Origin of the sequence: Pseudomonas sp. BN414, from assembly GCF_029871275.1 — a bacterium.
Taxonomy (GTDB): domain Bacteria; phylum Pseudomonadota; class Gammaproteobacteria; order Pseudomonadales; family Pseudomonadaceae; genus Metapseudomonas; species Metapseudomonas resinovorans_C.
Genome location: NZ_SSOL01000071.1, coordinates 113,240 through 169,765 on the forward strand (window position 1 = coordinate 113,240; position 56,526 = coordinate 169,765).

Genomic DNA, 56,526 nt, shown 5'->3' on the forward strand with positions numbered 1-56,526 from the left:
AGCGGCACGCGTTTCTACGAAAAGGCCCAGGAGTTGTTGCGCGTGGCCCGCGAGTTCGAACAGAACGCCCTGGCCGACAACGACATCGTCGCCGGACAGATCGACATCGGCTGCTTCGAGACCGTCGCCCCGCTCTACCTGCCCCAGCTCATCGCCGGCTTCCGCGAACAGTATCCCGGCGTGGACATCCGCATCCGTGATGGCGAGCAGCAGGAACTGGTGCAAGGCCTGACCGCCGGCACCTTCGACCTCGCCTTCCTCTACGAGCATGACCTGGACAGCACCATCGCCACCGAACCGCTGATGCCGCCGCAGAAGCCCTACGCCCTGCTGCCGGAGAACCACCGCTTCGCCAAGCAGGCCCAGGTTTCCCTGCGCGACCTCTGCCTGGAGCCGATGATCCTGCTGGACGTGCAGCCGAGCCGGACCTACTTCGTCAGCCTGTTCCATGAGCTGGGCCTGACGCCCAATATCGTCTTCAGCTCGCCGTCGATCGAGATGGTGCGCGGCATGGTCGGCCAGGGGTTCGGCTTCTCCCTGCTGGTGACCCGCCCCCATTCGGAATGCACCTACGACGGCAAGAAAGTCGTCACCGTCGACATCACCGAGCCCGTCGCCACCTCCGGCCTGGTCGCCGCCCGCCTCAAACGCAGCCAGTTGACCAAACCGGCGCAGTTGTTCGTGGACTTCTGCCGCGAACGCCTCGCGCAGAAAACCCACGACGCCCGGTAGGTTGGTCAGAGCGCAGCGAAGCCCAACGGTCCGAGTCCCCTCGTCACTCCGCCTGATGGGTTTCGTACCTCTACCCATCCTACGAGAGCACCCAGCCCCGACAACGCAGGATGCCCCGTAGGTTGGGCAGAGCGCAGCGAAGCCCAACGATAGGCACCGACCTTATGGGGGCGAATTCATTCGCTGACCGGACCGCTGGTTCGGCCTGTTGATTCGTTGGGGCAGCTGCGCCGCCCTTGGCGATTGAAATCGCCCCCACAGGGTGTGTGTTCTGGAGGCTTTTTTCGTGGGAGCGAATTCATTCGCGATTGAAATCGCTCCCACTCGCACGCCGAATGGGTGGAAAGAAAAGCGCTTCCCAGCCTACATACGTCTGCATCTTCGGTAGCATGACCGCACCAGTTCCAGGGTAGGTAACCTGCGGTGATCAGAGAACTCAGGACATTCGTGGCGGTGGCCAGGCTTGGCAGCTTTTCTGCCGCCGCGCGGCAGGTGAGCCTGACCCAGGCGGCAGTCAGCGCGCAGATGAAGAGCCTGGAGGATGCCCTCGGCATGCAGCTGTTCGACCGCACCGCCAAGTCGGTCAGCCTCAACGCCAATGGGCAGCGGGTGCTGCCGCTGGCAGAGGAAATGCTGGAGCTGTATGCCCGCATGTGCCTGCCGGAAACCCTGGAGGGGTACCGGGGGGCGTTGAACATCGGCGCCATCGGCACGGTGCAGACCGGCGTCCTGCCGGAAACCCTCAAGCGCCTCAAGGAGGCCGCGCCGCTGCTGGAGGCGCGGCTGATCCCCGGCGTATCACGCGATCTGCTCGGCCAGGTGGAAGCCGGCGACCTGGACCTGGCGCTGATCATCAAGCCGCCCTTCCCGCTCGCCAAGGACATGCACATGGAGACCGTGCTGGAAGAGCCCTTCGTGTTGATCCATCCACCGGGTACTCACTTCGACGGCATCGCCGAGATGCTCGAGCGCCACCCCTTCATCCGCTACGACAGCAAATCGTTCGGCGGGCGACTGGTGGACAGGTTCCTCAAGGACCACAAGCTGCCGGTGAACCAGGTGATGGAGCTGGATGACCTGGATGCCATCGTGCGCATGGTGGAAACCGGACTGGGCGTGGCCCTCATTCCCTTTGCCGGAATCTGGTCGCGCGGCAGCTCCACGGCGCGGGTACACGCGCTTGGCGACAGGGCCTTCACGCGGGAGATCGTGCTGGTGTGCCGCTACGCCAACAAGGCGCTGCCGCAGGTCGAGCTGTTCCGCAAGGTCATTCAGCCCTCAGCCCGCAGCTACGTGGATGCGATGGCGAGCAACCTCAGGGACAAGCTGCAAGCATAAGAATCCTTTGGGCTGAGCGAAGGCGTTATTCGCTTTCGCCCCAACGGATTCGAATCGAAGATTGAAGCCTCCAAAGACCAGCAGCCGGAGCCTTCGATGAGCCTTTCCCCCTTCCACCTGGCCATTCCCGTGTACGACCTTGCCGCCGCCCGCGCCTTCTACGGTGAGGTGTTCGGCCTGGAGGAAGGCCGCTCCAGCAGCCACTGGGTGGACTTCAACTTCTTCGGGCACCAACTGGTGATCCACGAACACCCGAAGACCGACTCGCAGAATCACGCCCACACCAACGCGGTGGATGGTCACGATGTGCCCGTGCCGCACTTCGGCGTGGTGCTGGAATGGTCGCAGTGGGAAGTCTTGGCCAAGCGCCTGGAGTCCCTGGGTACCCGGTTCGTGATCGAGCCCTATATCCGCTTCAAGGGCCAGGTGGGCGAACAGGCCACCATGTTCCTCTTCGACCCGTGCGGCAACGCGCTGGAGTTCAAGGCGTTCAAGGATATCGGGCAGCTATTTGCCAAGTAGGGCGTGTCATCGCCGCTATAACTCGACCTGTCTGTAGGAGCGAGCTTGCTCGCGAACAGTCCGAGCACGGTCTTTCGCGAGCAAGCTCGCTCCTACATGTTCATCCGGGCGACGAATCCGAAAATGCCCCCCCGCAACGAGCAGATCAGACGTCCTTCACCACCGCCGCCTCGCCAATGGCGTAGAAGTGGCCGCCGGCGATGTAGTGCAGGCTGCGCCAGCGATCTTCGGCCTGTTCGAACTGCCAATGTCCGTCGCGGAAGACGCGGGTATCCGCCCAGGCACCTACCACTTCTCCAATGAACAGGTCGTAGGTTTGCTGGATGTGGGGTTCGGGAATCAGTTTGCAGATCAGCCAGGCGGAGCTGCCGGCCACCAGCGGTACATCGAAACCGTCCATGCGGAACAGCTCCACGTCGCACTGCGCGAGCTTGTCCTGCACCTCATTGAGGCTGCGCGTGCCCACCTTGTAGGTCATTTCCAGCTGGCCGAGGTTGGGCACCTGCAGGGCGAAGAAGCCGCTCTCCTCCACCAGTGCGCGAGTACGGGTCGCCTTGTCCAGCACCAGGGTCACCTTGGGCGGCGAGAAGTCCAGGGCGCAGGACCAGGCGGCGGCCATGACATTGTCGACGCCGTCGTGGCTGGCGGAAACCAGCACGGTCGGGCCGTGGTTCAGCACGCGGTAGGCGCGGTCCAGCGCCACCGGGGCGATGTGCTCATTCATGGGAAAACCTCGTTCGGGATGGCGCTGGCCGCATGCCGCAACCAGCTCAGGCAATGCGCGGATTATGCAGGCTGCACGCTGCACTCACCACGCACTGCCGACCCGCGAGGCTGGACCCAGTCTACCCTCAGGTTCCCGACTTGACCTTGGTCCAGAGGCGCGTGGTGAGTCGGGTGACCTTGAACGGCAATTCTTCGACGGTGAACAGCTTGTCCATTATCGAACGCTGCGGATAGATGGCGGGATTGTCGCGCAGTGCCGGCACCACCAGCGCGTTGGCTGGCAGGTTGGGGTTGGCGTAGTTGATGGCGTTGCTGATGTTGGCGATCACCTCGGGACGCAGCAGGTAGTTCATGTACGCATAGGCCTCCCGCGAGTCGGGTGCGTTGCGTGGCATCACTACCATGTCGAACCAGAGCGTCGAGCCTTCGTCTGGAATCGAATAGGCGATGGTCACGCCATTGTTGGCCTCCTGGGCGCGTGCGCCGGCTTGCAGGATGTCGCCGTTGAATCCGATCACTGCGCAGATATCGCCGTTGGCGAGATCGGTGACGTACTTCGAGGGGTGGAAGTACTGGATGTAGGGCCGGATGGCCATCAACGACTGTTGGGCCTTGCGGTAGTCCGCAGGGTCATGGCTGTGATGGGGCAGCCCCAGGTAGTTGAGGGTGATCGGCAGGATCTGCGTGGGGTTGTCGATCATGGCGACACCGCACTGGCTCAGCTTCTTGATGTTCTCTTCCTTGAGCAGCATTGCCCAGGAGCGGGTGATCTCGGTGCTGCCGAAGATTTTCTCGATCTTCTTGACGTTGTAGCCGATGCCCACGGTGCCCCACATGTAGGGGAAGCCGTAGCGGTTGCCGGGGTCGTTGACCTCCAGCACCTTCATCAGCACGGGGTCGAGGTTCTTCCAGTTGGGCAACTGGCTGCGGTCGAGCTCCTGGATGGCGCCGGCCTTGATCAGCTTGGAGATGAAGTGGTTGGACGGGCTGACGACATCGTAGCCGGTGCTCCCAGTCATCAGCTTGGACTCGAGCACCTCGTTGCTGTCGTGGATGTCGTAGACCACCTGGACGCCGGTTTCCCCGGTGAAGTTCTTCAGGGTGTCGTCGGCGATGTACTGGCTCCAGTTGGAGACCCGCACTTCGCCGGCGGCCTGTACCAGTGCGGAGCAGCCTGCCAACAGCAGTGGCAGGCAGAGTCGGGCGATATTCATGGTGTGTTCACCTTGTTGTTGTCACGGGGAAATTTCGGAAATCAGGCTTCCGTGCCCGCTCTGCAGGCTTCGAATCCCATCCGCAGCGATGCGCCGATATCGAAGAAGGGACTGGGAGGAATCCAGCCGGGCTGGGCTCGCCGCATCACCGTGCGCAAGAGATGGGAGTCGCCGCCGGACGCCATTTCGGCGAGCAGCCGGCCCCACAGGGTGCCGCGCGTCACCCCGGAACCGTTGCAGCCGGCCGCCGCGTAGAGTCCTTTCTCGACCTGCGCGAAATAGGGCTGGCCACTGCGCGAAGCGCTCAGGTGCCCGGTCCAGCTGTACTGGATGTCCGATTCGAGCAGCCAGGGGAAGCGCCGCTGGAGACCTTCGAGGTGCCGCTGACGGCGCGTCATGAGCTGCCGGTCACTGAGGTCGTGACGGCGATATTCGGCGGTGTTGCGCATCAGGATGCGGCGGTCCGCCGTCAAGCGCACAGTGGCGCCCAGGGGGCGGGTAGACAGCACGCCCCAGGGCTCCACAGGGCCCAGCGCCTCGTACTCCGCGTCTGTCAGCGGTCGGGTCAGGCTGGCGCTGAGTTCCATGGCGAAGGTGCCGCTGTCGCGGATGCCGATACGCGAGGTGAAGGCGTTCAGGCACGCCAGGACCCGTGGCGCTTCCACCGCGCCCTCGGGGCCCACGGCGCGCAGATTGCCGTTGGCCAGACGCTCCAGTCCCGTGACAGCCGCCTCTTCATAGAGCGTGACGTTGGCAGGCAGTGCATCCAGCAGGCCCTTCACGTACTTGGCCGGCTGCATCAGGGCATTGCCGTTTCCACACCAGATTCCGGCCTGGTAATGGCGGGTGCCAAGCTTGCGTGCCAGGTCCTCGCCTTCCAGACGCTGCACCGACGCGCCAACGGCTTTCAGGGTTTCCAGGCGTTCATCGATGCGCTCCAGCTTGCGCGGGTCGCTCACCGCGAAGTAATAGCCCGAGTCGCTGAACTCGCACTCGATCCCGTGACGGGCGATGCGCTGGCGCACTTCGCCGTTGGCCTCGCGGGCGATCAGGCTGTCGTCGAGGTAACCGGCAAAGCCCTTCTCTCCGATCAGCTCGGACAATCCCGGCTGCTCATGGGCAACCACGAACCCGGAGTTGCGCGCCGATGCGCCCTGGGCGGACCGCTGGCGGTCGACGATCACGATCCGCGCATCGGGGTGGAGTTCAGCCAGGGAATGCGCAGCGCACAAGCCGGTAATGCCGGCACCGATCACCAGCCAGTCGGCCTTCTCCAGCCCCTTCAACGGCCCACGTGGCGGAGACATTCCCGCCAGGCTCAGCCAGCCACATTCGTTGTTCATGACGCACCTCTTCCACGACCAGACGCCCAGACACTGCGGATAACCGCTGTGCAGCGATAAATGACCAAACCGCATCATTCGACTTGCGCCGCACCGCGCTATGGCCAGAATTTACTGAGCAGGCCGTGGTATAACCAACGCTATTAATTCATCGATCAATTCTCAAAACGCATGGATAAATTCCGACATCCGCCGTCTTTCCAGGCCCTGCAGTCCTTCACGATGGTGGCGGGTTCATCCAGCTTCACCCAGGCGGCGGACGTGCTCTGCCTGACCCAGAGCGCGGTGAGCCGACAGATTCAACAGTTGGAAAGCCATTTCGGCATGGCGCTGTTCGAGCGCAATAGCCGCAATGTCCGGCTCACCGCCGAAGGTGAGCAGGTGCTGCAATTCGCCCAGGCCACCCTGGCGCAATTGCGCGCCCTGGAAGATCGCCTGTCGCCCCGCGACCGACCGTTCCGCATCCGGCTTCACGTGTCCCTGGCGGTGCGTTGGTTGCTGCCACGACTGAGTGATTTCTATCGGCTTCACCCGGGGGTTTCGATCGCCATCGAAACCGTCGCTACCGAAGAGGTGGAGGCGACCAGCGACTGCGATGCCTATATCGCCTATCACGATCAGCCCTCGACAGACCCTGTCTGCCTGACGCTGTTCGACGAGCGACTGATACCCGTCTGCGCACCCGGCCTGCTGGAAAGTGAACTACCGCTTCGCGCTACGGGCGACCTGGGGGCTTTCGCGCTCCTGCACCGCTCCGAACGCAAGGAAGCCTGGGAGTACTGGCTGGAACAGCATGGCGGAGGGCGACTGGAGGACTACCGGCACATTTCCTTCAACCTCGACGAACTGGCCATCGATGCCGCGGCCCGTGGCCTGGGCATTGCCATGACCGACCTGACCCTGGCCAGGGAATCCCTCGAACGCGGGGCACTGGTGATTCCCTTCGGCGAACCGCTGAGGACCGGCGGAGCCTACGTGCTGCGCCTGCAGCCTTCGGCCTCGACGCACAAGGCGTGCGCCGCCGTGCTGGACTGGTTCCGCCAGCAGGCCGAGACCTGAGGCGGTTACCTCACCGCGTTGCAGTCTGCCAATGCGCCTTCAGGTACTCGATGAACACCTTCACCTTGCGCGTGTTGCGCCTGTGGGTCAGGTAGAGCACGTAAACCTGCGGGCCAAAGCCGCTGGGCTCGCGCCAGTACTCGGGCATCACCTCCACCAGTTCGCCCCGGGCGAGATAGGGTTCAGCGCTCCATTGCGGAATGAACTGCAGGCCCTGGCCGTCCAGCAGGCAGGCCAGCAGGAAGTCGTAGTTGTCGCTCGACACTCTTGGCGTCGGCTGGTTGAGGCGGATGCGTTGCTCCCCCCTGGTCACCCACCAGAAATGCCGATTGAGCAGCGGGTGACGAAGGATCAGCCAGTCGTGCTGGAAGTAGTTGTCGAGGTTCACGTCGCCTCCCCTGCGGGACAGGTAGGCGGGGCTGGCGCAAAGGGTGATGCGGTTTTCCACCAGCGGCTGAGCGATCACGCCGGGCAGGTCGGTGGGCCCGTCGCGCAGGGCCAGGTCGTAGCCGCCGTCCACCAGGTCGACGTACTCGTCGGACAGGTCCACGTCAAGGTGAACGTGGGGATGTTCGCGAAGGAATCGGCAGCAGACAGAGTTGAGGAAGGCCGGGGCGAATGACGGCGGCGCGGTGATGCGCAGGCTGCCGCGCAGCTCGTGCTGCAACTGCTCGACACCTTCGCCGGCCAATTGCAGTTGCATCAGCGCCTGGCGGGCACCTTCCAGGTAGATGTGCCCGGCTTCGGTCAGGGACATCCGACGAGTGGTGCGCTCGAACAGCTTGGCGCCCAGCCCTTCTTCCAGCTGCGCAATGGCCTTGGTCAGCGAGGATGGCGTGGTGCCCAGGTGCTCCGCCGCACGGCTGAAATTGCCATGCTCGGCAGCGGCCACGAACATCCCCAGCGCGGTCAATCGATCCATTTTATTTCCACTTCAGAAAAGAAGTTATGCCGAGCCTGGCGTTATTCCGGGCTGGCCGACTGGTTAGTCTTTGCCCACAGACCAACAAGAATCAAGGCCACCCCTCAATGAAGCCGATTGCACCCTTGGCGATGTCCATCGCCCTCGCCTTTTCTTCCATGGAAACTATGGCAGCCGCCGATCTCATCCTGCACAACGGCAAGGTCTACACCGCCGAGCCTGGCCAGGCGTTGCAACAGGCCGTCGCCATCGAGAACGGCAAGATCGTCGCCGTGGGCTCCGATGCCGAGGTGCTGCCGCTCAGACAGGCCGATACACAAGTGCTGGACCTCGGCGGCAAGGTGCTGATGCCGGGCTTCATCGACTCCCACGCCCACGTGATCAAGGGCGGGCTGCAACTGCGTCAGGCCAACCTCAATGGCGAGGAAATTCCCCTGGCTGAACTGGAACAGCGCCTGCGCCAGTGGCGGGAAGACGGCAAGGCGAAGCGCGGCGAATTCCTGGTGGTTGGCGGCGTGCCCACCAGCTACTGGGATCAGCTCGACGCCTTCGCGCAGCGGTTCGACAACGGCGAGTGGGCGAACACGCCGATCCTCTTCGCCGGTTGGGACTACCACACCGGCTGGGCCAACCAGGCCATGCTCAAGCGCGCCGGCATCGATGCCGCCAAGGTGAAAGGCCTCAAGGGTGAAGAGCTCGCCACCATCGGCCACCGCGCAGACGGCCAGCCCAATGGTTTTCTCGTCGACGCAGGCCTCTACGCCGCCCAGGAACTGATCCCGCTGCCTTCCCGGGACGATCTGCTAGGCGGCGCCCGCGACGCGCTGCACTACTACAACAGCCTGGGGATCACCGCCTGGATGGACCCGCTGGCCAACGAGATTCCCGGTGGCCCGATCGACAACAGCTCGGTGGGCGTGCTGCCCATCTACAAGGCCATGGCCGAATCTGGCGAGCTCAGCGCCCATGTCGCCGCTCTGTTGATGGCGGACTCCAAGGCCACCGCCAAGGACCTGGATGAACTGGACAAGGTGCGCCAGCAGTTCGCCGGGGTCCCGAACCTCAGCCTGCCGGGCATCAAGGTGTTCGCCGACGGCGTGGCGGAGCACCCGGCGCAAAGCGCGGCGATGCTGGAGCCCTACAAGAACTCCAGCAAGAGCGGCGAGCTGCTGATCGACCCGGCACATTTCGGTGAGCTGGTGGACGCGGCAGACGCCCGTGGCTGGCTGGTGCACGTGCATGCCATTGGCGACCGCGCGGTGCGCGAGTCCCTCAATGGCATCGAGCAGGCCCGCAAGGCTCGCAGCAGTGGCATTCCCCACTCCATCACCCACCTGCAGATGGTCAACCCGAAGGAATTCGCCCGCTTCAAGCCGCTGGATGTGATCGCCTCCATGCAGCTCTACTGGGCAACCGCCGACGAGCTCAGCGTCGACCTGGTGCAGCCCTATGTCAGCGCCATGGCCTTCCAGTACCAGTACCCGGCGCGCTCGCTGCTGAAGAACGGCGCCACCATCGCCGGTGCCAGCGACTGGCCGATCACCACGCCCGAGCCGTGGAAGGCCATCTATCAGGCCGTCAGCCGCCAGGGCCCGAAAGGCGTGCTCAACGCCGCCGAGGAAATCGACCGCGAGACGATGTTCCAGGCCTACACGCTGAACGCCGCGCGGGCCATTCGCCTCGACGACCGCATCGGCTCGCTGGCGCCCGGCAAGCAGGCCGACCTGATCCTGCTGGACCGTGACGTGTTCCAGGTCGAGCCCGAAGCCCTGCGCGACACCCAAGTGCTGAAGACCTGGTTCGCCGGCCGCGACGTTTACACCCGCAATCGCTGACTTCCGTTTCTCCAGTCCCGGGACCTCGACCAGAGGTTCCGGGCTGCATCACGCCCGCAATTCAACGCTGAACAGGTAATACGCAGTGAAAGTCCATACCTTCGTCACCGACACCCAGAACCCGCAGATCCGTGGCCGGCAGATCGGTGAACGGTGGGCGGAGCAGATCCGGCACACGGTATCGCTCTACCTCGATTTCTTCTCCCAGGTGGATGTCGACCCGGCTCGGGTACGCAGCCTCGGTGAAGCCAGCCTCGCCGCCCTGGAAGCCTGGAGCCCGAACCTGGCCCAGGAAATAGTCGCCACCGCCGAAGGCGCCGGGCTGCCGCTCTGGCAACTGGCGGCCCTGAACGCCCGCACGGAAATCCTCGCGGTGATGCCGACGCCGCCCGAAGGCGAATGCTCCACCGCCGTATACGCCCCGCGCGGCGCCAAGGCCCCGCGCACCATCCAGACCTGGGACTGGCACGACTCGCTGGTCCCTGATGGCCTGATGCTGCAGTTGACCAGCAACGCCGGCCTCTCGGTCAAGCTGTTCACCGAGTTCGGCATGCTCGGCAAGATCGGCGTCAACAGCGCCGGCCTGGGCATGCACTTCAACATCCTCCACCACGGCAGCGACAACGACAGTGCCGGCGTACCGGTGCACGCCATCGCCCGTCGCGTGCTGGAAGAAGCCCGCAGCGTCGACGAGGCGATTGCCCTCGCCCGTTCCGCACGGGTCAGTGCGTCCACCGTGCTGACGGTGTTCTCCCGCACGGACACCGCACCCCGCGCCGCCAGCATCGAAATGTCCCGCGAAGCGACCGCCGTGGTGCTCCCCAACGAGGATGGCTGGGTCACCCACACCAACCACTTCCTCGCGCCCGAACTGGTCCCCGGCGAGCGGACCCTCGACGTCTCCACCACTTATGCCCGCCTGGACCACGTGAATGCCCAAAGGCCCCAGATGACCGGCGCGACCCTGGCTTCCCGCGCCAGCGCCATGTGCGGAGAGCCCGGCGAGCAGGCGCCGATCTGCTTCCACCCGGACCTCAGCCTGCCGCCGAAAGAACGCTGGGAAACCCTGCTCACCATCGGCATCGACACCGAACAGTGCGAACTGGAGTACGCCGCCGGCAACCCGGTAGCGCTCGCCCGTTCGGGCAGCGTGCGCTTCTGACCCTGATCGGCGGCCGGCGCCACCGGCCGCCGCCAGCTCCCTCCAACAACGACAAGACGAGCAAAGGCACATGGCCAAACAACCCTCCCCGGCAACGGGATCGCAATCGGCGCTTCGGACCTTCTTCGTATCCGGTATGGGCACCGCCCTGGAGTTCTACGACTTCGTCATCTACGGCGTCGCCGCCGCCCTGGTCTTCCCCCAGGTGTTCTTCCCTGATCTCGACCGCCTCACCGCCACCCTGGTGGCGTTCGGCGCTTTCGGTGCCGGCTTCTTCGCCCGCCCCCTGGGCGGCATGGTCTTCGGCCACCTGGGCGACAAAGCTGGGCGGCAGAAGGCGCTGGTGATCACCCTGCTGCTGATGGGCTTCTCGACCCTGGCCATTGGCTGCCTGCCCAGTCACGAGAATATCGGCGCCGCCGCGCCCATCCTGCTGGTGCTGTTGCGCCTGGTGCAGGGCTTTGCTGCGGGCGGGGAATGGGGTGGCGCGGCGCTGTTCGGCATCGAATCCGCACCGCCGGGCAAACGTGGCCTGTGGGGCAGTTTCACCAGCATGGGCATCGGTATTGGCGGCATCCTCGGCTCGGCGGTGTTCGCCATCGTCAGCGCCGTCTACGACGACAACCTCGCCGACTTCGCCTGGCGCATCCCCTTCTGGCTCGGCGGCGTGCTGGTTCTGATCGGCCTGTATGCGCGCCTGTCCAACCCTGCCAGCAAGCCCCTGCAACGCAGCGAGAACGCCCGCCTGCCCCTGGTGGCCGCCCTGCGTTCGCGCCCCCGCGAGATGCTGCTGTGCATCGGCATCGCCTTCGGCTACGTGACCATCGCCTACATCGGCAGCACCTTCTTCCTCGCCTACGCCACCGAGGTGGGCTACGGCAGTACTGAAGCCCTGCTCTTCGACGTGTCCCTGTCCATCGCCATCGTCATCAGCGCCCCGCTGTTCGCTGCCCTCTCCGACCGCATGGGCCGGCGCAAGGTGATGATCCTGGGGTCGGTGCTGATGGCCGCCGCCTTCTTCGTCTTCTTCGCCCTGGTAGGCCGTCACAGCCTGGCGGTGGCCTGCGCCGCCTATGTGGTCGTGGGCGCGCTGATGGGCGCCACCCAGGGTCCGATCCCGGCCTTCCTCGCCGAACAGTTCCCCCGCTCCATGCGCTACTCCGGCATGTCCGCCGCCTACCAGATCGGCGCGGCCTTCGGCGGCGGCACAGCGTCCAGCCTGGCGACGGCGATCCTGATTACGACGGGCAGCCCGTTCGGCGTGGCCGCCTATGGCGCGGCTGCACTGACGCTGGTGGCGGTGTGTTCATTCCTGCTGAAGGAGACGGCGCACCTCGACATGGAGGCGATCGATGCGGAACCGGGAATGACGCTGAATGCGAAAGTGGCTGCGTCGGTTTAATCGCGACACACACGAACGGGTCCATACGGGCCCGTTCTGATTTTGAGCGTGCTAGACGGCAGCCTCATGCGGCTGCCGTCTGGTGCCGTGGCAGCGCGATGGAAATCAGCGCCGCCAGCAGCACGAATCCACTGGAAACCCAGAGGCAGGCCTCAAGTCCGTATTGCTGGAACACCCAGCCAGAGAGCAACGTGCCAAGCAGCCGGCCCAGGGCGTTGGACATGTAGTAGAAGCCTACGTCCAGGGAAACCCCATCTTCCTTGGCATAGCTGACGATCAGGTAGCTGTGCAGCGACGAATTCACCGCGAACAGCACGCCGAACAGCATCAATCCGCCGAGCAATACCGCCTGTGCCGGCACGCCCGAGGTGAGCCCCAGGGCGATCAGCGCGGGAAGCCCGGCCAAGGCCAGGGCCCAGGTGAAGGCGACGCGGCCATCCGGCACATGCCCGCTCTGCTTGCCGGTGATGTGCGGGGCGAAGGACTGCACGATGCCGTAACCGACGATCCAGGCAGCAAGGAAGCCGCCGACCAGCCAGAAATCCCAACCGAATACGGTGCTCAGGTACACCGGCAGCGCCACCACGAACCAGACGTCGCGAGCGCCAAAGAGAAACAGCCGCGCCGCCGAGAGGATGTTGATCGCCCGGCTCTTGGAGAGGATGTCGCGGAACTTCGGTTTAGCCTTGGCTTTGCCCAGATCCTTCTTCAGCAGCATCAGGCTAACCAGCCAGATCAGCGCCAGCACCGCCGCCATCACCAGCACGGCCCCGGTGAAACCAAGCAAGGCGAGCAACGCGCCGCCGAGGAAGAAGCCGACGCCCTTGAGCGCATTCTTCGAGCCGGTGAGGACGGCCACCCAGCGGTACAGCGTGCCCTGCTGGCTGTCCGGTACCAGGAGCTTGATCGAGCTCTTGGCGCTCATCTTGTTCAGGTCCTTGGCGATACCGGACAAGGCCTGGGCGCCCATCACCCAAGGCACGGCCAGCCAGGCGGCCGGCACCGTCAGCATCAGCAAGGCCAGCACTTGCAGGCCGAGGCCGATGTTCATGGTTCGGTTCAGCCCCAGTCGGGCGCCGAGGTAGCCGCCCACCAGGTTGGTGATGACGCCGAAGATTTCGTAGAACAAGAACAGAGCGGCGATCTGCAGCGGCGTATAGCCCAGGGTGTGGAAGTGCAGCACCACCGACATGCGCAGCGCGCCGTCAGTGAGGGTGAAGGCCCAGTAATTGCCGGTGACCAACAGGTACTGGCGCACTTCCGTGGGCAGGGCTGACAACGCCTGCATGATCCCTGGTTACTCCGCCGTGCCGACCAGACGGGCCAGCTCCACCGCACGATTGGCATAGCCCCACTCGTTGTCGTACCAGGCGTAGAGCTTCACCTGGGTGCCGTTGACCACCAGGGTCGACAGCGCATCGATGATCGAGGAGCGCGGGTCGGTGCGGTAGTCGATGGACACCAGCGGCCGTTCTTCATAGCCCAGGATGTTCTTCAGCGGGCCGTCGGCTGCCGCCTTGAGCAGGGCATTGACCTCTTCCACCGTGGTCGCGCGCTCCACCTCGAACACGCAGTCGGTCAGCGAAGCATTGGCCAGCGGTACGCGCACCGCGTGGCCATTCAGCTTGCCGCGCAGCTCGGGGAATATCTCGGCAATGGCGGTCGCCGAACCTGTAGTGGTGGGAATCAGGCTCATGCCCGAGGCGCGAGCGCGGCGAAGGTCCTTATGAGGTGTATCGAGGATGCTCTGCGTATTGGTCAGGTCGTGGATGGTGGTGATCGAACCGTGGCGAATGCCGAGGTTTTCGTGGATCACCTTGACCACCGGGGCGAGGCAGTTGGTGGTGCAGGACGCGGCGGTAACGATGCGGTGCTGCGCCGGGTCGAACAGGTGCTGATTGACGCCCATGACGACGTTCAGCGCGCCCTTTTCCTTGACCGGCGCGCAGACGACCACGCGATTCACGCCCTGGTCCAGGTATGTCTGGAGCACAGCGACCGTTTTCATCTTGCCGCTGGCCTCGATCACCAGGTCGCAGCCGCTCCAGTCGGTGTCGGCGATGGCCTTGTTGGCGGTGACCTGGATGCGCTTGCCGCCGATCACCACGCAATCGCCATCACTGCCTGCTTCGTGCTGCCAGCGCCCGTGCACCGAATCGAAGTTCAGCAGGTGGGCTTGGGTGGCGGCGTCGCCGGCCGGGTCGTTGATATGGACGAACTCCAGCTCGGGCCAGTCCCATGCAGCGCGCAGCGCCAGGCGACCGATACGACCGAAACCGTTGATACCGACTTTGATGCTCATGCTGGTGTTCTCGTAAGACTGTCAGGATGAAATGGAACGGGGACTCTGGCGTGCGCTCAGCAGCAGGCGGCGGCGCGCTCGGGACGGCCGCCCATGCCATCCAGCCGCTTCGAATCGGGACTCAGCCAATGCGTGTTGGCCTCCAGCGCCGTTCTCAGCACCGCATGTACCCAATCGGGGAGGTTGGGATGCAGGCGGTAGTACACCCATTGCCCCTGGCGGCGATCCGCCAACAAGCCGCAGGTGCGCAGTTGCGCCAGGTGCCGGGAAATCTTCGGCTGGCTCTCATCCAGGGCGCAGGTGAGCTCGCAGACGCACAACTCCTCCTCGCGGGTGATAAGCAGCATCAGGCGAACACGGGTTTCGTCGGCCAGGCATTTGAAAACGGCGGTCGGGGTCAGATGGTCGGTCACGGCGCTCACCAGATTGCGTGCCCGAAGGATCGCATATATGGAATTTCAAATATATGGATTTTCAAATATGCATCGAACCCGGCTGGAGGCGCCTTTCGTAGGATGGGTTGAGGCCACGAAACCCATGCGGTTCGGGAATTCGCAGGCTCGACTTTTCCGTGGGGCAACTGCGTTGCCTCTAGCGAATGAATTCGCCCCCACAGGATTGGACCAGTGGGGCGCATCGTGCTCCGCAAAAAAACTGGGAACACCACGCGGCGCTTTGCGGTCATCTGCATTGAGCCCTGCGCCAGCACCGTTCGGGATGTCGGCTGGAAGTGTGCAGGGCTGGTGGCAATGCGCCGGTTCTCGTACCCGAACTCAATAGGGGCGGCGAGTGGATATCTGCGAGAGGGTGATTATTCTTCTCAAGAACCTTGCATGTTCTGCGAGGTTGTCTGTCTGTTTTCACGCTTTGCGTAATCCGTAATCCGATGGCATCAGCCCTACGGCCTGAGTGCGGCAGCGGTTCTGGATACTCCGGCCAACAAAAAGAACAAGACGGAGAAGACTCATGGCGACAATAGACGAAACATCCACGGGCAATACGCCCCACCGCGGGATAACCAAGGAGGAGCGCAAGGTCATCTTCGCCTCGTCCCTGGGTACCGTATTCGAGTGGTACGACTTCTACCTCTACGGTTCGCTCGCCGCGATCATCGCAAAGCACTTCTTCGCGGGCGTCAACGAAACCACGGCCTTCATCTTCGCCCTGCTCGCCTTCGCTGCGGGCTTCGCGGTGCGTCCCTTCGGCGCCATCGTATTCGGCCGGCTGGGCGACATGATCGGGCGCAAGTACACCTTCCTCATCACCATCGTGATCATGGGTATCTCCACCGCAGTGGTGGGCATCCTGCCCGGCTATGCCACCATCGGTGTGGCGGCGCCGATCATCCTGATCACCCTGCGTCTGCTGCAAGGCCTGGCGCTGGGTGGCGAATATGGCGGCGCGGCGACCTATGTGGCGGAGCACGCGCCACAGGGCAAGCGTGGTTTCTTCACGTCCTGGATCCAGACCACCGCAACCCTCGGCCTGTTCCTGTCGCTGCTGGTGATCCTCGCCTGCCGCAAGTTCCTCGGCACCGAAGCCTTCGAGGCCTGGGGCTGGCGGATTCCGTTCCTGCTGTCGATCCTGCTGCTGATCATCTCGGTGTACATCCGCATGCAGCTCAGCGAGTCGCCGGTGTTCGTGAAGATGAAGGCCGAAGGCAAGGCGTGCAAAGCGCCGCTGACCGAGTCCTTCGCCCGCTGGGACAACCTGAAGGTGGTGATCATGTCGCTGCTTGGCGGCACCGCCGGCCAGGCCGTGGTCTGGTACACGGGGCAGTTCTATGCGCTGTTCTTCCTGCTGCAGATGCTCAAGATCGATCCGCAGACAGCGAACCTGCTGATCGCCGGCTCGCTGCTGATCGGTACGCCGTTCTTCATCGTGTTCGGCAGCCTGTCGGATCGCATCGGCCGCAAGAAGATCATCATGGCCGGCTGCATCATCGCGGCGCTGACCTATTTCCCGATCTTCCACGCGCTTACCCAGTACGGTAACCCTGACGTGTTCGCTGCGCAGGAGAAGAACCCGGTCACCGTGGTCGCCGATCCCGACCAGTGCTCGTTCCAGTTCGACCCGGTGGGCAAGGCCAAATTCACCAGCTCCTGCGACATAGCCAAGAGCCTGCTGGCGAAGAAGGCCATTCCCTACAAGAACGAGAAAGCCGAGCCGGGCGCGCTTGCCCAGGTCCGCATTGGTGACAAGGTGCTGCCGAGCTTCGAAGGCACCGGCATGCCGGCTGCTGACTTCAAGGCCCAGAACGACGCGTTCACCGCCACCCTGGGCGCTGCGCTGAAGGACGCGGGCTATCCGGAAAAGGCCGACCCGGCGAAAACCAACTACCTGATGGTGCTGCTGCTCCTGACCATCCTGGTGATCTACGTGACCATGGTGTACGGCCCGATCGCGGCCTGGCTGGTCGAGCTGTTCCCGGCGCGCATCCGCTACACCTCGATGTCGCTGCCCTACCACATCGGCAACGGCTGGTTCGGCGGCTTCCTGCCCACGGTGTCGTTCGCCATGGTGGCGGCCACGGGTGATATCTACTACGGGCTCTGGTACCCCATCGTCATCGCGGTGATGACAGCCATTCTCGGCACGCTGTTCTTGCCCGAGACCAAGGACCGGGACATTCGCCACACCTGAGGTCGCTTCTTTCCGCGCCAACAAAAAAGCCGCAGTCATTGACTGCGGCTTTTCTGTTGCGGCCGGGACTCAGTCGTCCAGGCCGAGGGCGGCGAAGGCTTCGAGAATCTTGCTCTGGACTTCGTCGATGCTGAGGCTGGTGGAGTCGAGGATGATCGCATCTTCGGCCGGCTTCAGCGGAGCAACCGAGCGCTGGCTGTCACGCTCGTCGCGCTCCTGGATTTCCGTCAGCAGGGCGACCTGATCGGCCTCCATGCCCTTGCCCTTGAGCTGCAGGTAGCGACGACGGGCGCGCTCTTCGGCGCTGGCGGTGAGGAAGATCTTCAGCTGCGCCTGCGGGAACACCACGGTGCCCATGTCGCGGCCGTCGGCCACCAGGCCAGGGGCCTCGAGGAAGGCGCGCTGGCGTTGCAGCAGGGCTTCGCGCACGGCAGGCAGAGCGGCGACCTGGGAGGCACCGGCGCCGACCTGCTCGGAGCGGATCACGTCGGTGACATCTTCACCTTCCAGCACGATGCTCTGGCCACCGCCGGTCTTGGCGTTGAACTGCACGTCCAGGTGAGCGGCCAGGACCTTGAGGGATTCCTCGTTGGTCAGGTCGACGCCGTGATTGCGCGCGGCGAAGGCCAGCAGGCGGTACAGCGCGCCGGAGTCGAGCAGGCGCCAACCCAGGCGCTTGGCCAGCAGGCCGGCGACGGTGCCCTTGCCGGAGCCGCTGGGTCCGTCGATGGCGATCACGGGCACGTTGGCGCTCATGCCTTGCCCTCTTCCGCTACGCGAATGCCGGACTGGGCCGCGAGGCCGAGGAAGTTCGGGAACGAAGTGGCGACGTTGGCGCAGTCATGGATGCGGATCGGCGCACTGGCACGCAGCGAAGCCACGCTGAAGGACATGGCGATACGGTGGTCGCCGTGGCTCCAGACTTCGCCGCCGCCGATGGGACCGCCTTCGATGATGATGCCGTCCGGAGTCGGCTCGGCCTTCACACCCAGGGCCAGCAGACCGTCGGCCATGACCTGGATGCGGTCGGATTCCTTCACGCGCAGTTCTTCCGCGCCACGCAGCACGGTGCGACCTTCGGCACAGGCGGCAGCGACGAAGAGGACCGGGAACTCGTCGATGGCCAGCGGTACCAGGTCTTCGGGGATGTCGATGCCCTTCAGCTTGGCCGCACGCACGCGGAGGTCGGCAACCGGCTCACCGCCCACTTCACGCTGGTTCTCCAGGGTGATGTCGCCGCCCATCAGCTTGAGGATGTCGATGACGCCAGTACGGGTCGGGTTGATGCCGACGTGTTCCAGCACCAATTCGGACCCTTCGGCGATGCTCGCAGCCACCAGGAAGAAGGCGGCGGAGGAGATGTCGGCAGGCACTTCGATGCGCGAAGCACTGAGTTTGTGGCCGCTTTCGACGGTGGCGGTATTGCCGTCCACCTTCACCGGGTAGCCAAAGCCTTGCAGCATGCGCTCGGTGTGGTCGCGGGTCGGTGCCGGCTCGGTCACGGCGGTTTCACCGGCGGCATAGAGGCCGGCGAGCAGCAGGCAGGATTTCACCTGGGCGCTGGCCATGGGCATTTCGTAGTTCATGCCGGAGAGGCGCTGGCCGCCACGGATGGTCAGCGGCGGACGACCTTCTTCACCGGTCTCGATCACCGCGCCCATTTCACGCAGCGGCTTGGCCACGCGATTCATCGGGCGCTTGGACAGCGAGGTGTCGCCGGTCAGCGTGGTGTCGAACGGCTGGGCCGCCAGCAGGCCGCTGAGCAGGCGCATGGAGGTACCGGAGTTGCCGAGGTACAGCGGGCCGGGCGGCGGCTTCAGGCCGTGCAGGCCAACGCCGTGGATGGTCACGCGGCCGTGGTGCGGCCCCTCGATGACCACGCCCATGTCGCGGAAGGCCTGCAGGGTCGCCAGGGCGTCTTCGCCCTCGAGGAAGCCTTCGACCTCGGTGGTGCCTTCGGCCAGGGAGCCGAGCATGATGGAACGGTGGGAAATGGACTTGTCGCCCGGTACGCGAACACGGCCGGCGAGTTTGCCACCCGGCTGCGCCAGGTAAATCAGATCGTTATTGTGCATGGCGTCCACATAGGCCCTGCGGGCCAGGATTTTGCTGAAATGCTCGCGGGCGAAGCGGGCGCGCGTGAACACGCCCAGCAGTTCATGCCCGTCCCCTGCGTCGACCGCGCCGCGCAAGGCGTCGAGATCATCGCGAAATGCGTCCAGGATGCGCAGTACGGCCTCGCGGTTGGCGAGGAAGATGTCGTGCCACATCACCGGGTCGCTACCGGCGATCCGCGTGAAGTCGCGGAATCCACCAGCGGCATAACGGAAGATTTCCAGATTCTCGCTGCGCTTGGCCAGCGAGTCGACCAGCCCGAATGCCAGCAGGTGCGGCAGGTGACTGGTCGCGGCGAGCACCTCATCGTGATGCTCGACCTCCATGTGTTCAACGTCCGCTCCCAAAGCGCGCCAGAGCTGATCGATGCGCTGCAGGGCCGACGGATCGGTGTTTTCCACCGGGGTGAGGATGACCTTGTGGCGGCGGAACAGGCTGGCATTGGCAGCTTCCACCCCGCTCTTCTCCGAGCCGGCGATGGGATGACCCGGCACGAAGCGCGCCGGCATGCCGTCGAAGACCTTGCGCGCCGCGCGCACCACATTGCCCTTGGCGCTGCCGACATCGGTGAGGATGGCATTGCCCAGGTCCAGTCGAGCCAGTTCGGCGAGGAGCTTTTCCATGGCGAGGATGGGTACGGCCAGCTGGATCACATCGGCACCGCGGCAGGCCGCAGCGAGGTCACTCTCGCAGCGGTCGACCACGCCGGTTTCGACGGCGATGCGGCAGGACTCGTGATCCTTGTCCACCCCTACCACTTCGGCGAACAGGCCTTTCTCGCGCAGCCCCTTGGAGAAGGAGCCGCCAATCAGGCCGAGGCCGATCACCACCAGGCGCCCGAAGATAGGGGCGCCCTGTTGCAGGGTCATGACATCAGCCACGGCCAAGCACCTTGGCCAGTGCGTCCAGGCAGCGGGTGTTCTCGGCCGGCAGGCCGATGGAAACGCGCAGGAATGTGGGCATGCCGTAACCGGCCACCGGGCGCAGGATCACGCCTTCACGCAACAGGCCCTGGTTGATCGGGGCGGCGTCACGGCCGAAGTCGACGGCGATGAAGTTGCCCTTGGAGGGAATCCAGCTCAGGCCCAGGGCGCGGAAGCCCTCTTCCAGCTGGATCATGCCGGCATCGTTGACGCGGCGGCTTTCGGCCAGGTACTCGGCGTCGTCAAGGGCGGCGCAGGCCGCGGCCAGGGCCAGACTGTTGACGTTGAACGGCTGGCGTACGCGGTTCAGCACGTCGGCCACCTGGGCGCTGGACAGGCCGTAGCCCACGCGCAGCGAAGCCAGGCCGTAGGCCTTGGAGAAGGTGCGCGACACGAGCAGGTTCGGATAACGGGCCAGATAGTTAAGGCCGTCGGGCAGTTCTTCGCCTTCGGCGTACTCGATGTAGGCCTCGTCCAGCACCACCAGGACGTTTTCCGGGACCTTGGCGAGGAAGTCTTCCAGCGCGGCCGGACCGAACCAGGTGCCGGTGGGGTTGTTCGGGTTGGCGATGAACACGACGCGGGTGTTCGCGTCGATGGCCGCCAGCATGGCCGGCAGGTCATGGCCGAAGTCTTTGGCCGGAACCACCTTGCCGGCAGCGCCCACGGCCTGGGTCGCAATGGGGTACACGGCGAAGGCGTGCTCGCTGAACACGGCATTCAGGCCCGGCGCCAGGTAGGCACGGGCGACCAGGTCGAGAATGTCGTTGGAACCGTTGCCCAGGGTGACCTGCGCCGGGGTCACGCCACAGCGCTCGGCCAGGCGGCGTTTGAGCTCGAAGCCATTGCCATCCGGGTAGCGGGTCAGTTCGGCAAGCTCGTTGCGGATCGCTTCGAGGGCCTTGGGGCTCGGGCCGAGGGGGTTCTCGTTACTGGCCAGCTTGACGATGCCGGCCGGGTCGAGATCCAGCTCGCGGGCCAGTTCATCCACCGGCTTGCCGGGTACGTAGGGCGAAAGTTTCTGCACGCCCGGTTGGGCAAGGGCGAGGAAGTCACAGCTCATGGATTCAGCCTCAACTACGGGCTAGGGGCCGCCGTGGCGCGCCCCAACCCAGGCTGGAGCGCGACGGCCCGTCGCGAATTCAAAGCACCGCTTTGGGGTAGGAACCCAGCACCTTCAGGGCAACGGCTTCCTGGTTGATCTTCTCCAGCACGTCCTTGATCAGCGGGTCGCGGTGGTGGCCTACGAAGTCGATGAAGAACACGTAGGTCCACTTGCCGCTGCGGGACGGGCGGGTCTCGATGCGGGTCAGGTCGATACCGTTGTTGTGGAACGGAACCAGGAGTTCATGCAGGGCGCCCGGCTTGTTGCGCATGGAGACGATGATCGAAGTCTTGTCGTCGCCGGTGGGCGGCACTTCCTGGCTGCCGATGATGAGGAAGCGAGTGGAGTTGTCCGGACGGTCCTCGATCTTCTCGCAGAGCTTGGTCAGGCCGTAGAGGCTGGCCGCCATGTCACCGGCGATGGCCGCGGAGTTCCATTCGCTCTTCACCCGCTTGGCGGCGTCGGCGTTGCTGGACACCGCCACGCGCTCGACATTCGGGTAGTGGGCGTCCAGCCACTTGCGGCACTGGGCCAGGGACTGGGCATGGGAATAGATGCGGGTGATGTTGTCGGTCTTGGTGTTCTCGCCCACCAGCAGGTGGTGGTGGATGCGCAGCTCGACCTCACCGCAGATCACCATGTCGTGCTCGAGGAAGCTGTCCAGGGTGTGGTTCACCGCGCCTTCGGTGGAGTTCTCCACCGGCACCACGCCGAAGTTGACCGCACCGGCGGCGACTTCGCGGAACACTTCGTCGATGGCGGCCATCGGCGAGCTGATCACCGCGTGGCCGAAGTGCTTGAGCGCCGCAGCCTGGGTGAAGGTGCCCTCCGGACCGAGGTAGGCAACCTTGAGCGGCTGCTCGAGGGCCAGGCAGGAGGACATGATTTCGCGGAACAACCGCGCCATCTCTTCGTTGTCCAGCGGGCCCTGGTTGCGGTCCATGATGTGCTTGAGGACCCAGGCCTCGCGCTCGGGACGGTAGAAGACCGGCTTCTCGCCTTCCGGCAGGGCAGCCATCTTCACGCGCGCCACGTCCTGGGCGCAGCGAGCGCGCTCGCTGATCAGATCGAGGATCTTCTCGTCGAGGCTGTCGATGCGCAGGCGCAGCGCCTTGAGTTCTTGCTCGGACATCAGCCGCGCTCCTTCTCGAACTCCGCCATGTAGGCCACCAGGGCTTCGACGGCATCGAGGCCAACGGCGTTGTAGATGGACGCACGCATGCCGCCTACCGAACGGTGGCCCTTGAGGTTGAGCAGGCCACGGGCGTCGGCACCGGTGAGGAAGTCCTTGTCCAGGCGCTCGTCAGCCAGACGGAACGGAACGTTCATCCACGAGCGGGCGTTGACGGCGATCGGGTTGGTGTAGAAGGCGCTCTTGTCGATGTAGCCGTAGAGCAGTTCCTTCTTCGCCTTGTTGCGTTGCTCCATGGCCTCGACACCGCCCTGCTCTTTCAGCCACTCGAAGACGAGGCCCGAAAGGTACCAGGAGAAGGTGGCCGGGGTGTTGTACATGGAGCCGTTATCGGCAGCGACCTTGTAGTTGAGCATGGTCGGGCAGTTGGCGCGGGCGCGACCGAGCAGGTCCTCGCGGACGATGACCACCACCAGGCCACTCGGGCCGATGTTCTTCTGCGCGCCGGCGTAGATCATGCCGAAGCGGGAGACATCAATGGGGCGGGAGAGGATGTCCGAAGACATGTCCACCACGAGGGGTACGTCACCGACTTCCGGAATCCAGTCGAACTGCAGGCCGCCGATGGTTTCGTTGGAGGCGTAGTGCAGGTAGGCGGCGTCTTTCGACAGCTGCCATTCGTTCTGGCCGGGGATGGCGAAGTAGTCATAGCCCTTGGCGCTGGCGGCAACGTTGACGCGACCGAAGCGGCTGGCTTCCTCGATGCTCTTCTTCGACCAGATGCCGGTGTCGACGTAGTCGGCAACGCCGTTCTCGGGCAGCAGGTTCAGCGGAATCTCGGCGAACTGCTGGCTGGCACCGCCCTGGAGGAACAGCACCTTGTAGTTCGAGGGAATGGACAGGAGGTCGCGCAGGTCCTGCTCGGCCTTCTCGGCAATGGCAACGTAATCGTCGCTGCGGTGGCTCATTTCCATGACGGACAGGCCTTTGCCTTGCCAGTCGAGGAGTTCCGCCTGGGCGCGTTGCAGAACAGCTTCCGGAAGCGCGGCCGGGCCGGCGCAGAAGTTAAAGGCTCGCTTGCTCACATCCATTCTCACTGGGTAGCGCGGGGGCACCAGTGCCCCCGCAAATTGTTACCTACCGAATGGACAGGCCGGCGATGGCCTGCCCGGTTCTAACAACTATTACTCGTCGCCAGCCGGTTGCGCGTCGTCCTGCTGAACGTCGCTCGCTTCGGCATCGGCTACGGCGTCGATCTGCACTTCGCCTTCCAGCTCTTCGTCCTCGTCGCCGCCGGACGGCTCCTGGACGCGTTCCAGACCGACCAGGGTTTCGTCCTTGGCCAGTTTGATCAAGGTCACGCCCTGGGTGTTACGGCCGGAGCTGGAGACTTCGTCGACGCGAGTACGCACCAGGGTGCCCTGGTCGGAAATCAGCATGATTTCCTCGCCGTCCTGCACCTGGATGGCGCCGACCAGCTTGCCGTTACGCTCGTTGATGACCATGGCGATCACACCCTGGCCACCGCGACCACGACGCGGGAACTTACCGAGACCAGTGCGCTTGCCGAAGCCACGCTCCGATGCGGTGAGGATCTGCGCGCCGGATTCGGGGATCAGCATGGAAATCAGCTGCTGCTCCTTGCCCAGGCGCATGCCACGCACGCCACGTGCGGTACGGCCCATGGTGCGCACCATGCTCTCGGCGAAGCGGATCACCTTGCCGGCGCTGGAGAACAGCATGACTTCCTTGGCGCCGTCGGTAATGGCGGCAGCGATCAGGGTGTCACCTTCGTCCAGGCGCAGGGCGATCAGGCCACTGGAGCGGGGCTTGCTGAACTGAATCAGCGGAGTCTTCTTCACGGTACCGAAGGCGGTGGCCATGAAGATGTAGGCACCGGTGGGTTCGGCGACCAGCTCAGGGGTATCGCCTTCGATCTCTTCGACCTCAGGCTCCACTACCTCGCCTTCGAGCACAACGCCCTCGGCCTCGTCGAGGTCGTCTTCGTCACCCGCCTCGCGCTGCAGGGCTTCCAGGTCGATCTGGAGCATGGCGGTGATGCGCTCGCCCTCATCCAGCGGCAGCAGGTTGACCAGCGGACGGCCACGCGCGGTACGCGATGCTTCCGGGATTTCGAAGGTGCGCAGCCAGTAGACCTTGCCCTTGCTGGAGAACAGCAGGAGCGTGGCGTGGCTATTGGCGACCAACAGGTGTTCGACGTAATCCTCGTCCTTCACGCCAGTAGCCGACTTGCCCTTGCCGCCACGACGCTGTGCCTGGTAGGCAGCCAGCGGCTGGGACTTGGCGTAGCCGCCGTGGGAGATGGTGACGACGCGCTCTTCTTCGGTGATCAGGTCGGCGATGGTCAGGTCCACCTGGGACGCGACGATCTCGGTGCGGCGGGCGTCGCCGAACTCCGCCTTCACCTTTTCCAGCTCCTCGCGGATGACTTCCATCAGGCGCTCGGGGCTGGTGAGGATGCGGATCAGCTCACCGATCAGGGTGAGGATTTCCTGGTACTCGGCCAGCAGCTTCTCGTGCTCCAGGCCGGTCAGGCGGTGCAGGCGCAGTTCCAGGATGGCCTGGGCCTGTTCCGGGGACAGGTAGTACTTGCCGTCGCGCAGGCCGTACTGCGGGTCCAGGTCTTCCGGACGGCAGGAATCGGCGCCGGCGCGCTCGACCATAGCTTCCACGGCACTGGATTCCCAGGCGGTGGCGATCAGGCGTTCCTTGGCCTCGGCCGGAGTCGGCGAGGCTTTGATCAGCTCGATCACCGGGTCGATGTTCGACAGGGCGACCGCCTGGCCTTCGAGGATGTGGCCACGTTCACGGGCTTTGCGCAGCTCGTAGACGGTACGGCGGGTCACCACTTCGCGGCGGTGACGGATGAACACTTCGAGCATGTCCTTCAGGTTCAGCGTGCGCGGCTGGCCATCGACCAGGGCCACGACGTTGATACCGAAGACGCTCTGCATCTGGGTCTGGGAATAGAGGTTGTTCAGCACCACCTCGCCCACTTCGCCACGACGCAGCTCGATCACGACGCGCATGCCGTCCTTGTCGGACTCATCACGCAGCTCGGTGATGCCTTCGATCTTCTTCTCTTTCACCAGCTCGGCGATCTTCTCGATCAGACGCGCCTTGTTCAGCTGGTAGGGCAGCTCAGTGACGATGATCTGCTGACGACCACCGCCCTTTTCCATGTCTTCGATTTCGGCGCGGGCGCGTATATAGATGCGGCCACGACCGGTACGGTACGCCTCGATGATGCCGGCGCGACCGTTGATGATGCCCGCAGTCGGGAAGTCCGGACCGGGGATGTACTGCATCAGCTCGTCGACCGTGAGGTCGCCGTTGTCCATCAGCGCCAGGCAGCCGTCGATGACTTCGCTGAGGTTGTGCGGCGGGATGTTGGTCGCCATGCCCACGGCGATACCGCTGGAACCGTTGACCAGCAGGTTGGGGATCTTGGTCGGCATGACCGCGGGAATCTGTTCGGTGCCGTCGTAGTTGGGCACCCAGTCCACGGTTTCCTTGTCCAGGTCGGCCAGCAACTCGTGGGCCAGCTTGGACATGCGCACTTCGGTGTATCGCATGGCCGCGGCGTTGTCGCCATCCACCGAACCGAAGTTACCCTGGCCGTCCACCAGCATGTAGCGCAGCGAGAAAGGCTGGGCCATACGGACGATGGTGTCGTAGACCGCGGTATCACCGTGCGGGTGGTACTTACCGATCACGTCACCCACGACACGGGCGGACTTCTTGTAGGGTTTGTTCCAGTCGTTGCCCAGCTCGCTCATCGCGTAGAGAACGCGACGGTGCACTGGCTTCAGGCCGTCGCGCGCATCCGGCAAGGCGCGCCCGACGATCACGCTCATCGCGTAGTCGAGGTAGGACTGTTTCAGCTCGTCTTCGATATTGACCGGGAGGATTTCTTTGGCCAGTTCGCCCATGAGAAGCCTGGTTCCTTTTTCTGATGAAACTCCGCCCCTCTCGTCCTGAGCGGCGCGAAGCTCGTCACTGCGGCCAGATGCTGCAGCGACTCACGACAAATCAACGAGTTAAGCCAAGGATCTGTGCAATTGGGCCGCCTCAACAGAGGGGCGGCAATAACTGCCGGAGCTTACCACAGTCACTGCCTTGCACCTACCCCGCCGGGCGGCCGACCGGCAGGGTGAAAATGCCGCACCAGCGCCTCAATGAAGGCGCTTGCGACACATCAGCTGGGCCATCTTGGCGGCGTCGGGACGCTCGACCACACCTTTCTCGGTCACGATGGCATCGATGAGGTCAGCCGGAGTCACATCGAACACCGGATTGACCGCATGAACCTCGGCTGCAACGCGACGGCCGCCCAGGTCCAGCAATTCGGAACCATCACGCTCTTCGATCGGAATGTCGTCACCGCTTTCCAGGGACATGTCGATGGTGGAACTGGGCGCTACCACCATGAAGCGCACGCCGTGGTGCATGGCGTTGACCGCCAGCTGATAGGTGCCGATCTTGTTGGCCACATCGCCATTGGCAGTGATGCGGTCGGCCCCGACGATCACCCAGGTGATTCCTGCGGTCTTCATCAGGTGGGCCGCAGCGGCGTCGGCATTGAGGCTCACCGGCACGCCTTCGTTGGCCAGTTCCCAGGCGGTCAGGCGTGCACCTTGCAGCCAGGGACGCGTTTCGTCGGCATAGACGCGCTCCACCAGGCCATCCAGGTGGGCGGCGCGGATCACCCCGAGGGCGGTGCCGAAACCGCCGGTCGCCAGGGCGCCGGTATTGCAGTGGGTCAGCAGCGCCTGCGGGCTGCCCTGATGCTTGCGAATCAGCTCCATGCCCAGCTGGGCCATGGTCAGGTTGGCTTCGCGATCGCTCAGGTGGATGGAAACGGCCTCAGCCTCCAGCGCCTGCAGCGGGGTTTCGCCATCCCGCACGCGATCCAGGCGCTCGCGCATGCGGTTCAGCGCCCAGAACAGGTTGACCGCCGTCGGCCGCGACTCCGACAGCACCTTGAAGTCCGCTTCCAGCGCCGCGCGCCAGTCACCTCCTTCGGCGATACGGGCGCGAGCCCCCAGCACCACGCCGTAGGCGGCACTGATGCCGATGGCTGGCGCACCGCGCACCACCATCTGCCGGATCGCCTGAGCCACGCCTTCGGCGGAATCGTAGGACAGCCAGACTTCCTCGGCAGGCAGCACGCGCTGGTCGAGCAAATGAAGTACGCCGTCACGCCAGTCGATCGCCTTGACCTTCTCGGCTGCTAACAGTTGTTCACGCATCGACCACCTCGCCACCCGTAACTCGCGGAAAAACCGCAGATTATAGCGAGCCGGAGGTCTTCTGGCTCGGGTATACTGCGGCCACTTCGATTTGCGCCCAGGATGCGCCTCCATGCCCAGTGCCAATGCCCCGCTCGACCTGCTCCTGCTCCCATCCTGGATCGTCCCGGTAGAACCCGCCGGCGTGGTGCTGCGGGATCACGCGTTAGGCATCCGCGACGGTCGCATCGCCCTGCTCGCCCCTCGGGACGTGGCACTGCGCGCCGAGGCTCGCGAGCGTCGTGAACTGCCGGGCATGCTGTTGGCCCCCGGCCTGATCAACGCTCACGGCCACGCAGCAATGACCCTGTTCCGCGGACTGGCCGACGATCTGCCGCTGATGACCTGGCTACAGGAACACATCTGGCCTGCCGAGGCCAAGTGGGTCGATGAGACTTTCGTCCGCGACGGCACCGAATTGGCGGTAGCCGAGCAGATCAAGGGCGGCATCAGCTGCTTCTCCGACATGTATTTCTTCCCGGCCCAGTCCAGCGCGGTCATCCACACCGCCGGCATCAAGGCACAGCTGGCGATTCCGGTGCTGGATTTCCCGATTCCCGGCGCCGCCGACTCCGCCGAGGCCATTCGCCGCGGCATCGAGCTGTTCAGCGACCTCAAGCACCACCCGCGCATCAAGGTCGCCTTTGGCCCTCACGCACCCTACAGCGTCAGCGATGACAAGCTGGAGAGTATTCGCGTGCTGGCAGAGGAACTGGATGCCGGCATTCATATGCACGTCCAGGAAACCGCCTTCGAGGTCCAGCAGAGTCTGGAACAGCGCGGCGAGCGCCCCATGGCCCGCCTGTCGCGCCTCGGCCTGCTGGGACCACGGTTCCAGGCAGTGCATATGACCCAGGTGGACGATGCCGACCTGGTCCTGCTGGTGGAGAGCAACAGCAACGTGATCCACTGCCCTGAATCCAACCTCAAGCTGGCCAGCGGCTTCTGCCCGGTCGAACGCCTGTGGCAGGCCGGCGTGAACGTCGCCGTCGGCACCGATGGCGCGGCCAGCAACAACGACCTGGACCTGCTCGGCGAGACCCGTACGGCCGCGCTGCTGGCCAAGGCGGTAGCCGGTTCGGCCAGCGCTCTGGATGCCCATCGCGCACTGCGCATGGCCACCCTGAATGGCGCCCGGGCTCTCGGGATCGACCAGGACACCGGCTCCCTGGAAGTGGGCAAGGCTGCGGACCTCGTAGCCTTCGATCTTTCCGGGCTGGCCCAGCAACCGGTCTACGACCCGGTTTCCCAACTTATCTATGCCACCGGGCGCGATTCGGTGCGGCACCTCTGGGTCGACGGCAGGCAACTGCTGGACGACGGCCGCCTGACGCGCCTGGACGAAGAGCGCCTGGGCGCCACTGCCCGCGCCTGGGGCGAACGCATCGCCGGCCGCTGAATTCTGTTTCGAGGACATCCCATGACCAACGTCGATCACGTCGAAATCGCCAAGTTCGAGGCCCTCGCCCACCGCTGGTGGGACCGCGAGAGCGAGTTCAAACCCCTGCACGACATCAACCCCCTGCGGGTCAACTGGATTGACGAACGCGTCAAGCTGGCCGGCAAGAAAGTGCTGGATATCGGCTGCGGCGGCGGCATCCTCAGTGAATCCATGGCCCAACGCGGCGCCACTGTGACTGGCATCGACATGGGTGAAGCACCGCTGGCAGTCGCCCAGTTGCACCAGCTGGAATCCGGCGTGCCGGTGGAATACCGCCGCATCACCGCCGAAGCCCTGGCCGCCGAGATGCCTGGCCAGTTCGACGTGGTCACCTGCATGGAAATGCTCGAGCACGTGCCGGACCCGGCCTCGGTAATCCGCGCCTGCTACACCCTGGTCAAGCCGGGCGGACAGGTGTTCTTCTCCACCATCAATCGCAATCCCAAGGCCTACCTCTTCGCCATCGTCGGCGCCGAGTACGTCATGCGCCTTCTGCCGCGCGGCACCCACGACTTCAAGAAGTTCATCCGCCCCTCCGAGCTGGGCGCCTGGAGCCGCGTCGCCGGTCTTTCGGTGAAGGACATCATCGGCCTGACCTACAACCCGCTGACCAAACACTACAAGCTGGAAGCAGACGTCGACGTCAACTACATGATCCAGACCCTGCGCGAGGAATGACCGGCATGCGCCTTCAAGCGGTACTTTTCGATATGGACGGCACCCTGCTCGACTCGGCGCCGGACTTCATTGCCATCTGCCAGGCCATGCTCACCGAACGCGGCCTGCCGCCCCGGGACGAGAAAGCGATTCGCGACGTGATCTCTGGTGGCGCCCGCGCCATGGTGGCCTGCGCCTTCCAGATGGACCCGGAAGCGCCGGAGTTCGAGCCCCTGCGTTTGGAATTCCTGGAACGCTACCAGCAGCATTGCGCCGTGCTCACCCGCCCGTTCGACGGCATCGACGAACTCCTGGCGGACATCGAACAGGCCAAGCTGATCTGGGGCGTAGTGACCAACAAGCCGGTGCGCTTCGCCGAACCCATCATGGAGCAACTCGGCCTGGCCGGACGCTCCGCCGTGCTGATCTGCCCCGACCACGTGAAGAACAGCAAGCCGGACCCGGAAATGCTGCTGCTCGCCTGCAGCAAGCTGAACCTGGACCCGGCCAGCGTGCTCTTCGTTGGTGACGACCTGCGCGACATCGAATCCGGCCGTGCCGCCGGCACCCGTACCGCCGCGGTCAGCTATGGCTACATCCACCCGAGCGACAACCCCGCGCACTGGGGTGCCGACGTCGTGGTCCACCATCCGCTCGAACTGCGCGCCGTGCTCGACCGCGCGCTGTGCAGCTGCTGAAACTGGCAGCGCCCCGAAGGAGATTCACATGTTCCAGTATTCCGCCCGCCCCGACCTGCTCAAGGATCGGGTCATCCTGATCACCGGTGCCGGTCGTGGCATCGGCGCCGCCGCCGCCAAGACCTTCGCCGCCCACGGCGCCACCGTGCTCCTGCTGGGCAAGACCGAAGCCAGCCTGAACGCGGTGTACGACGAAATCGAAGCCGTTGGCCACCCGCAACCTGCCGTGATCCCTTTCAACCTGGAAACCGCCCAGCCGCACCAGTACGACGAGCTGGCGGCGACGCTGGAAACGGAGTTCGGCCGCATCGATGGCATCCTCCACAACGCCTCGATCCTCGGCCCGCGCACGCCCATCGAGCAGCTCTCGGGCGACAATTTCATGCGCGTCATGCAGGTCAACGTCAACGCCATGTTCATGCTGACCAGCACCCTGCTGCCGCTGCTGAAGCTGTCCAAAGACGCCTCGGTGGTCTTCACCTCCAGCAGCGTTGGCCGCAAGGGACGCGCTTACTGGGGCGCCTATGCGGTATCCAAGTTCGCCACCGAGGGCCTGATGCAGGTCCTGGCTGATGAAGTGGACGGCATCGCCAGCGTGCGCTCCAACAGCGTCAACCCCGGCGCGACCCGGACCGACATGCGCGCCCAGGCCTATCCCGGAGAAAATCCTGACAACAATCCGGAACCCGCCGAAATCATGCCTGTCTACCTCTATCTCATGGGGCCAGATAGCGCTGGTGTTAACGGCCAGGCTTTCGACGCGCAATGACTTCCCTCCGCGGCGGTCATTCGACCGCCGCAGCCTCCGCCAGACTCCCGGCGGCTCTTCCCTGTGACCGGCATCACATTGCCATGATTTTGCCAGTAAGCCGGCAACGGCTTGCCGCACGACGTGGCAGTAAACAGCTAAGCACCTGAAACTAAAGCAATTTTTACTGCCAAAAGGCTCCTGGCACGAAAATAGCTCTATCCCCTGGTGTCGTCGCATAGTGCGTCAGAGGTTCAACTCAATGGTTCCTCCCTCCCAGTCCAACACCATCGATTTCGATGCCGCGAAACTGCAGCGCCTCGGCTTCTCCGGCAAGCGCCAGCCCAAGCTGGGGCCACTCAGCCTGGCCGAACTGCGTCGCCAGCTGAGCCTGCAATTGCAGACCAGCCTGGAGGTGGAACGCATCGTCAGCCTGTTCTTCAGCGAAGTGCAGCGCCTGGTCCCTCTCGACGCCCTGGCCTACCAGCATCAGAGCAGCGATCTGCGCCTCGAGTTTGGCAGTCGCTCCAGCCACTCTGCGGGCTATCGCCTGACTCACGAAGGCGAGTACCTGGGCGAGTTGATCTTCCGCCGCAACCTGCGCTTCGACGAACACGAACTCAATCAGCTCGAATCCCTGCTATCCACCCTGCTCTTCCCGCTGCGCAATGCGCTGCTCTATCGGGCCGCAGTCCAGAGCGCCCTGCGCGATCCGCTGACCGATACCGGCAATCGCATCGCCATGGAGCAGACCCTGCAGCGCGAAGTGGACCTGGCCCGTCGTAATCTGCAGCCGCTGTCGGTGCTCATGCTGGACATCGACCACTTCAAGCGCATCAACGACGAGCACGGCCACGGCACCGGCGACGAAGTGTTGAAAGCGGTGGCCAACACGCTCAAATCGCGCCTGCGCAACGTCGACATGGTGTTCCGCTTCGGTGGCGAGGAATTCCTCGTATTGCTCTCCGGCACCTGCCGCGACGCAGCCGCAATGGTGGGCGAACGCCTGCGCATGGGCATCCTCGAGCTGCAATGCCTGGTTCAGGGTCACCCGCTGGACCTGTCCATCAGCCTGGGTTGCGCCACCTTGCTGCCGGCGGAATCGGTGGAAAGCCTGCTGCGCCGTGCGGACAACGCCCTGTACGTGGCCAAGCGCGAAGGCCGCAACCGGCTGTCGATGGCAGGGTAATCGTCGCCCTGGCCAATTGTGGGGGCGTCAATCGCGAATGAATTCGCTCCCACGGAGCAAAAAAGAAGGGGCTCATCCGAGCCCCTTCTTCTTTTTGCCTTCGATCAGCGCTTGCGACCGAATCCCGGACGCTGGCCATCGCCACCTGCAGGCCCACTGCGTTTGTGCTGCGGGCGCTGGGGCTTGCGAGCCGGACGGTCGGCCAGCTCAACGGCCGGACGCTCGCCCTGGGGCTTGGCCGGACGCTTCTTGTTCACATCACGCGGACGATCGGCCACGGGCGTGCCACGGGGAGCACGAGCCGGGCGCTCATCACCGTCGCGACGCGGACCACGGGCAGGACGCTCACCGCCTTCGCTACGCGGACCACGAGCCGGACGCTCATCACCCTCGCGACGTGGACCACGAGCCGGACGCTCATCACCTTCGCGACGAGGACCACGGGCAGGACGCTCACCACCCTCGCTGCGCGGACCACGAGCCGGACGCTCATCGCCCTCGCGACGCGGACCACGGGCAGGACGCTCATCACCTTCGCGACGCGGACCACGGGCAGGACGCTCGCCACCTTCGCTACGCGGACCACGAGCCGGACGCTCGCCACCCTCGCTGCGCGGACCACGCGCCGGACGCTCATCACCTTCACGACGCGGACCACGGGCCGGGCGTTCGTCGTCATCACGACGCGGCGCACGAGCACCAACCGGCTTGGCCGACTTGCGCTGCAGGCGATCCAGCTTTTCGCGGAACTTGCCTTTCATGGACGGCAGGGCCACCGGCGTCAGGCCGACTTCGGTGCTGAGGATATCCACCTCGTTCTGGCTCATTTCGCGCCAGCGACCCATGGTCAGGTCGGAAGTGATGAACACCGGACCGAAACGCACACGCTTGAGGCGGCTGACCACAAGACCCTGGGACTCCCAGAGACGACGTACTTCGCGGTTACGACCCTCCATCACCACGCAGTGATACCAGTGGTTGAGACCTTCGCCGCCGGGGGCTTCCTTGATGTCGGTGAACTTGGCCGGGCCGTCGTCGAGCATCACGCCCTTCTTCAGGTTCTCCAGCATTTCCTCGGTGACTTCACCACGCACGCGCACCGCATATTCGCGGTCCATCTCGTAGGAAGGGTGCATCAGGCGGTTGGCCAGTTCACCGTCGGTGGTGAACAGCAGCAGGCCGGTGGTGTTGATGTCCAGGCGACCGATGTTGATCCAGCGGCCGGCCTTGAGGCGCGGCAGGCGCTCGAATACGGTGGCGCGGCCTTCCGGGTCGTCGCGGGTGCAGACTTCGCCTTCGGGCTTGTTGTAGATCAGGACACGGCGGACGCTTTCGACTTCTTCTTCGCGCTTGAGCAGGCGACCGTCGACGCTGATGGCGTCATGGGTGTCGACGCGCTGACCAAGGGTAGCGATCTCGCCATTGACCTTGACCCGACCTTCAGTGATCCACGCCTCGATATCGCGGCGCGAGGCCAGACCCATGCGGGCCAGGACTTTCTGCAGTTTTTCCCCTTCGGGGCTGAATTCGACTTCACTCATCTGGGCACCTCCCGGTGTATCAGTAAAAAGGCCGCGCATCATACGCGGCCGGTGGCACTCAGGCTAGTTGAGCAAAGTCCTGACGTCAGCCCGTCCGCTGACCGGTGGCGTCAGTGCAGGGTTTCGTCTGGCAATGACTCGTCATCTTCTTCGGCGGTGACAGCGGCCGCTTCGTCATCTTCGGCAAGCAGCATGTCGTCGAAGTCAGTCTTCAGGCCTTCTTCCATGACGTCCAGTTCGGCCAGCAGCGAACGGAAGCTGGTTTCCTCACGCGGCTCGGCCGACAACTCAGCGTCGACGCGAGCCTGCAGACCTTCAGGAACCGGTGCATCGCCATCATCCAGGGCCAGCACAGGCTCGGGCTCCAGCTCGCGCAGCGCGGCCAGCGGCGGCAGATTTTCGAGGCTTTTCAGGTTGAAGTGATCGAGAAAAGCGCGGGTGGTGGCGAACATCGCCGGCTTGCCAGGTACGTCGCGATAGCCGACCACCCGAATCCACTCGCGCTCCAGCAACGTCTTGACGATCTGGCTATTGACCGCAACACCGCGGATATCCTCGATCTCACCACGTGTGATGGGCTGTCGATAGGCCACCAGGGCCAGGGTTTCCAGCATGGCGCGGGAGTAGCGCTGCGGGCGCTCCTCCCAGAGCCGCCCGACCCAGGGGGAAAAACGCTCGCGAACTTGCAGGCGGTAGCCGGAGGCCACCTCGCGCAGCTCGAAGGCGCGCTTTTCGCAACTCTTGGCCAGAATGGCCAACGCGGAACGGATCACCGACAACTCGGGGCGCTCGGCCTCTTCGAAGAGTTCGGCCAGTCGCTCCAGCGACAGCGGCTTTCCTGATGCCAGGAGGAAGGCTTCCAGCAGCGAGGCAAGTTCTTTGGGGTCGTTGAGGTTCATCTACTCGGCCCTGGCGCGCACGTGGATGGGGGCGAAGGGTTCATTCTGCACGAGCTCCACCAGCTGTTCCTTGATGAGCTCCAGCACCGCCATGAAGGTGACCACGACTCCGAGACGGCCTTCCTCCATTGTGAACAGGGCGACGAAGGGTACGAAGGCGCCCCCCTTGAGCCGCTCCAGCACTTCGCTCATGCGCTCCCGGGTGGACAATGCTTCGCGGGTGACCTGGTGGCTTTCGAACATGTCGGCACGGCGCAGCACTTCGGCCATGGACAACAGCAGTTCTTCCAGGGCGACGTCCGGCAACAGCTTGCGCGCCCGCGCCTCCGGCGCATCGAGGCGCGGAACGGTGACATCACGTCCCACCCGGGGCAGTTGGTCGATACCTTCGGCTGCGGCCTTGAAGCGTTCATATTCCTGGAGACGGCGAATCAGCTCGGCACGCGGATCGTCTTCCTCTTCTTCCGCTTCGTTCGAGCGCGGCAGCAGCATGCGCGACTTGATCTCGGCCAGCATGGCGGCCATTACCAAATACTCGGCGGCCAGCTCCAGACGCACCGACTTCATCAGCTCGACATACGCCATGTACTGGTGGGTGATGGCTGCCACCGGGATATCGAGGATGTCGATGTTCTGCTTGCGGATCAGGTACAGCAGCAGGTCGAGCGGGCCTTCGAAGGCTTCGAGGAAGACTTCCAGCGCATCCGGTGGGATATAGAGGTCCTGTGGCAGCTCGGTGACCGCCTGACCATAGACCAGGGCGAAAGGCAGCTCCTGTTGGGCGCCCGCCTGGCTGTCGTGCCCCTCGGATGGCGGCGTGTTCTGCATGGTGTCCTCTTGCCGCGCGGCCGGGTTGGTACTGCTGCCTGGTGAAAATATCCACCGAAAAACGCGCCGGTCGGCGGAAAACGGGCACGTTAGCACCATGTGCCAGACTAAAAAAGTACGACGCAGCACTCCTGGTCGGGTCTGGAGCTAACGCTCACGGAGGTTCAGATGAAACTCTTTAACCTGATGTTCACTGCCGTACTCATGCTTCTTTGCCTCACGCTGGTGCCGGCGACTTCGTCATACGCCGGCATGATCGGCACCGACGAAGCGGTCTCGGCTCAGCAACAGCCAAACGATCGCGCCAAGATCGATGCATTCCTGAGCAAGTCCGAGGTACAGGAACAGATGCGCAGCATGGGCGTGGACGCTGCCACCGCCCGCGCCAGGGTCCAGGCCATGACACCTGCGGAGGCCGCGCAGCTGGCGCAGAAACTGGATGCAGTGCCGGCCGGTGGCGCCCTCAGCACCACCGACTTCATCATCATCCTGCTGGTGATCATCCTGGTGGCGATCCTGCTTTGAGTCGCGCCGTCATTCCTCGTCGAGGAAGGGTTGCGGATCGCCGCAGCCCACGCGCACCACCTCAGGCTTGCCATCTGACAGGCTGATGACGGTGGAAGCGGCCATGCCGCCGTGGCCGCCGTCGATGATCAGGTCCACCTGGTGCTCGAGGATTTTCCGCATCTCGTAAGGATCACTCATCGGCAGACCTTCCCCCGGCAGGATCAGGGTCGTGCTTATCAGGGGCGCCCCCAGTTGCTCGAGCAATGCCAGCGTGATGGGGTGATCCGGCACCCGCAGGCCGATGGTACGCCGCTTCGGGTGCATCAGCATGCGCGGCACTTCCCGGGTGGCGTTGAGGATGAAGGTGTAGGGGCCAGGCGTGTGCGCCTTGATCAGGCGGAAAGCCGTTGTATCCACCTTGGCGAAGATGCCGATCTCCGAGAGATCGCGGCAGAGCAAGGTGAAGTTGTGTTTCTCGTCCAGCCGGCGCAGGCGGCGAATGCGCTCGACGGCACCCTTGTCACCGATCAGGCATCCCAGGGCATAGGAAGAGTCGGTGGGGTAGACGATTACCCCGCCCGCCTTGACGATTTCCACCGCCTGCCGAATCAGGCGCGGCTGTGGATTCTCCGGGTGTACCTGGAAAAATTGACTCACAACATCTCCCTGTTCAGAGGGCAGCAGTAGGGCTGTGGGCATGGCGGAAGCGCCCCCAAATCGGCGGCAGGTCATCCGGCAAGGGTCGGTACATGCCCAGCTCCGACCATTCGCAGGGTGCATGGAAGTCACTACCGGCACTGACCAGCATGCCGAATTCACGCGCGAGCACGGCCAGGCTTCCCACCTGGTCCGCCGGCTGCAGGCCATTCACGACTTCCAGTGCGTGACCGCCGGCCTGAATGAAATCCGCCACCAGCTTGCGTCGTTTCGCGCCGGTGAAGTTGTAGTGCCAGGGATGCGCCAGGCTGATCCAGGCGCCGGCGGCGTTCAGGGTGCCCACCGCCTCGGCCAGGGTCGGCCAGTGTTGCTTCACATCACCCAACTTGCCTGCGCCCAGCCATTTGCGGAACGCCTCGGCGCGGTCGCGCACATGGCCCGCGCGAACGAGGAACTCGGCGAAATGCGGGCGCGCCGGCGCATTGCCGCTGTCACCCAGTTCCTGCTGCACCGCCCGCGCGCCTTCCAGCGCTCCCGGCATGCCCTTGGCGGCGAGGCGACGGGAAATTTCCTCGGCCCGAGCCCAACGCCCTTGATGCAGGTCGGCGATGGCCTCCAGCAAGGAGGGCGCATCGGCGGAGAAGGCGTACCCCAGGACATGGATGGTCGCTCCGCCCCAGGTACAGGACAGTTCGATACCGTTGATCAGCTGCATGTCCAGCGCTGCGGCCGCTTCGCGGGCCTCGTCCAGCCCCTCCAGGGTGTCGTGGTCGGTCAGCGCCAGCAGCCGCACGCCCCGTTCATGGGCACGAGCGACCAGGGCCGCAGGGGCCAGGGCACCGTCGGAGGCCGTACTGTGACAATGCAGGTCGATCTGCATGGGGTCTGCTTTCGCTAGGGGAATGGTTTGTTATTATGCCGCCACATCCCGCTTCTGGCTGCTGCCGTGAAACAATTCATCGACTTCATCCCGCTTGTCCTCTTCTTCATCGTCTACAAACTGGAACCGCGCGCCGTCGAGCTGGCCGGGCATACCTATATGCTAGGCGGTATTTTCAGCGCCACAGCCGTTCTGATCATCACCTCGGTGATCGTTTACGGCGCCATCTTCCTGCACCAGCGCCGCCTGGAAAAAGGTCAGTGGCTGACCTTGGCGGCCTGCCTGGTGTTCGGCGGCATGACCCTGGCCTTCCACAGCGAAACATTCCTCAAATGGAAAGCGCCGGTCGTGAACTGGCTGTTCGCCCTGGCGTTCGCCGGCAGCCATTTCATCGGTGACAAGCCCCTGATCCAGCGCGTCATGGGCCATGCCCTGAACCTGCCCCAGGCCATCTGGGTACGCCTGAATCTGGCGTGGATCGCCTTCTTCCTCATCTGCGGCTTCGCCAACCTCTTCGTGGCCTTCACCTTCCACGAGTTCTGGGTGGACTTCAAAGTCTTCGGCAGCCTCGGCATGACCGTGCTCTTCCTGGTTGGCCAAGGTGTCTACCTGGCCCGTCACATCCACGACGGCGAAACCGAAAAGCCTCAACAATAAGGATTGCCATGCTCTACGCCATCATCGCCACCGACGTCGCCAATTCCCTGGAAAATCGTCTCGCCGCCCGCCCTGCGCACCTCGCACGCCTGGAGCAGTTGAAGGCCGAGGGCCGCATCGTGCTGGCCGGTCCGCACCCGGCGGTCGATAGCAACGACCCGGGCAGTGCCGGCTTCACCGGCAGCCTGATCGTCGCGGAATTCGAATCCCTCGAGGCCGCCATGGTCTGGGCCGATGCCGATCCGTATCACGCAGCCGGCGTCTATGCCGATGTCGTGGTCAAGCCCTTCAAACAGGTATTCCCGTAAGCCAGCGTTCTCTAAATCAGTCCACGCCAGGAAAAAGGAGTTCCCATGCACGTCGGTCAATTGCCCCTGCTGTTAACCGCCGCGCTGCTCTGCAGCCTGGCCCAGGCTGAAGAACTCCAACCTGCATCATCTGAGGCGGCAAATGCTCCGATGGTGACGCGAGCCCCCGTTGCCGCCAATGACGCCCTCCTTGCCCAGGTGGATCAACTGCAGCGGCAACTGGCTGAAAGCGAACGTCTGCGCAGCGAGCTGGCCACCCAGGCCGACGCTGACAGCAACGAGCGTGAGAACGCCCAGCTCGCCCGCCTGCGTCAGGAAAACCAGCGCCTCAAGCTGCAACTCAAGGAAGCACAGGCCTCGCAGGCACCGCGCCTGCTGAGCGAACAGCAGACCTGGTTTGCGGTGGGCGGTGGCGTGGCCTTGCTCTCCCTGTGTACCGGCCTGATCGCCCGCGGTGGGCGCCGCCAGCGCCGACAATGGATCAACTGACCCGCACCATGAGTGAATTGCTGCTAATCGATGACGATCAGGAACTCTGCGAGCTGCTGATCAGTTGGCTCAGCCAGGAAGGCTTCGTCGTGCGCGCCTGCCATGACGGCCACTCCGCCCGCGCTGCCCTGGCCGAGCACGCACCCTCTGCAGTGGTGCTGGACGTGATGTTGCCGGATGGCAGCGGCCTGGAACTGCTCAAGCAGTTGCGCAGCGACCATCCGGACTTGCCGGTCCTCATGCTGTCTGCCCGCGGTGAGCCGCTGGACCGCATTCTCGGCCTGGAACTCGGCGCTGACGATTACCTGGCCAAACCCTGCGACCCCCGCGAGCTCACTGCCCGCCTGCGCGCCGTGCTGCGCCGCAGCCAGCCGCCGCAGCCGTCCAGCCAGCTGGAGCTGGGCGATATCTGCTACAGCCCCGTGCGCGGTGTCGTCACCGTCGGCAATCACGAAGTGACCCTGACACTCTCCGAAGGCCGGCTGCTCGAAGCCCTGCTGCGCCAACCTGGCGAACCGCTGGACAAACAGCAACTGGCGCAACTGGCGCTCGGTCGCAAGCTGACGCTTTACGACCGCAGCCTGGATATGCACGTCAGCAACCTGCGCAAGAAGCTCGGTCCCCACGCTGACGGCCGCCCGCGAATCCTCGCGCTGCGGAGCCGCGGCTATTACTACAGCGCCTGACAACCAATTCACGATCAGCTGCGCGTCGGCCCTTGCGGGACTCTAGCTCGCAAGATCGTGAACAGGTTCTGACAGGTCTTTACCCAGGCTTTACGCAGCACTGACCGCGCTTGACCTTGCCATCCCTAGACTGGGCACATCCGGCAACTGGCCGGAATCGAGACTAGGAGAACCACCATGCGCAAGACCCTTACCGCCCTGCTGCTCGCCGCTACCCTGCCGACCCTGGCCATGGCCATGCCGGAAGGCGGCCCGCGCCACGAGCGCGGTTTCGGTGGCCACATGTTCAAGGAACTGGACCTCACCCAGGAACAGCGCCATGAAATCGGCAAGCTGATGCGCGACCAGATGAAATCCCGTCACGAGATTACCCAGCGCTACCTGGACAAGCTGCCGGCCGCCGAGAAGAAGGCCATGCGGGACGAACTCAAGGCCGCCGAGACCAAGAATCGCGAAGCCATCCGCGCCCAGCTCAAGCCCGAGCAGCAGAAGACCTTCGATGACATCCAGAAGAAGATGGAAGAACGCCGCGCCGAACGCGCCGAGTTCGAAGCCTGGAAGGCCGAGAAGGACAAGAAGGCCCAGTAATCGCCTCGCTGCTTCGGCCGCAGGCACCGACCACACACCCATCAGGCCCTCCGGCCTGATGGGTTTTGCCGTTCAGGAGCAACCCCGTGCGTTCACTCTTCTGGAGAATCCTGGCCACCCTCTGGCTGGCCCTGGCCCTGGTGGCCGGCCTGGCCATCCTGCTGGGTCGCGCCCTTAACCAGGATGCCTGGATCCTCAACCATCACCCCTCCCTACAGGGGCTGGCCGAGCGTCTGGTGCAACGCTTCGAGGAGCAGGGCCCGCAGGACACCCAGCGGTTCCTGGAACACTTCCGCCATCGCGCACGGATCGACATACAGATTCTCAACGACACCGGCCAACCCGTCGTAAACGGCACGTTCCCCCGACGCGCCGCGGCCTTCGAGGCGCGCCATCAGAATCCGCGCCGACTGCCCTGGCGTCGCCTGACCGAGGAATTCACCAGTCCGGCCAGCGGCGAGTCCTACCTGATCATCTACCGCATCCCCTACCCCGAACTGGATGCCTGGCACCGTGGCAGCCTGCTGTGGCCTTTAAGTGCGCTGGGCATCGCGCTGGTGGTGCTGACCCTGTTCAGCCTGGCCCTCACCCTGTCGATCACCCGACCGCTGGACCGTCTGCGCCGCGCCGTACACGACCTCGGCCAGACCGCTTACCAGCAGGACAGCCTGGCGCGCCTGGCACGTCGGCGGGATGAGTTGGGGGTATTGGCCGGCGACTTCAACCGCATGGGGCAGCGCCTGCAAGGCCTGATCGGCAGCCAGCGCCAGTTGCTGCGCGATGTATCCCACGAGCTGCGTTCGCCGCTTGCACGCCTGCGTATCGCCCTGGCTCTGGCCGAGCGCGCCGAGCCCCAGCAACGGGAAGCCCTGTGGCCGCGCCTGGGTCAGGAATGCGACCGCCTCGAGGCGCTGATCAGCGAAATCCTCGCCTTGGCCCGCCTCGATGCAGAGCCGGGCGCACGCCATCCGATCACACTGCGACCCCTACTGGAAAAACTCAGGGAAGACGCCCGCCTGTTGGCGCCAGAGCAGCAAGTCCGCATCGATTGCAGCGGCGAGCCACAACTCGAAGGCTGGCCCGATATGCTGGAGCGCGCGCTGGACAACCTGCTGCGCAACGCCCTGCGCTTCAATCCGCAGGGCCAGCCGGTGGAAGTGACAGTCAAGGAACAGGACGCCAGCCTGGTGATCGAGGTCCGCGACCACGGCCCCGGTGTCGCCGCCGAACATCTGACGCAGCTGGGCGAACCCTTCTTCCGCGCCCCCAATCAGACCGGTGCCGGCCATGGCCTGGGGCTGGCCATCGCCCGCCGGGCAGTGGAGCGCCACGGCGGCAGCCTGCATCTGGGCAATCACCCCGAGGGCGGCTTCATCGCCACCCTGGAATTGCCTGCTGCACTGAAGGCCTGATCAGCCCCAGCTCTGGACGAAGTCCGCCGGAGCCAGCTCCGGCACAGCGCGGCGATCGCCCTCGACGCTGCCCAGATAGAGGAAACCCACCACCCGCTCGTTCTCGGCCAGCCCGAGGCCAGCGGCGACGGTGCGGTCGTACGCCATCTCGCCGGTACGCCAGATGGCCCCCAGGCCGAGCGCATGGGCGGCCAGCAGGATGCCGTGGGCAGCGCAGCCCGCAGACAGCAACTGCTCGACTTCCGGCACCTTGTGGCCAGCCTGCAGGGTAGCGATCACCACGACCATCATCGGCGCCCGCATGGGCATGTTGCGCGCCTTGGTGGTAGCCGCTTCCGGCGCCTGGGCGTCCTTGGCGAGCACAGCGGATACGAACAATTCACCGAGCTTCTCGCGCCCCTCACCCTCGATGGTCAGGAAGCGCCAGGGGCGCAGATAGCCATGGTCCGGTGCACGCAGGGCCGCGCGGAACAGGATCTCGCGCTGGGCGGCGTCGGGCGCCGGGGCCTGCAGGCGAGCCAGGGATACGCGGTTGAGCAGAGCGTCGAGAGCCTCCATGGGCCACCTCCAGAAATCGGGAAGCCGGCATTCTAACGGATAACGCGACTCAGTCTCGCAAGCGTCGTGCTTTACTCATTCGGGTGCACGACACGGCCGGGCCGCAATCGGTCTCGACTCCCTTTCACACGCCGGGTTTACAGGGCGCTGGGCGCGGTTAGAATTGCGCCTTTCGCCCATCAGCCAGAAAAAGAATCCATGGCCCTGCCGACTCTCCGCATCATCGGCTTCCTCATCGGCATTTTCCTGATCACCCTCGCCGTCAGCATGGCCATTCCGGTGTTGACGCTGGTGATCTATGAGCGCACCGGCGATATCAACTCCTTCGTCTGGTCGAGCCTGATCACCTTCATCGCCGGTCTGGCACTGGTCATTCCCGGACGGCCGGAGCATGTCCATCTGCGCCCCCGCGACATGTATCTGCTGACCGTTTCGAGCTGGATAGTGGTCTGCGCATTCGCCGCCCTGCCCTTCCTGCTCACCCAGCACATCAGCTTCACCGATGCCTGGTTCGAGAGCATGTCCGGGATCACCGCCACCGGCGCCACAGTGCTGAGCGGGCTGGACAACATGTCGCCCGGCATCCTGATCTGGCGCTCGCTGTTGCACTGGCTCGGCGGTATCGGCTTCATCGGCATGGCGGTGGCGATCCTGCCGCTGCTGCGTATCGGTGGCATGCGCCTGTTCCAGACGGAGTCTTCCGACCGCTCGGAAAAGGTGCTGCCCCGCTCGCACATGGTGGCCAAGTACATCGTCGCCATCTACGTCGGTTTCACCTTGCTTGGCTCCCTGGCCTTCTGGGCTGCCGGCATGAGCCTGTTCGATGCGATCAACCATGCCATGTCGGCAATTTCCACGGGCGGCTTCTCCACCTCGGACCAATCCCTGGCCAAGTGGGACCAGCCTGCTGTGCACTGGGTGGCGGTGGTGGTGATGATCCTCGGCAGCTTGCCCTTCATGCTTTACGTGACGGTGTTTCGCGGTCATCGCCTGGCGCTGTTCAAGGACGAGCAGGTACAAGGTTTCCTCGGCCTGCTGCTGATCATCTGGCTGGTGCTCGGCACCTGGTACTGGCTGACGACCAATCTCCACTGGCTGGACGCCCTGCGCCATGTGGCGGTGAATACGACGTCCGTACTCACCACCACCGGTTTCGCCCTGGGCGACTACAGCCTGTGGGGCAATTTCTCGCTGATGCTGTTCTTCTACCTGGGCTTCGTCGGCGGCTGCTCCGGCTCCACCGCTGGCGGCATCAAGATCTTCCGCTTCCAAGTGGCCTATATCCTGCTCAACGCCAACCTCAAGCAGCTGGTGCACCCGCGGGCCGTGATCAAGCAGATCTACAACGGCCACCGCCTGGACGATGAAATCGTTCGCTCGATCCTGACCTTCTCGTTCTTCTTCACCATCATCATCTGCGGCATCGCCCTGGGCCTGTCGCTGCTGGGGCTGGACTGGATCACCGCTCTCACCGGCGCCGCCGCCACCGTCTCCGGCGTCGGTCCCGGCCTGGGTGAGATCATCGGCCCAGCCGGCAACTTCTCCAGCCTGCCAGACAGCGCAAAATGGCTGCTGACCCTCGGCATGCTGCTGGGTCGCCTGGAGATCCTGACCGTGCTGGTGCTGATGACGCCTTACTTCTGGCGGCACTGAGTGCGCTACGCGCACCGACCTCTTTAGCTCGGTCTGGACCGTAGGGTGCGCTGCGCGCACCGATTCCTGGATCGGTTTCGGCACCCATCAAACCGCCGGTGCGCACGGCGCACCCTACCGGCTCAGACCTCTTCCAGTCGCGCGCGGTATTCGCCGGGCGTGCTGTCGAACCAGCGCCGGAAAGCACGGAAGAAGTTGCTCGGATCGGCGAAGCCCAGCAGATAAGCAATCTCCAGCAAGGTCAGGTTCGCCTGCGCCAGGTACTGCTCGGCCAGTTCGCGGCGCGTGTCGTCCAGCAATTGCTGGAAGCTCACACCTTCCTCCTGCAAACGCCGTTGCAAGGTGCGCTGCGAGAGGTGCATCAGGCTCGCAACCACCTCGCGCTTGGGCTCCCCCTGGGGCAGCAGGCGGCAAAGCACCTGACGCACCTGGTGGGTGACGCGAGTACCCGAGAAGCGCGCCAGATAGTCGCCGGCGAAGCGATCGTGCAACTGCGCCAGGGATTCGTTCGCCGTGGGTAACGGCGTATCCATGTCAGCACGGCTGAAGAGCAAGGCGCAGTGCTCGGCGTTGAAACGCAACGGCGCCTGGAACACCTGACGATAAGGCTCGAGATCCGCCGGTGCCGGCCCCTGGAAACGAATCTCCAGCGGGTTGATCGGTCGCCCGGTCATCCAGCGGCAGAATGCCAGGCAATAAGCCATGGACGCTTCGGCGCTCTGCCGCGCTGGCGGCAACCGATCGCCATGAATAGAGAGCCGCAGCTCGTAGCCTTCAGGCGTGCCATTGAAACTGAGGTCGGCACCCTCGGCGATGATTCGCTGGTAGCGCACCAGCCGGGCGAATCCTTCCTTGAGCGTGCGACTGGACATCAGCGCATAACCCACCACATGGAAGGACGCCGGTCGCACCACCTTGGCCATGTTCAGGCCGATGGCCGGATTGCCGGACAGCTCGACCGCGCGCAACCACAGGCGTGTCATGCCGTCCTGGGGGAAGCGGGCGTCGGGATCGTTCAAGGCCTGGTAGTCGAGACCGAGTTCGGGAAACAGGTTGCGGCAGTCCACACCGCCCATTTCCAGGGCCTGGACTATCCCCAGGGCCCAGCTCGAAGAAGTCGTGCGTTCGCTCATGGCGCCTTCTTGTTCTGAAGTTCAAGGCAGCCGCCTGCAGGGCGGAGTGCCGGCAAGGATACTAAAGTGGCGCCCATTGTCACTGGCCCCCGGAGACACCCGTCCTACACTGCTCCAGACAACAAGAACCTGGAGCAGCCACCATGCCCGCCGAGTCCGTCAATCGTTTCCAAAGCTTCGCCGAGTTCTACCCCTACTACCTGCAGGAACACAGCAACGACACCTGCCGCCGACTCCATTACGTCGGCAGCCTGCTGGTGCTGAGCATTCTCGGCTACGCCCTGGCCACCCAACAGTGGATCTGGTTGCTGGCCATTCCGTTCGCCGGTTACGGCTTTGCCTGGGTGGGGCACTTCGTCTTCGAGAAGAACAAGCCCGCGACTTTCAAGTACCCGCTCTACAGCTTCATGGGCGACTGGGTGATGCTGAAGGACGCGCTGACAGACCGCATCCGCTTCTGAGAACGAAGGGACTGGCGCCAGCTTGGCCGCCGGTCCCTCGCTTGGTTATGATCCCGCACCAGCCAAAGCCATGGCCCAGGACTTGCAGCATTTCGCGAACGCTGCAAACCCGCGTCAAGAAAGCACCAGGGACAGACCCAAGCCATGAAGCCTGCCATGCTCGACCCCTCCACCGCGACGCCCGTGTTGCGTGAGTACTACTCGCGTGTGCTGGCCTATATGGCCGTTGCCGCCAGCATCGCCGCCGGCACTTCTGTCCAGCATTTCGGCTTCGACATCCTCTGGATGGTCCCCTACGCCCTGCTCTATCCGCATCTGGCCCACCATCTGAGCCTGCGCTTCCCAGGCAAACCCACCGACCGCATCCTCCTCGGCATCGACACCTTCCACGCCGGCGCCGCCGTCGCCCTGCTCGGCTTCTCCGTCGTGCCGACACTGATGGTCGTCCTGACCCTCTGCTTCAGCGCCATGATCCTCGGCGGACTGCGCCAGATGGCGTTCGTGCTGGGCGGTTCGCTGATCAGCATGGCGGTCGTCGGCCTGGCGCTGCAGCCTGCCATCAAGGGCGGCACACCGGCACTGCTGGCCGTCGTCAGCGTGTTCTTCACCACCCTCTACATCTGCATCACGGCCTATTTCGTCCACCAGCAGGGCCTGCGTCTGGCCCAGGCCCGCAGCGAGATCAAGCGCGAGCAGGAGAAGGCGGCGCGACTGGCCCGCAACCTCGCCAAATATCTGTCGCCCCAGGTCTGGGAAATGATCTTCAGCGGCAAGAAAAGCGTGCGCCTGGAAACCCAGCGCAAGAAACTCAGCGTGTTCTTCTCCGACATCAAGGGCTTCACCGAACTCTCCGAAGAGCTCGAAGCCGAAGCCCTGACCGACCTGCTCAACAACTACCTCAACGACATGTCGAAGATCGCCCTCAAGTACGGCGGCACCATCGACAAATTCGTTGGCGACAGCGTCATGGTGTTCTTCGGCGACCCTTCCACCCAGGGCGCCAAGAAGGATGCCGTGGCAGCCGTTTCCATGGCGGTGGCCATGCGCAAGCACATGAAGGTGCTGCGCCAGCAATGGCGTGCCCAGGGCATCACCAAGCCGCTGGAAATCCGCATGGGTATCAACACCGGCTATTGCACCGTGGGCAACTTCGGCGCTGACACGCGCATGGACTACACCATCATCGGCCGCGAAGTGAACCTGGCCAGCCGCCTGGAAACCGCGTCCGAAGCCGGTGAAATCCTCATCTCCCACGAGACTTATTCGCTGGTGAAGGACGTGATCATGTGCCGCGACAAGGGCCAGATAAACGTCAAGGGTTTCACGCGTCCGGTGCAGATCTACCAGGTGGTGGACTTCCGCCGCGACCTGGGCGCCGCTTCCAGCTACGTCGAGCACGAACTGCCCGGGTTCTCCATGTACCTGGATACCAACAGCATCCAGAACTACGACAAGGCCAAGGTCATCCAGGCCCTGCAATTGGCCGCCGAGAAGTTGCGCGACAAGATCATTCCCTGACCTTGGCGGAGCACCAGATTTCTGTGGGGGCGAATTCATTCGCTAAACGGGTCGAAGACCCGCCCCAAAGGGGTTGGGACCGCTGCGCAGTCCTCAGCGAATGAATTCGCCCCCACAAGATTGTTCCCACCCCGGAGCAAGTGCCACGCACGGCTCCCCATCCAGCATCGGCTGCCGCGCCAGGAACTCCAGGGCCGACGCCCGCCAGGACAACCGCCCCGCCTTTTCGGCACAAAGTCCGCGATCCAGCTGCAGAGCTGCCAGGCAGGCCTTCTGCAGGTCGTCGTCCATGCAACCGGTCGTGCCGGACTCCAGCACATCCAGCGGACCGGCCACCGGAAAGGCCGCCACCGGTGTACCGCAGGCCAGCGCCTCGAGCATCACCAGGCCATAGGTATCGGTCAGCGAGGGGAACACCAGCACACTGGCCTGTGAATAGAAGCGCGCCAGTTCCTCGCCCTGACGGTAGCCGAAGAAGTGCGCAGCGGGATAACGAACCTCCAGCTCGCCCCGCAGCGGTCCGTCACCCACCACCCATTTCTCGCCGGGCAAGTCCAGGCCCAGGAAAGCTTCGACGTTCTTTTCCGTGGCCAGTCGGCCGACATAGAGGAACACCGGCACCTCCGGCCGGGGTAGCGCCATGGGACGGAACAACGCCGTGTCCACACCCTTGCGCCACAGGTTGAGCCAGACCAGCCCATGCTCGGCGAATGTCTCGCGCATGCGTTCGGTGGTCACCAGCACTGCCTGGCTGGGACGGTGGAACAGACGCAGGAACGCATAGCCCCAGGAGAGGGGCAGCCAGGGCCAGCGGCCATGAATGTATTCAGGAAAGCGCGTATGGATGGCGCTGGAAAAGGCCAAGCCGCGCTTGACCAGCCAATGCCTCGCGGCCCAGCCGAGGGGCCCTTCGGTGGCCAGGTGCACGCAATCGGGCTCGAAGGCTTCGATCATCGGCCCGACACGCCAGAGGTCCCAGGCCAGGGGTATTTCCGGATAGCTCGGACAGGGCCGACAGCGAAAGCCCTGGGGCGACAGCAGCATCACCTGGTGCCCGAGGCCTTCCAGCTCTCTCACCAGCGCCTGCAGGCTGGTGACCACGCCATTCACCTGGGGCAACCAGGCATCGCTGACGATCAGTATCCTCATGCCGCCGGCTCGACCTGCTCCACGGCGCGAGTCTCCAGTTCCCGCGCCTGGGCGTCGGCCAGGCGATAGAGTTCGATGCTGCCGTCCCAATGCTCGATGAGCGCGGTGCAGGATTCCACCCAATCGCCACAATTGAGGTATTCCACCCCGCCCACCTTGCGAATCTCCGCGTGGTGGATGTGGCCGCAGACCACGCCGTCCAGTCCGCGCTTGACGCATTCGTGGGCGATGGCTTCCTCGAAGTCGCTGATGAAGTTCACCGCGCTCTTCACCTTGTGCTTGAGGTACGCCGACAGCGACCAGTAGCCGTAACCGCAGCGCCCGCGCCAGTGGTTGAGCCAACGGTTCAGGGTGAGGGTGAACTCGTAGGCAGAATCGCCGAGGAAGGCCAGCCACTTGTGGTAGCGGGTGATCACGTCGAACTGATCGCCATGGATCACCAGCATGCGACGGCCATCTGCGGTTTCGTGGACCGCCTCGTCCACCAGTTGGATGTTGCCGAGCATCAGCGCCGAGTAGCGACGCAGGAATTCGTCGTGGTTGCCGGTGACGTAGATCACCTCCGTGCCACGCTTGCTCATGGTCAGCAGGCGGCGAATCACGTTGGTGTGCGCCTGGGGCCAGTAGATGCCGCCCCTGAGCTTCCAGCCGTCGATGATGTCACCCACCAGATAGATGCGGTCGGCGTGGTACTGCTTGAGGAAGCGCGCCAGGTGCTCGGCCTGGCAGTCGCGGGTGCCCAGGTGGACATCGGAAATCCACAGGGTACGCACGCGCTGCTTGCGGGGCTTGGTCTTGTTGACGGGTTCCAGGCGTTCGACGCTGCTCATGGGCGACCTCCGGCGGGGTTTCGCCGATGGTGAGCTTGTGCGGTGAACCGAGAATGAACGCGAGGTTGCAGGCCTGTGACAGCGCGCATCGCGTAACAGGGAGTAGAATGGCCGCCTGCCCCGAGGTAAGCGCCATGCATTCGATCCTGTCCCTGCGCCAGTACAACCACGACCTGTTGGTCCACAGCCATGACCATGCCCAACTGGTCTTCGGCCTGACCGGCAGCCTGGACTTCGAAGTGGATGGCCTGGGCGCGCTGGTACAGCGTCAGACCCTGGCGGTGGTGCCGCCTGAAGCGCAGCACGCCTGTGGCAGCCCCGGCGGGAGCCTCTGCCTGGTGGTGGATGTACCCGACGACGACTGGCTGCGACACACCCTGGGCCGGCATTTCGACGCTGGCCGGCGCCTACTGGAGCGTCCCCGCGCGCTGAACCTGAACCCGGCGCAGAGCCAGCTGGTCAGCTGGATCGCCGCCAGTCCCCTGGCCGATGAAGTGATCTCCGGCCAATCCGCCGGTTTGCTGCTGGCCAGCCTCGCCGCACCGGGTGCACAGCCGGAGGACAGCAGCGCCCTGCCCCTGGTCGCGCTAGACGCCCATATCGACCAGCATGCAGCCCACCCCTTGCAGGTCGCCGATCTGGCCCGCCTCTGCGGCCTGTCGGTGGCACGCTTCCACAGCCGTTTTCTCAGCGAGACCGGGCAAACGCCGATGGACTATGTGCGCGCCCGGCGTCTGCACCTCGGCCGCCAGCTTCTGCTGGAAAGCCGTCTGGCCGTGGGGGAAATCGCCGCACGCGTCGGCTACAGCTCCCAGAGTGCCTTCACGGCCGCCCTCTCCCGCGAGTTCGGCCTCACCCCTCGCGCCCTGCGCAGTGGGCGCGAGTAACGCGACAAAGCCCGCGAGCCTGACGACAGACAAGGTCGTCCCTCGTCACTAGACTGGTGCGACTGTCATCAGGGAGAACCCTATGTCCACCATCGAATGGGCCGACTTCGAGCGCGTCGAACTGCGCGTCGGCACTGTGTTGTCAGCCGGCCCCAACTCCAAGGCAATCAAACCAGCCTACGTGCTGGAAGTGGACCTGGGCGAGCTCGGGGTGAAGACCTCCAGCGCCCAGCTCACGGCCCATTACCAGGCCGAGGAACTGGTCGGCCGCCAGGTGCTCTGCGTCTGCAACTTCGCGCCCAAACGCATTGCCGGAATCCGTTCGGAGATTCTTGTCACGGGTGTGCATGACGACGAAAACAAAGTGGTCTTGACCAGCTTCGACAAGCCGCTGCCCAACGGGGCGCGCTTGGCATGACGGAACGCAACGCGCTTCTGGCCATCCACCTGGGCGCCCTGCTGTTCGGGCTTTCGGGCATCTTCGGCAAGCTCGCCAATACCGCGCCGATGATCATCACCTTTGGTCGCGGGCTGTTCGCCGTGATTGCGCTGGCGCTCTTCGCCCAACTCATCGCCCGTGGCAAGAGCCCAAATCCCAGCCTGCTCCAACTGACCATGCTGGCGCTCGGCGGCCTGCTGCTGGGCGCGCACTGGATCACCTTCTTCCATGCGGTGCAGGTGGCGGGCGTCGCCATCGCCACGCTTGGCTTCGCCAGCTTTCCGGCCTTCACACTCTTGCTGGAAGGTTTGTTGTTCCGCGAGCGCATCCGCGTGCAGGAAATTCTGATCGTGGGTCTGGTCAGCCTTGGCCTGGTGCTGGTAACGCCCAGCTTCGACTGGGGCAGCGCGGCCACGCAGGGCCTGCTTGCGGCGATTCTTTCGGGTCTGCTGTTCTCGCTGCTGTCGCTGCTCAACCGCGTCAGCGTGAAGGGCCTGGACCCGGTGAAGGCGGCGCTCTGCCAGAACCTCACCATCGTGCTGTGCCTGGCCCCCTTCAGTTGGCCACTGCTGCACGACGTGAAGCCGATGGACTGGTTCTGGATCGCCCTGCTCGGGGTGTTCTGCACCGGCCTCGCCCACAGCCTGTTCGTGGCGAGTCTCAAGGTGCTGAAGGCACGGACCACGGCGGTGATCTTCGCCCTGGAGCCGGTTTACGGCATCGCCTTCGCCTGGTGGCTGTTCGACGAACAACCGGGCCTGCGCATGCTGGCTGGCGGTGCGCTGATCATCTTCGCTATCGCCTTGTCGGCGCGTAAAGGTGCGCCGGCCGAGGCCAAGGCAGCCCCTGCGACGCCTTAAACCTGTGGGAGCGAATTCATTCGCGAAACGGCAGAAAGGGCTGGCTCAGGAGGTTCGCGAGCAAGCTCGCTCCTACAAGGTCTGCCTCGAGATCGCGAAACGGGGCAAGCGAGCGGCGCCCTCTGCCTGCCTTCATCGGAATCGCACTCCCTGCCCCGTTTCGCGAAACACGCTCAGGCCGCCTGACCCATTTCCGGCAGCCCGCCGCCCGACTCCTGTTCCAGCAGCCAGTGGCAATAACGTTCCACGCCCTGCTGTACATCCAGCATCGGCTGACGGAAGCCGGCTTGGCGCAAACGGCTGATATCGGCCTGGGTGAAGCACTGGTACTTGCCGCGCAGGGCCTCGGGGAACTCGCTGTAGGACAGCAGCCCTTGCTCGCGCATCGCCTGCAGGCTGAGCGGCGGCAGACCTTCGTGGGCGCGAAGGGCATTGACCATGCTCCAGGCCACATCATTGAACGGCTGGGCACGCCCGCTGCCGAGATTGAAGATGCCGGAACGCTGCGGCTGGTCGAGGAAGTGCAGGTTCACCCGCGCCACGTCCTCCACGGAAACGAAGTCCCGCAGGTGCTCGCCGCCGGCGTAGCCGTCATAGGCGCCGAACAGGCTGACCTTGCCGCTGGCGCGATACTGCCGGAAGCAGTGAAAGGCCACCGACGCCATGCGCCCCTTGTGGCCTTCGCGCGGGCCGTAGACGTTGAAGTAGCGCAGTCCCACCACCTGGCAGCGGGCCTGGGGCAGCAGGCGACGTACCCGCTGGTCGAAGAGGAACTTGGAATAGCCGTAGACGTTCAGCGGTCGTTCCGCTTCGCGCTCCTCGCGAAAGACCCGGTTGCCGCCGTAGACGGCCGCCGACGACGCATAGATGAAAGGCACGCCCTGGGCCAGGCAGGCCTCCAGCAGTTCGCAGCTGTAGCGATAGTTGTTGTCCATCATGAAGCGCCCATCGCCTTCCATGGTGCTGGAGCAGGCGCCCTGGTGGAACACCGCGCTCGGCCGCCCCAGGCGCCCTTCGCGCAGCAGCGGGAGCAGGTCCCGCTTGTCCAGGTAGTCGGCGATCTCGCCATCGGCGAGGTTGCGGAATTTGTCGCCCTCGGTCAGATCGTCGACGGCGACGATGTCGGTCTCACCGCGGCCGTTCAGTGCCTGGACCAGGTTGCTACCGATGAAGCCGGCTGCACCGGTGACGATGATGCTCATGACGGACTTCCTCCACAAAGATGGAAATGCCGTCAGGCTATGCCTCGAAAGAGGCCGCTCCGTTGATCTGCAGCAAGCGCGGGAGAATCAGGAACGGTCGTTGTGACCGAGATCCCGCGCCGGGTCGATCTGGTCACGCACACGCTGCTTGAGCACCTTCGCCTCCGGGAAGCCGCCATCGGCCTTGCGCTCCCATATCTGCACGCCGTCGCAGGTAATGCGGAATACCCCGCCGGTGCCGGGTTCCAGGCTCACCTTGCCGAGGTCGTCACTGAATGTACTGAGCAGCTCCTGGGCGAGCCAGGCGGCGCGCAGCAGCCATTGGCACTGGGTGCAGTAGTTGATGACGATTTCGGGCTTGCTTGCGGACATGGCTGGGCTCGGCGACGGATTGGGCGCCCTATAATAGCCGGCTTCGGACTTTCGCCTGACCAGGGATGCGTTATGCGCCGCCTTCTGCTTTGCCTGTTGTTCGCCCCCCTCCTCTGCCTCGCCCAGCCCGAACCTCGCATCGGCCTGGTGCTGTCCGGCGGCGCCGCCCGAGGCCTCGCCCATATCGGCGTGCTCAAGGCACTGGAGGAACAGGGCATCAAGGTCGACGCCATCGCCGGCACCAGCATGGGGGCCGTCATCGGCGGGCTTTACGCCGCCGGCTACCCCGTGGACGAACTGGAGCAAATCGCCGTCCACCTGGACTGGCAGCGAGCACTGTCCGACGACCCGCCACGCCAGGAAGTCCCGTTTCGCCGCAAGCAGGACGACCGTGATTTCCTGGTCAAGCAACGCCTGAGCTTCCGCGACGACGGCAGCCTCGGTCTGCCGTTGGGGGTGATCCAGGGTCAGAACCTCGCCCTGCTGCTGGAAAGCCTGCTGGTGCACACCAGCGATACCCGTGACTTCGACCAGTTGGCCATCCCCTTCCGCGCCGTCGCCACCGATATCGCCACCGGCGAGAAAGTGGTATTCCGCAAGGGCCACCTGCCCCAGGCGATCCGCGCCAGCATGTCCATACCCGCGGTTTTCGCCCCGGTGGAAGTGAACGGGCGACTGCTGGTGGACGGCGGCATGGTGGACAACATCCCCGTGGACGTGGCCCGCGAAATGGGGGTGGACCGTGTGATCGTGGTCGACATCGGCACACCGCTGCGCTCGCGCAAGGAACTGGCAACGGTGGTGGACGTGCTCAACCAGTCGGTCACCCTGATGACCCGCACCAACTCCGAAGCCCAGCTGGCCACGCTCGAATCCACCGACGTACTCATCCAGCCGCCCCTGGCCGGCTACGGCGCCACTGACTTCGGCCGCTCCCGCGAAATGATCGACGCCGGCTACCGGGCCGCGCAGATACTGGCCCCCCGTTTGGCCGAACTGCGCCCGCTGTCAGCCAGCCGCGACCAGGAACTGGACAGCGCGCGCCTACCCAGCGAACGCACGCCGGTGATCCGCAGCATCCTCATCGAGAACGACTCGAAGATCGGGGACTCGGTGATCCGTCGCTACATTCGCCAGCCCCTGGGCCAACCGCTGAACCTCGATCGCCTGCAAAGCGATATGAGCACCTTGTATGGCCTGGACTACTTCGAGCAGGTGCATTACCGGGTCGTCAAGCGCAAGGATGGCAACGCCCTGGTGATCAACGCGCGCGGCAAGCGCGCCGGCACCGACTACCTGCGCCTGGGCCTGAACCTCTCCGACGACATGCGCGGAGACAGCGCCTTCAACCTCGGCGCCAGCTACCGCAAGAACGGCATCAACGAACTGGGCGCCGAATGGCTGACGCGCCTGCAACTGGGCGATCACCAGGAGCTCTACAGCGAGTTCTACCAACCGCTGGACGCCGGCTCGCGCTATTTCGTGGCGCCCTATCTGTTCGGCGAGGCGCAGAACGTCGAAGCCATCCTCGATAACGACCCCATCGCCGAATACCGCCTGGAGCGCTACGGCTATGGCCTCAACCTTGGCCGGCAGATCGCCAACAACGGTGAGATCCGCTTCGGCGTCGGCCAAGCCTGGGGCCAGGCCGATGTGCGGGTGGGCGAACGCGACCTGCCCAGCTTCGAGTTCACCGAGGGCTACTACGAACTGAAGTATTCCTTCGACACCCTGGACAACGTGGACTACCCCCACGAAGGCGAAGACATCAGCCTGAGCCTGCGCCAGTACGACCCGAGCCTGGGCTCCGACGAGCGCTATCGGCAATGGCAACTGAGCCTGGACAAGGCGCTGGGCTCCGGTCCGGACACCTTCGTCCTGGGGGGACGCTACGGCCGCACACTGGATGACGCCGAAGTGATCACATCGAGCTTCCTGCTGGGCGGTGCGCGGCAACTTTCGGGCTTCCGCCAGGACTCCGTGGCCGGACAGAACATCAGCCTGGCACGGGCCATCTACTACCGCCGTCTCACCCAGCGCTCCTTCCTGCCGCTGGACGTTCCGCTCTACGTCGGCGGCAGCCTGGAGCGTGGCAGGGCCTGGAACAACGACAACAGCTTCGACAGCGGCTACATCAACGCGGCCAGCATATTCGTCAGTTTCGACACGCCGCTGGGCCCCCTGGACTTCAGCTACGGTCTGAACGACGAGGCCGAACGCGCGCTATACCTCAATCTCGGCCGGGTCTTCTGATCTCGGACCGCTCTACCGTAGGTTGGGCAGAGCGCAGCGAAGCCCAACATTTCAGCCTCGGCTTCGCGTGTTGGGCTTCGCATAGCTCAGCCACAACCTACACGAGCTAGCTGAGCAAAATGGGAATAATCAAATGAATTTTCAGTATTAAAAAGTCATATGCCGTTCCGTTATAGTCGCCCGCTAACACTGCCCAGAAGGAACGCCTTGTGAAACGACTGTTCTCCGCCTCCCTCCTTGCCGCCGGCCTCGCCCTCGCCAGCGCCGCCCAGGCCGCGCCCACCCTGCTCAACGTTTCCTACGACGTGATGCGCGACTTCTACAAGGACTACAACGCCGCCTTCCAGAAGCACTGGAAAGAGGAAAAAGGCGAGAACATCACCCTGCAGATGTCCCACGGCGGTTCCAGCAAACAGGCCCGCGCAGTGATCGACGGCCTGCCCGCCGATGTCATCACCATGAACCAGGCAACCGATATCAACGCGCTGGCCGACAACGGCGGCCTGGTGCCGCAGGACTGGGCCGCCCGCCTGCCGAACAACAGCGCCCCCTTCACCTCGGCCACCGTATTCATCGTGCGCAAGGGCAACCCCAAGGCCCTGAAGGACTGGCCGGACCTGCTCAAGGACGGCGTACAGGTCGTGGTCCCCAACCCCAAGACTTCCGGCAACGGCCGCTACACCTATCTTTCCGCCTGGGGTTACGTGCTGAAGAACGGCGGTGACGAGAACAAGGCCAAGGAGTTCGTCGGCAAGCTGTTCAAACAGGCGCCTGTACTGGACACCGGCGGCCGCGCTGCCACCACCACCTTCATCCAGAACCAGATCGGCGACGTTCTGGTGACCTTCGAGAACGAAGCCGAAATGATCGCCCGCGAGTTCGGCCGTGGCGGTTTCGAAGTGGTCTACCCCAGCGTTTCCGCAGAGGCCGAGCCGCCGGTGACCGTGGTCGACAAGGTCGTGGACAAGAAAGGTACCCGCGCTGCCGCCGAGGCCTACCTCAAGTACCTGTGGAGCGACGAAGGCCAGACCATCGCCGCCAACAACTACCTGCGTCCGCGTAACCCGGAGATCCTCGCCAAATACGCCGATCGCTTCCCCAAGGTGGAATTCCTCTCCGTGGAGAAAACCTTCGGCAACTGGCGCGACGTACAGAAGACCCACTTCAACGACGGTGGCATCTTCGACCAGGTCTACACCGGCCAGTAAGCCTCCAACCTGCCCGCATCAGCGGGCAGGT

General features: G+C 64.3%; 54 protein-coding genes (2 of these 54 only partly in view). 28 read left to right on the forward strand and 26 right to left on the reverse strand.

The window, feature by feature from the left end; genetic code table 11:
- The 3 genes from E8E95_RS18560 to E8E95_RS18570 all read left to right on the forward strand — a co-directional run.
- Window positions 1-732, forward strand: the 3' portion of a protein-coding gene (locus E8E95_RS18560) for a LysR family transcriptional regulator (protein WP_280352611.1). The gene continues 189 nt to the left of window position 1, outside the view; only the last 732 of its 921 coding nucleotides appear in the window; the start codon falls outside the window, past its left edge; its stop codon occupies window positions 730-732.
- Window positions 733-1,155: 423 nt separating this feature from the next.
- On the forward strand, window positions 1,156-2,070 hold the full coding sequence (locus E8E95_RS18565; RefSeq protein ID WP_280352613.1) for a LysR family transcriptional regulator: 915 nt from the start codon (window positions 1,156-1,158) through the stop codon (window positions 2,068-2,070).
- Window positions 2,071-2,166: 96 nt separating this feature from the next.
- Window positions 2,167-2,592 carry a VOC family protein gene (locus E8E95_RS18570; protein ID WP_280352615.1) on the forward strand — a complete coding sequence of 142 codons (426 nt, stop codon included), beginning with the start codon at window positions 2,167-2,169 and terminating at the stop codon, window positions 2,590-2,592.
- 145 nt (window positions 2,593-2,737) lie between these two features.
- Here E8E95_RS18570 and E8E95_RS18575 read toward each other — a convergent pair whose 3' ends face one another.
- From E8E95_RS18575 to E8E95_RS18585, 3 genes are all read right to left on the reverse strand, one after another.
- Complete coding sequence (locus E8E95_RS18575) at window positions 2,738-3,316, reverse strand: flavin reductase family protein (protein ID WP_280352617.1); 579 nt, start codon at window positions 3,314-3,316, stop codon at window positions 2,738-2,740.
- A gap of 127 nt (window positions 3,317-3,443) precedes the next feature.
- Complete coding sequence (locus tag E8E95_RS18580; protein ID WP_280352619.1) at window positions 3,444-4,532, reverse strand: polyamine ABC transporter substrate-binding protein; 1,089 nt, start codon at window positions 4,530-4,532, stop codon at window positions 3,444-3,446.
- A gap of 41 nt (window positions 4,533-4,573) precedes the next feature.
- The gene (locus E8E95_RS18585) at window positions 4,574-5,875 is read right to left on the reverse strand and encodes an FAD-dependent oxidoreductase (protein WP_280352621.1); all 1,302 of its coding nucleotides are present in this window, start codon (window positions 5,873-5,875) and stop codon (window positions 4,574-4,576) included.
- 171 nt (window positions 5,876-6,046) lie between these two features.
- Between E8E95_RS18585 and E8E95_RS18590 the strand changes: the two genes are divergently transcribed.
- A complete protein-coding gene (locus E8E95_RS18590) occupies window positions 6,047-6,934 on the forward strand; it encodes a LysR substrate-binding domain-containing protein (protein ID WP_280352623.1) in 888 nt (295 codons plus the stop codon).
- Window positions 6,935-6,944: 10 nt separating this feature from the next.
- Here the strand turns inward: E8E95_RS18590 and E8E95_RS18595 are convergent, their stop codons facing one another.
- Window positions 6,945-7,856 (reverse strand): LysR family transcriptional regulator, encoded by a 912-nt coding sequence (locus tag E8E95_RS18595; protein ID WP_280352626.1) that lies wholly within the window; start codon window positions 7,854-7,856, stop codon window positions 6,945-6,947.
- A gap of 107 nt (window positions 7,857-7,963) precedes the next feature.
- On the opposite strand from E8E95_RS18595, the gene E8E95_RS18600 reads away from it, so the two are divergent.
- The 3 genes from E8E95_RS18600 to E8E95_RS18610 all read left to right on the forward strand — a co-directional run bounded on the left by E8E95_RS18600 (window position 7,964) and on the right by E8E95_RS18610 (window position 12,255).
- Window positions 7,964-9,691 carry an amidohydrolase gene (locus tag E8E95_RS18600; protein ID WP_280352628.1) on the forward strand — a complete coding sequence of 576 codons (1,728 nt, stop codon included), beginning with the start codon at window positions 7,964-7,966 and terminating at the stop codon, window positions 9,689-9,691.
- A gap of 85 nt (window positions 9,692-9,776) precedes the next feature.
- The gene (locus E8E95_RS18605) at window positions 9,777-10,853 is read left to right on the forward strand and encodes a C45 family autoproteolytic acyltransferase/hydolase (protein ID WP_280352630.1); all 1,077 of its coding nucleotides are present in this window, start codon (window positions 9,777-9,779) and stop codon (window positions 10,851-10,853) included.
- A 70-nt stretch (window positions 10,854-10,923) separates the two neighbouring features.
- Window positions 10,924-12,255 carry an MFS transporter gene (locus tag E8E95_RS18610; protein WP_280352632.1) on the forward strand — a complete coding sequence of 444 codons (1,332 nt, stop codon included), beginning with the start codon at window positions 10,924-10,926 and terminating at the stop codon, window positions 12,253-12,255.
- Between the two features lie 64 nt (window positions 12,256-12,319).
- Here the strand turns inward: E8E95_RS18610 and arsJ are convergent, their stop codons facing one another.
- The 3 genes from arsJ to E8E95_RS18625 are packed head-to-tail and all read right to left on the reverse strand — an operon-like array spanning window position 12,320 to window position 14,970.
- Window positions 12,320-13,543 carry an organoarsenical effux MFS transporter ArsJ gene (gene arsJ / locus E8E95_RS18615; RefSeq protein ID WP_280352634.1) on the reverse strand — a complete coding sequence of 408 codons (1,224 nt, stop codon included), beginning with the start codon at window positions 13,541-13,543 and terminating at the stop codon, window positions 12,320-12,322.
- A gap of 9 nt (window positions 13,544-13,552) precedes the next feature.
- Entirely contained in the window at window positions 13,553-14,557 is a 1,005-nt protein-coding gene (locus E8E95_RS18620) for an ArsJ-associated glyceraldehyde-3-phosphate dehydrogenase (protein ID WP_280352636.1), read from the reverse strand.
- Window positions 14,558-14,613: 56 nt separating this feature from the next.
- Entirely contained in the window at window positions 14,614-14,970 is a 357-nt protein-coding gene (locus E8E95_RS18625; protein ID WP_280352638.1) for a metalloregulator ArsR/SmtB family transcription factor, read from the reverse strand.
- A 553-nt stretch (window positions 14,971-15,523) separates the two neighbouring features.
- Between E8E95_RS18625 and E8E95_RS18630 the strand changes: the two genes are divergently transcribed.
- Window positions 15,524-17,200, forward strand: a complete 1,677-nt coding sequence (locus tag E8E95_RS18630; protein ID WP_280352640.1) for an MFS transporter — start codon at window positions 15,524-15,526, stop codon at window positions 17,198-17,200.
- A 69-nt stretch (window positions 17,201-17,269) separates the two neighbouring features.
- On the opposite strand, the gene cmk is transcribed toward E8E95_RS18630, so the two are convergent.
- The 7 genes from cmk to mtnA form a co-directional block, all read right to left on the reverse strand.
- On the reverse strand, window positions 17,270-17,956 hold the full coding sequence (gene cmk / locus E8E95_RS18635; RefSeq protein WP_077522065.1) for a (d)CMP kinase: 687 nt from the start codon (window positions 17,954-17,956) through the stop codon (window positions 17,270-17,272).
- A complete protein-coding gene (locus E8E95_RS18640; RefSeq protein WP_280352642.1) occupies window positions 17,953-20,196 on the reverse strand; it encodes a bifunctional prephenate dehydrogenase/3-phosphoshikimate 1-carboxyvinyltransferase in 2,244 nt (747 codons plus the stop codon). Before E8E95_RS18640 ends, cmk begins: the two co-directional genes overlap by 4 nt.
- The gene (gene hisC, locus E8E95_RS18645; RefSeq protein WP_280352644.1) at window positions 20,189-21,301 is read right to left on the reverse strand and encodes a histidinol-phosphate transaminase; all 1,113 of its coding nucleotides are present in this window, start codon (window positions 21,299-21,301) and stop codon (window positions 20,189-20,191) included. Before hisC ends, E8E95_RS18640 begins: the two co-directional genes overlap by 8 nt.
- 79 nt (window positions 21,302-21,380) lie before the next feature.
- The gene (gene pheA, locus E8E95_RS18650) at window positions 21,381-22,478 is read right to left on the reverse strand and encodes a prephenate dehydratase (protein ID WP_174235598.1); all 1,098 of its coding nucleotides are present in this window, start codon (window positions 22,476-22,478) and stop codon (window positions 21,381-21,383) included.
- Window positions 22,475-23,560 (reverse strand): 3-phosphoserine/phosphohydroxythreonine transaminase, encoded by a 1,086-nt coding sequence (serC, locus tag E8E95_RS18655; protein WP_280352646.1) that lies wholly within the window; start codon window positions 23,558-23,560, stop codon window positions 22,475-22,477. The genes pheA and serC overlap by 4 nt, the downstream gene beginning before the upstream one ends.
- A 99-nt stretch (window positions 23,561-23,659) precedes the next feature.
- Entirely contained in the window at window positions 23,660-26,428 is a 2,769-nt protein-coding gene (gyrA, locus tag E8E95_RS18660) for a DNA gyrase subunit A (protein ID WP_280352648.1), read from the reverse strand.
- Window positions 26,429-26,671: 243 nt separating this feature from the next.
- Window positions 26,672-27,748, reverse strand: coding sequence for an S-methyl-5-thioribose-1-phosphate isomerase (gene mtnA / locus E8E95_RS18665; protein ID WP_280352650.1), 1,077 nt, complete (start codon window positions 27,746-27,748; stop codon window positions 26,672-26,674).
- A 112-nt stretch (window positions 27,749-27,860) separates the two neighbouring features.
- Between mtnA and E8E95_RS18670 the strand changes: the two genes are divergently transcribed.
- The 5 genes from E8E95_RS18670 to E8E95_RS18690 all read left to right on the forward strand — a co-directional run bounded on the left by E8E95_RS18670 (window position 27,861) and on the right by E8E95_RS18690 (window position 32,520).
- Entirely contained in the window at window positions 27,861-29,186 is a 1,326-nt protein-coding gene (locus E8E95_RS18670; protein WP_280352652.1) for a TRZ/ATZ family hydrolase, read from the forward strand.
- 21 nt (window positions 29,187-29,207) lie between these two features.
- Window positions 29,208-29,906, forward strand: coding sequence for a bifunctional 2-polyprenyl-6-hydroxyphenol methylase/3-demethylubiquinol 3-O-methyltransferase UbiG (gene ubiG, locus E8E95_RS18675; protein ID WP_280352654.1), 699 nt, complete (start codon window positions 29,208-29,210; stop codon window positions 29,904-29,906).
- Window positions 29,903-30,583, forward strand: a complete 681-nt coding sequence (gene mupP, locus E8E95_RS18680) for an N-acetylmuramic acid 6-phosphate phosphatase MupP (RefSeq protein ID WP_280352656.1) — start codon at window positions 29,903-29,905, stop codon at window positions 30,581-30,583. Before ubiG ends, mupP begins: the two co-directional genes overlap by 4 nt.
- Before the next feature lie 28 nt (window positions 30,584-30,611).
- Complete coding sequence (locus E8E95_RS18685; protein ID WP_280352658.1) at window positions 30,612-31,352, forward strand: YciK family oxidoreductase; 741 nt, start codon at window positions 30,612-30,614, stop codon at window positions 31,350-31,352.
- A 241-nt stretch (window positions 31,353-31,593) separates the two neighbouring features.
- Entirely contained in the window at window positions 31,594-32,520 is a 927-nt protein-coding gene (locus E8E95_RS18690) for a GGDEF domain-containing protein (protein ID WP_280352660.1), read from the forward strand.
- A 104-nt stretch (window positions 32,521-32,624) separates the two neighbouring features.
- Here E8E95_RS18690 and rluB read toward each other — a convergent pair whose 3' ends face one another.
- The 3 genes from rluB to E8E95_RS18705 all read right to left on the reverse strand — a co-directional run bounded on the left by rluB (window position 32,625) and on the right by E8E95_RS18705 (window position 35,659).
- A complete protein-coding gene (gene rluB / locus E8E95_RS18695; protein WP_280352662.1) occupies window positions 32,625-34,061 on the reverse strand; it encodes a 23S rRNA pseudouridine(2605) synthase RluB in 1,437 nt (478 codons plus the stop codon).
- A gap of 110 nt (window positions 34,062-34,171) precedes the next feature.
- On the reverse strand, window positions 34,172-34,960 hold the full coding sequence (gene scpB / locus E8E95_RS18700) for an SMC-Scp complex subunit ScpB (protein WP_280352664.1): 789 nt from the start codon (window positions 34,958-34,960) through the stop codon (window positions 34,172-34,174).
- Window positions 34,961-35,659 (reverse strand): ScpA family protein, encoded by a 699-nt coding sequence (locus tag E8E95_RS18705; protein WP_280352891.1) that lies wholly within the window; start codon window positions 35,657-35,659, stop codon window positions 34,961-34,963.
- A 297-nt stretch (window positions 35,660-35,956) separates the two neighbouring features.
- Between E8E95_RS18705 and E8E95_RS18710 the strand changes: the two genes are divergently transcribed.
- Window positions 35,957-36,313: a PA2779 family protein gene (locus E8E95_RS18710; RefSeq protein ID WP_280352666.1), complete on the forward strand. Its 357-nt coding sequence runs from the start codon at window positions 35,957-35,959 to the stop codon at window positions 36,311-36,313.
- Between the two features lie 9 nt (window positions 36,314-36,322).
- On the opposite strand, the gene E8E95_RS18715 is transcribed toward E8E95_RS18710, so the two are convergent.
- A complete protein-coding gene (locus E8E95_RS18715; protein ID WP_280352668.1) occupies window positions 36,323-36,952 on the reverse strand; it encodes an L-threonylcarbamoyladenylate synthase in 630 nt (209 codons plus the stop codon).
- A gap of 13 nt (window positions 36,953-36,965) precedes the next feature.
- Window positions 36,966-37,832, reverse strand: coding sequence for a PHP domain-containing protein (locus E8E95_RS18720; RefSeq protein WP_280352670.1), 867 nt, complete (start codon window positions 37,830-37,832; stop codon window positions 36,966-36,968).
- A gap of 66 nt (window positions 37,833-37,898) precedes the next feature.
- Between E8E95_RS18720 and E8E95_RS18725 the strand changes: the two genes are divergently transcribed.
- The 6 genes from E8E95_RS18725 to E8E95_RS18750 all read left to right on the forward strand — a co-directional run bounded on the left by E8E95_RS18725 (window position 37,899) and on the right by E8E95_RS18750 (window position 41,972).
- Complete coding sequence (locus tag E8E95_RS18725; protein WP_280352672.1) at window positions 37,899-38,489, forward strand: septation protein A; 591 nt, start codon at window positions 37,899-37,901, stop codon at window positions 38,487-38,489.
- Window positions 38,490-38,497: 8 nt separating this feature from the next.
- Window positions 38,498-38,797 carry a YciI family protein gene (locus E8E95_RS18730; RefSeq protein ID WP_280352674.1) on the forward strand — a complete coding sequence of 100 codons (300 nt, stop codon included), beginning with the start codon at window positions 38,498-38,500 and terminating at the stop codon, window positions 38,795-38,797.
- Window positions 38,798-38,842: 45 nt separating this feature from the next.
- Entirely contained in the window at window positions 38,843-39,286 is a 444-nt protein-coding gene (locus E8E95_RS18735; protein WP_280352676.1) for a hypothetical protein, read from the forward strand.
- Window positions 39,287-39,294: 8 nt separating this feature from the next.
- Window positions 39,295-39,972: a response regulator transcription factor gene (locus tag E8E95_RS18740; protein WP_280352893.1), complete on the forward strand. Its 678-nt coding sequence runs from the start codon at window positions 39,295-39,297 to the stop codon at window positions 39,970-39,972.
- Between the two features lie 177 nt (window positions 39,973-40,149).
- Window positions 40,150-40,560: a Spy/CpxP family protein refolding chaperone gene (locus E8E95_RS18745; protein WP_280352678.1), complete on the forward strand. Its 411-nt coding sequence runs from the start codon at window positions 40,150-40,152 to the stop codon at window positions 40,558-40,560.
- 86 nt (window positions 40,561-40,646) lie between these two features.
- Window positions 40,647-41,972, forward strand: a complete 1,326-nt coding sequence (locus E8E95_RS18750; RefSeq protein ID WP_280352680.1) for a HAMP domain-containing sensor histidine kinase — start codon at window positions 40,647-40,649, stop codon at window positions 41,970-41,972.
- Here the strand turns inward: E8E95_RS18750 and E8E95_RS18755 are convergent, their stop codons facing one another.
- On the reverse strand, window positions 41,973-42,530 hold the full coding sequence (locus E8E95_RS18755) for a nitroreductase family protein (RefSeq protein WP_280352681.1): 558 nt from the start codon (window positions 42,528-42,530) through the stop codon (window positions 41,973-41,975).
- A 198-nt stretch (window positions 42,531-42,728) separates the two neighbouring features.
- On the opposite strand from E8E95_RS18755, the gene E8E95_RS18760 reads away from it, so the two are divergent.
- Complete coding sequence (locus E8E95_RS18760; RefSeq protein WP_280352683.1) at window positions 42,729-44,183, forward strand: TrkH family potassium uptake protein; 1,455 nt, start codon at window positions 42,729-42,731, stop codon at window positions 44,181-44,183.
- A gap of 122 nt (window positions 44,184-44,305) precedes the next feature.
- Here the strand turns inward: E8E95_RS18760 and E8E95_RS18765 are convergent, their stop codons facing one another.
- A complete protein-coding gene (locus E8E95_RS18765) occupies window positions 44,306-45,316 on the reverse strand; it encodes an AraC family transcriptional regulator (RefSeq protein ID WP_280352686.1) in 1,011 nt (336 codons plus the stop codon).
- A gap of 143 nt (window positions 45,317-45,459) precedes the next feature.
- Between E8E95_RS18765 and E8E95_RS18770 the strand changes: the two genes are divergently transcribed.
- Both E8E95_RS18770 and E8E95_RS18775 read left to right on the forward strand, forming a co-directional pair.
- Entirely contained in the window at window positions 45,460-45,777 is a 318-nt protein-coding gene (locus E8E95_RS18770; RefSeq protein WP_280352688.1) for an Mpo1-like protein, read from the forward strand.
- Between the two features lie 144 nt (window positions 45,778-45,921).
- Entirely contained in the window at window positions 45,922-47,295 is a 1,374-nt protein-coding gene (locus E8E95_RS18775) for an adenylate/guanylate cyclase domain-containing protein (protein WP_280352690.1), read from the forward strand.
- Window positions 47,296-47,388: 93 nt separating this feature from the next.
- Here E8E95_RS18775 and E8E95_RS18780 read toward each other — a convergent pair whose 3' ends face one another.
- Both E8E95_RS18780 and E8E95_RS18785 read right to left on the reverse strand, forming a co-directional pair.
- A complete protein-coding gene (locus E8E95_RS18780) occupies window positions 47,389-48,444 on the reverse strand; it encodes a glycosyltransferase family 1 protein (protein ID WP_280352692.1) in 1,056 nt (351 codons plus the stop codon).
- Window positions 48,441-49,274 carry a UDP-2,3-diacylglucosamine diphosphatase gene (locus E8E95_RS18785; RefSeq protein WP_280352695.1) on the reverse strand — a complete coding sequence of 278 codons (834 nt, stop codon included), beginning with the start codon at window positions 49,272-49,274 and terminating at the stop codon, window positions 48,441-48,443. The genes E8E95_RS18780 and E8E95_RS18785 overlap by 4 nt, the downstream gene beginning before the upstream one ends.
- A gap of 134 nt (window positions 49,275-49,408) precedes the next feature.
- Here E8E95_RS18785 and E8E95_RS18790 point away from each other — a divergent pair, with 134 nt between their 5' ends.
- The 3 genes from E8E95_RS18790 (at window position 49,409) to E8E95_RS18800 (ending at window position 51,460) form a co-directional block, all read left to right on the forward strand.
- Window positions 49,409-50,161, forward strand: coding sequence for an AraC family transcriptional regulator (locus E8E95_RS18790; RefSeq protein ID WP_280352697.1), 753 nt, complete (start codon window positions 49,409-49,411; stop codon window positions 50,159-50,161).
- 82 nt (window positions 50,162-50,243) lie between these two features.
- Entirely contained in the window at window positions 50,244-50,579 is a 336-nt protein-coding gene (locus E8E95_RS18795; RefSeq protein ID WP_280352699.1) for a tRNA-binding protein, read from the forward strand.
- Window positions 50,576-51,460 carry a DMT family transporter gene (locus E8E95_RS18800; protein WP_280352701.1) on the forward strand — a complete coding sequence of 295 codons (885 nt, stop codon included), beginning with the start codon at window positions 50,576-50,578 and terminating at the stop codon, window positions 51,458-51,460. Before E8E95_RS18795 ends, E8E95_RS18800 begins: the two co-directional genes overlap by 4 nt.
- A 173-nt stretch (window positions 51,461-51,633) precedes the next feature.
- Here the strand turns inward: E8E95_RS18800 and rfaD are convergent, their stop codons facing one another.
- Window positions 51,634-52,662: an ADP-glyceromanno-heptose 6-epimerase gene (rfaD, locus tag E8E95_RS18805; protein ID WP_280352703.1), complete on the reverse strand. Its 1,029-nt coding sequence runs from the start codon at window positions 52,660-52,662 to the stop codon at window positions 51,634-51,636.
- An 87-nt stretch (window positions 52,663-52,749) separates the two neighbouring features.
- Window positions 52,750-53,034 (reverse strand): SelT/SelW/SelH family protein, encoded by a 285-nt coding sequence (locus E8E95_RS18810; RefSeq protein WP_280352705.1) that lies wholly within the window; start codon window positions 53,032-53,034, stop codon window positions 52,750-52,752.
- A 72-nt stretch (window positions 53,035-53,106) separates the two neighbouring features.
- On the opposite strand from E8E95_RS18810, the gene E8E95_RS18815 reads away from it, so the two are divergent.
- Both E8E95_RS18815 and E8E95_RS18820 read left to right on the forward strand, forming a co-directional pair.
- Complete coding sequence (locus E8E95_RS18815) at window positions 53,107-55,287, forward strand: patatin-like phospholipase family protein (protein ID WP_280352707.1); 2,181 nt, start codon at window positions 53,107-53,109, stop codon at window positions 55,285-55,287.
- A 209-nt stretch (window positions 55,288-55,496) separates the two neighbouring features.
- A complete protein-coding gene (locus E8E95_RS18820; RefSeq protein ID WP_280352710.1) occupies window positions 55,497-56,495 on the forward strand; it encodes a sulfate ABC transporter substrate-binding protein in 999 nt (332 codons plus the stop codon).
- Window positions 56,496-56,513: 18 nt separating this feature from the next.
- On the opposite strand, the gene E8E95_RS18825 is transcribed toward E8E95_RS18820, so the two are convergent.
- Window positions 56,514-56,526, reverse strand: the end of a protein-coding gene (locus tag E8E95_RS18825) for a P1 family peptidase (RefSeq protein ID WP_280352712.1). The gene runs 1,094 nt beyond the window's last position; only the last 13 of its 1,107 coding nucleotides appear in the window; its start codon lies beyond the right edge, outside the window — the gene reads right to left on this strand; it ends in the stop codon at window positions 56,514-56,516.

Bases quoted from the DNA above. Each gene is read 5' to 3' on its own strand.
- E8E95_RS18570 (WP_280352615.1), top strand. From the start codon at position 2,167: ATGAGCCTTTCCCCCTTCCACCTGGCCATTCCCGTGTACGACCTTGCC.
- E8E95_RS18575 (WP_280352617.1), bottom strand. From the start codon at position 3,316: ATGAATGAGCACATCGCCCCGGTGGCGCTGGACCGCGCCTACCGCGTG.
- E8E95_RS18580 (WP_280352619.1), bottom strand. From the start codon at position 4,532: ATGAATATCGCCCGACTCTGCCTGCCACTGCTGTTGGCAGGCTGCTCC.
- E8E95_RS18585 (WP_280352621.1), bottom strand. From the start codon at position 5,875: ATGAACAACGAATGTGGCTGGCTGAGCCTGGCGGGAATGTCTCCGCCA.
- E8E95_RS18590 (WP_280352623.1), top strand. From the start codon at position 6,047: ATGGATAAATTCCGACATCCGCCGTCTTTCCAGGCCCTGCAGTCCTTC.
- E8E95_RS18595 (WP_280352626.1), bottom strand. From the start codon at position 7,856: ATGGATCGATTGACCGCGCTGGGGATGTTCGTGGCCGCTGCCGAGCAT.
- E8E95_RS18600 (WP_280352628.1), top strand. From the start codon at position 7,964: ATGAAGCCGATTGCACCCTTGGCGATGTCCATCGCCCTCGCCTTTTCT.
- E8E95_RS18610 (WP_280352632.1), top strand. From the start codon at position 10,924: ATGGCCAAACAACCCTCCCCGGCAACGGGATCGCAATCGGCGCTTCGG.
- arsJ (WP_280352634.1), bottom strand. From the start codon at position 13,543: ATGCAGGCGTTGTCAGCCCTGCCCACGGAAGTGCGCCAGTACCTGTTG.
- E8E95_RS18620 (WP_280352636.1), bottom strand. From the start codon at position 14,557: ATGAGCATCAAAGTCGGTATCAACGGTTTCGGTCGTATCGGTCGCCTG.
- E8E95_RS18630 (WP_280352640.1), top strand. From the start codon at position 15,524: ATGGCGACAATAGACGAAACATCCACGGGCAATACGCCCCACCGCGGG.
- cmk (WP_077522065.1), bottom strand. From the start codon at position 17,956: ATGAGCGCCAACGTGCCCGTGATCGCCATCGACGGACCCAGCGGCTCC.
- hisC (WP_280352644.1), bottom strand. From the start codon at position 21,301: ATGAGCTGTGACTTCCTCGCCCTTGCCCAACCGGGCGTGCAGAAACTT.
- gyrA (WP_280352648.1), bottom strand. From the start codon at position 26,428: ATGGGCGAACTGGCCAAAGAAATCCTCCCGGTCAATATCGAAGACGAG.
- mtnA (WP_280352650.1), bottom strand. From the start codon at position 27,748: ATGCGTGAACAACTGTTAGCAGCCGAGAAGGTCAAGGCGATCGACTGG.
- E8E95_RS18670 (WP_280352652.1), top strand. From the start codon at position 27,861: ATGCCCAGTGCCAATGCCCCGCTCGACCTGCTCCTGCTCCCATCCTGG.
- ubiG (WP_280352654.1), top strand. From the start codon at position 29,208: ATGACCAACGTCGATCACGTCGAAATCGCCAAGTTCGAGGCCCTCGCC.
- mupP (WP_280352656.1), top strand. From the start codon at position 29,903: ATGACCGGCATGCGCCTTCAAGCGGTACTTTTCGATATGGACGGCACC.
- E8E95_RS18685 (WP_280352658.1), top strand. From the start codon at position 30,612: ATGTTCCAGTATTCCGCCCGCCCCGACCTGCTCAAGGATCGGGTCATC.
- E8E95_RS18690 (WP_280352660.1), top strand. From the start codon at position 31,594: ATGGTTCCTCCCTCCCAGTCCAACACCATCGATTTCGATGCCGCGAAA.
- rluB (WP_280352662.1), bottom strand. From the start codon at position 34,061: ATGAGTGAAGTCGAATTCAGCCCCGAAGGGGAAAAACTGCAGAAAGTC.
- scpB (WP_280352664.1), bottom strand. From the start codon at position 34,960: ATGAACCTCAACGACCCCAAAGAACTTGCCTCGCTGCTGGAAGCCTTC.
- E8E95_RS18710 (WP_280352666.1), top strand. From the start codon at position 35,957: ATGAAACTCTTTAACCTGATGTTCACTGCCGTACTCATGCTTCTTTGC.
- E8E95_RS18720 (WP_280352670.1), bottom strand. From the start codon at position 37,832: ATGCAGATCGACCTGCATTGTCACAGTACGGCCTCCGACGGTGCCCTG.
- E8E95_RS18730 (WP_280352674.1), top strand. From the start codon at position 38,498: ATGCTCTACGCCATCATCGCCACCGACGTCGCCAATTCCCTGGAAAAT.
- E8E95_RS18735 (WP_280352676.1), top strand. From the start codon at position 38,843: ATGCACGTCGGTCAATTGCCCCTGCTGTTAACCGCCGCGCTGCTCTGC.
- E8E95_RS18740 (WP_280352893.1), top strand. From the start codon at position 39,295: ATGAGTGAATTGCTGCTAATCGATGACGATCAGGAACTCTGCGAGCTG.
- E8E95_RS18745 (WP_280352678.1), top strand. From the start codon at position 40,150: ATGCGCAAGACCCTTACCGCCCTGCTGCTCGCCGCTACCCTGCCGACC.
- E8E95_RS18755 (WP_280352681.1), bottom strand. From the start codon at position 42,530: ATGGAGGCTCTCGACGCTCTGCTCAACCGCGTATCCCTGGCTCGCCTG.
- E8E95_RS18760 (WP_280352683.1), top strand. From the start codon at position 42,729: ATGGCCCTGCCGACTCTCCGCATCATCGGCTTCCTCATCGGCATTTTC.
- E8E95_RS18765 (WP_280352686.1), bottom strand. From the start codon at position 45,316: ATGAGCGAACGCACGACTTCTTCGAGCTGGGCCCTGGGGATAGTCCAG.
- E8E95_RS18770 (WP_280352688.1), top strand. From the start codon at position 45,460: ATGCCCGCCGAGTCCGTCAATCGTTTCCAAAGCTTCGCCGAGTTCTAC.
- E8E95_RS18775 (WP_280352690.1), top strand. From the start codon at position 45,922: ATGAAGCCTGCCATGCTCGACCCCTCCACCGCGACGCCCGTGTTGCGT.
- E8E95_RS18780 (WP_280352692.1), bottom strand. From the start codon at position 48,444: ATGAGGATACTGATCGTCAGCGATGCCTGGTTGCCCCAGGTGAATGGC.
- E8E95_RS18785 (WP_280352695.1), bottom strand. From the start codon at position 49,274: ATGAGCAGCGTCGAACGCCTGGAACCCGTCAACAAGACCAAGCCCCGC.
- E8E95_RS18790 (WP_280352697.1), top strand. From the start codon at position 49,409: ATGCATTCGATCCTGTCCCTGCGCCAGTACAACCACGACCTGTTGGTC.
- E8E95_RS18795 (WP_280352699.1), top strand. From the start codon at position 50,244: ATGTCCACCATCGAATGGGCCGACTTCGAGCGCGTCGAACTGCGCGTC.
- E8E95_RS18800 (WP_280352701.1), top strand. From the start codon at position 50,576: ATGACGGAACGCAACGCGCTTCTGGCCATCCACCTGGGCGCCCTGCTG.
- rfaD (WP_280352703.1), bottom strand. From the start codon at position 52,662: ATGAGCATCATCGTCACCGGTGCAGCCGGCTTCATCGGTAGCAACCTG.
- E8E95_RS18810 (WP_280352705.1), bottom strand. From the start codon at position 53,034: ATGTCCGCAAGCAAGCCCGAAATCGTCATCAACTACTGCACCCAGTGC.
- E8E95_RS18815 (WP_280352707.1), top strand. From the start codon at position 53,107: ATGCGCCGCCTTCTGCTTTGCCTGTTGTTCGCCCCCCTCCTCTGCCTC.